This window comes from Agrobacterium vacciniicorymbosi (assembly GCF_040427045.1).
Taxonomy (GTDB): Bacteria; Pseudomonadota; Alphaproteobacteria; order Rhizobiales; family Rhizobiaceae; genus Agrobacterium.
The window spans coordinates 112760-169784 of sequence record NZ_JBETMF010000004.1 but is presented as its reverse complement, the minus strand read 5'-3'; the positions used below and the strand labels follow the sequence as shown (position 1 = coordinate 169784).

53 protein-coding genes, 2 tRNA genes and 1 riboswitch (1 of these 56 only partly in view) are annotated in these 57025 nt (G+C 58.4%); of the genes, 25 read left to right on the top strand and 30 right to left on the bottom strand.

Annotation, left to right across the window (positions count from 1 at the left end; genetic code table 11):
• Positions 1 to 2677: 2677 nt before the first annotated feature.
• The 3 genes from ABUK73_RS23355 to ABUK73_RS08445 all read left to right on the top strand — a co-directional run bounded on the left by ABUK73_RS23355 (position 2678) and on the right by ABUK73_RS08445 (position 5540).
• Complete coding sequence (locus ABUK73_RS23355) at positions 2678 to 3586, top strand: peptidoglycan-binding protein (protein WP_454892347.1); 909 nt, start codon at positions 2678 to 2680, stop codon at positions 3584 to 3586.
• Positions 3587 to 3795: 209 nt separating this feature from the next.
• Positions 3796 to 4722, top strand: coding sequence for a sulfite exporter TauE/SafE family protein (locus ABUK73_RS08450; protein WP_113089639.1), 927 nt, complete (start codon positions 3796 to 3798; stop codon positions 4720 to 4722).
• The gene (locus ABUK73_RS08445) at positions 4719 to 5540 is read left to right on the top strand and encodes a TIGR02186 family protein (RefSeq protein ID WP_353576887.1); all 822 of its coding nucleotides are present in this window, start codon (positions 4719 to 4721) and stop codon (positions 5538 to 5540) included. The genes ABUK73_RS08450 and ABUK73_RS08445 overlap by 4 nt, the downstream gene beginning before the upstream one ends.
• Positions 5541 to 5924: 384 nt before the next feature.
• Here ABUK73_RS08445 and pdeM read toward each other — a convergent pair whose 3' ends face one another.
• The 4 genes from pdeM to ABUK73_RS08425 all read right to left on the bottom strand — a co-directional run bounded on the left by pdeM (position 5925) and on the right by ABUK73_RS08425 (position 11492).
• Positions 5925 to 6653, bottom strand: a complete 729-nt coding sequence (gene pdeM, locus ABUK73_RS08440) for a ligase-associated DNA damage response endonuclease PdeM (RefSeq protein ID WP_353576886.1) — start codon at positions 6651 to 6653, stop codon at positions 5925 to 5927.
• A 38-nt stretch (positions 6654 to 6691) separates the two neighbouring features.
• A complete protein-coding gene (locus ABUK73_RS08435; protein WP_353576885.1) occupies positions 6692 to 9211 on the bottom strand; it encodes a ligase-associated DNA damage response DEXH box helicase in 2520 nt (839 codons plus the stop codon).
• A gap of 525 nt (positions 9212 to 9736) precedes the next feature.
• Positions 9737 to 10348 carry a YitT family protein gene (locus tag ABUK73_RS08430; RefSeq protein ID WP_113088810.1) on the bottom strand — a complete coding sequence of 204 codons (612 nt, stop codon included), beginning with the start codon at positions 10346 to 10348 and terminating at the stop codon, positions 9737 to 9739.
• Between the two features lie 199 nt (positions 10349 to 10547).
• Entirely contained in the window at positions 10548 to 11492 is a 945-nt protein-coding gene (locus ABUK73_RS08425; protein WP_353576884.1) for a methyltransferase domain-containing protein, read from the bottom strand.
• A 159-nt stretch (positions 11493 to 11651) separates the two neighbouring features.
• On the opposite strand from ABUK73_RS08425, the gene ABUK73_RS08420 reads away from it, so the two are divergent.
• Both ABUK73_RS08420 and ABUK73_RS08415 read left to right on the top strand, forming a co-directional pair.
• Complete coding sequence (locus ABUK73_RS08420; protein WP_062450945.1) at positions 11652 to 11918, top strand: DUF6460 domain-containing protein; 267 nt, start codon at positions 11652 to 11654, stop codon at positions 11916 to 11918.
• Position 11919: 1 nt separating this feature from the next.
• Positions 11920 to 12417: a CAP domain-containing protein gene (locus ABUK73_RS08415; protein WP_353576883.1), complete on the top strand. Its 498-nt coding sequence runs from the start codon at positions 11920 to 11922 to the stop codon at positions 12415 to 12417.
• Between the two features lie 233 nt (positions 12418 to 12650).
• Here the strand turns inward: ABUK73_RS08415 and ABUK73_RS08410 are convergent, their stop codons facing one another.
• The gene (locus tag ABUK73_RS08410; protein WP_353576882.1) at positions 12651 to 13739 is read right to left on the bottom strand and encodes a quinone-dependent dihydroorotate dehydrogenase; all 1089 of its coding nucleotides are present in this window, start codon (positions 13737 to 13739) and stop codon (positions 12651 to 12653) included.
• Positions 13739 to 14107, bottom strand: a complete 369-nt coding sequence (locus ABUK73_RS08405) for a DUF952 domain-containing protein (protein ID WP_353576881.1) — start codon at positions 14105 to 14107, stop codon at positions 13739 to 13741. The genes ABUK73_RS08410 and ABUK73_RS08405 overlap by 1 nt, the downstream gene beginning before the upstream one ends.
• A gap of 223 nt (positions 14108 to 14330) precedes the next feature.
• On the opposite strand from ABUK73_RS08405, the gene ABUK73_RS08400 reads away from it, so the two are divergent.
• Positions 14331 to 14981, top strand: coding sequence for a response regulator transcription factor (locus ABUK73_RS08400; protein WP_353576880.1), 651 nt, complete (start codon positions 14331 to 14333; stop codon positions 14979 to 14981).
• A 104-nt stretch (positions 14982 to 15085) separates the two neighbouring features.
• Positions 15086 to 15751 (top strand): S24 family peptidase, encoded by a 666-nt coding sequence (locus tag ABUK73_RS08395; RefSeq protein WP_113088805.1) that lies wholly within the window; start codon positions 15086 to 15088, stop codon positions 15749 to 15751.
• A gap of 4 nt (positions 15752 to 15755) precedes the next feature.
• On the opposite strand, the gene ABUK73_RS08390 is transcribed toward ABUK73_RS08395, so the two are convergent.
• Positions 15756 to 16634: a transporter substrate-binding domain-containing protein gene (locus ABUK73_RS08390; RefSeq protein WP_454892341.1), complete on the bottom strand. Its 879-nt coding sequence runs from the start codon at positions 16632 to 16634 to the stop codon at positions 15756 to 15758.
• Between the two features lie 123 nt (positions 16635 to 16757).
• Between ABUK73_RS08390 and ABUK73_RS08385 the strand changes: the two genes are divergently transcribed.
• Entirely contained in the window at positions 16758 to 18629 is a 1872-nt protein-coding gene (locus ABUK73_RS08385; protein WP_353576878.1) for a glycosyltransferase family 2 protein, read from the top strand.
• Positions 18630 to 18693: 64 nt separating this feature from the next.
• On the opposite strand, the gene ABUK73_RS08380 is transcribed toward ABUK73_RS08385, so the two are convergent.
• The 4 genes from ABUK73_RS08380 to ABUK73_RS08365 form a co-directional block, all read right to left on the bottom strand.
• Positions 18694 to 19143: a BA14K family protein gene (locus ABUK73_RS08380; RefSeq protein ID WP_353576877.1), complete on the bottom strand. Its 450-nt coding sequence runs from the start codon at positions 19141 to 19143 to the stop codon at positions 18694 to 18696.
• Positions 19144 to 19237: 94 nt separating this feature from the next.
• Positions 19238 to 21085 (bottom strand): ABC transporter ATP-binding protein, encoded by a 1848-nt coding sequence (locus ABUK73_RS08375; RefSeq protein WP_353577014.1) that lies wholly within the window; start codon positions 21083 to 21085, stop codon positions 19238 to 19240.
• A gap of 181 nt (positions 21086 to 21266) precedes the next feature.
• Positions 21267 to 21340: transfer RNA gene (locus tag ABUK73_RS08370), tRNA-Gly, on the bottom strand.
• Positions 21341 to 21389: 49 nt separating this feature from the next.
• Positions 21390 to 22487 (bottom strand): 2'-deoxycytidine 5'-triphosphate deaminase, encoded by a 1098-nt coding sequence (locus tag ABUK73_RS08365; protein ID WP_353576876.1) that lies wholly within the window; start codon positions 22485 to 22487, stop codon positions 21390 to 21392.
• A 75-nt stretch (positions 22488 to 22562) separates the two neighbouring features.
• Positions 22563 to 22641, top strand: a riboswitch (SAM riboswitch).
• A gap of 43 nt (positions 22642 to 22684) precedes the next feature.
• Between ABUK73_RS08365 and ABUK73_RS08360 the strand changes: the two genes are divergently transcribed.
• Entirely contained in the window at positions 22685 to 23869 is a 1185-nt protein-coding gene (locus ABUK73_RS08360) for an O-succinylhomoserine sulfhydrylase (RefSeq protein WP_353576875.1), read from the top strand.
• A 302-nt stretch (positions 23870 to 24171) separates the two neighbouring features.
• Positions 24172 to 24564, top strand: coding sequence for a Co2+/Mg2+ efflux protein ApaG (gene apaG, locus ABUK73_RS08355; RefSeq protein ID WP_113088798.1), 393 nt, complete (start codon positions 24172 to 24174; stop codon positions 24562 to 24564).
• A 30-nt stretch (positions 24565 to 24594) separates the two neighbouring features.
• Here apaG and ABUK73_RS08350 read toward each other — a convergent pair whose 3' ends face one another.
• The 3 genes from ABUK73_RS08350 to ABUK73_RS08340 form a co-directional block, all read right to left on the bottom strand.
• Complete coding sequence (locus ABUK73_RS08350) at positions 24595 to 25587, bottom strand: Hsp33 family molecular chaperone (protein ID WP_353576874.1); 993 nt, start codon at positions 25585 to 25587, stop codon at positions 24595 to 24597.
• A 342-nt stretch (positions 25588 to 25929) separates the two neighbouring features.
• A complete protein-coding gene (argF, locus tag ABUK73_RS08345; protein WP_353576873.1) occupies positions 25930 to 26847 on the bottom strand; it encodes an ornithine carbamoyltransferase in 918 nt (305 codons plus the stop codon).
• Positions 26848 to 26908: 61 nt separating this feature from the next.
• Entirely contained in the window at positions 26909 to 28117 is a 1209-nt protein-coding gene (locus tag ABUK73_RS08340; RefSeq protein WP_353576872.1) for an aspartate aminotransferase family protein, read from the bottom strand.
• Positions 28118 to 28552: 435 nt separating this feature from the next.
• Here ABUK73_RS08340 and ABUK73_RS08335 point away from each other — a divergent pair, with 435 nt between their 5' ends.
• On the top strand, positions 28553 to 29083 hold the full coding sequence (locus tag ABUK73_RS08335) for a GcrA family cell cycle regulator (RefSeq protein ID WP_353576871.1): 531 nt from the start codon (positions 28553 to 28555) through the stop codon (positions 29081 to 29083).
• 524 nt (positions 29084 to 29607) lie between these two features.
• Here the strand turns inward: ABUK73_RS08335 and ABUK73_RS08330 are convergent.
• The 3 genes from ABUK73_RS08330 to ABUK73_RS08320 all read right to left on the bottom strand — a co-directional run bounded on the left by ABUK73_RS08330 (position 29608) and on the right by ABUK73_RS08320 (position 30689).
• Positions 29608 to 29997, bottom strand: coding sequence for a DUF6481 family protein (locus ABUK73_RS08330; protein ID WP_113088792.1), 390 nt, complete (start codon positions 29995 to 29997; stop codon positions 29608 to 29610).
• Positions 29998 to 30033: 36 nt separating this feature from the next.
• Complete coding sequence (locus ABUK73_RS08325; protein WP_353576870.1) at positions 30034 to 30255, bottom strand: hypothetical protein; 222 nt, start codon at positions 30253 to 30255, stop codon at positions 30034 to 30036.
• 224 nt (positions 30256 to 30479) lie between these two features.
• Complete coding sequence (locus ABUK73_RS08320) at positions 30480 to 30689, bottom strand: cold-shock protein (RefSeq protein ID WP_045229895.1); 210 nt, start codon at positions 30687 to 30689, stop codon at positions 30480 to 30482.
• Between the two features lie 201 nt (positions 30690 to 30890).
• On the opposite strand from ABUK73_RS08320, the gene ABUK73_RS08315 reads away from it, so the two are divergent.
• Positions 30891 to 31169 carry a hypothetical protein gene (locus ABUK73_RS08315; protein WP_353576869.1) on the top strand — a complete coding sequence of 93 codons (279 nt, stop codon included), beginning with the start codon at positions 30891 to 30893 and terminating at the stop codon, positions 31167 to 31169.
• A 44-nt stretch (positions 31170 to 31213) separates the two neighbouring features.
• Here the strand turns inward: ABUK73_RS08315 and phoB are convergent, their stop codons facing one another.
• The 7 genes from phoB to phoR form a co-directional block, all read right to left on the bottom strand.
• Positions 31214 to 31897: a phosphate regulon transcriptional regulator PhoB gene (phoB, locus tag ABUK73_RS08310; RefSeq protein WP_045229896.1), complete on the bottom strand. Its 684-nt coding sequence runs from the start codon at positions 31895 to 31897 to the stop codon at positions 31214 to 31216.
• A 134-nt stretch (positions 31898 to 32031) separates the two neighbouring features.
• The gene (gene phoU / locus ABUK73_RS08305; RefSeq protein ID WP_113088790.1) at positions 32032 to 32748 is read right to left on the bottom strand and encodes a phosphate signaling complex protein PhoU; all 717 of its coding nucleotides are present in this window, start codon (positions 32746 to 32748) and stop codon (positions 32032 to 32034) included.
• Between the two features lie 87 nt (positions 32749 to 32835).
• On the bottom strand, positions 32836 to 33651 hold the full coding sequence (pstB, locus tag ABUK73_RS08300; protein WP_113088789.1) for a phosphate ABC transporter ATP-binding protein PstB: 816 nt from the start codon (positions 33649 to 33651) through the stop codon (positions 32836 to 32838).
• 75 nt (positions 33652 to 33726) lie between these two features.
• Positions 33727 to 35049 carry a phosphate ABC transporter permease PstA gene (gene pstA / locus ABUK73_RS08295; RefSeq protein WP_353576868.1) on the bottom strand — a complete coding sequence of 441 codons (1323 nt, stop codon included), beginning with the start codon at positions 35047 to 35049 and terminating at the stop codon, positions 33727 to 33729.
• A complete protein-coding gene (gene pstC / locus ABUK73_RS08290) occupies positions 35046 to 36530 on the bottom strand; it encodes a phosphate ABC transporter permease subunit PstC (RefSeq protein WP_353576867.1) in 1485 nt (494 codons plus the stop codon). Before pstC ends, pstA begins: the two co-directional genes overlap by 4 nt.
• 272 nt (positions 36531 to 36802) lie before the next feature.
• Entirely contained in the window at positions 36803 to 37837 is a 1035-nt protein-coding gene (locus ABUK73_RS08285) for a substrate-binding domain-containing protein (protein WP_353576866.1), read from the bottom strand.
• Between the two features lie 215 nt (positions 37838 to 38052).
• Positions 38053 to 39258, bottom strand: coding sequence for a phosphate regulon sensor histidine kinase PhoR (phoR, locus tag ABUK73_RS08280; RefSeq protein ID WP_454892346.1), 1206 nt, complete (start codon positions 39256 to 39258; stop codon positions 38053 to 38055).
• 329 nt (positions 39259 to 39587) lie between these two features.
• On the opposite strand from phoR, the gene ppk2 reads away from it, so the two are divergent.
• Positions 39588 to 40469 carry a polyphosphate kinase 2 gene (gene ppk2, locus ABUK73_RS08275; RefSeq protein ID WP_353576865.1) on the top strand — a complete coding sequence of 294 codons (882 nt, stop codon included), beginning with the start codon at positions 39588 to 39590 and terminating at the stop codon, positions 40467 to 40469.
• A 62-nt stretch (positions 40470 to 40531) separates the two neighbouring features.
• Here ppk2 and ABUK73_RS08270 read toward each other — a convergent pair whose 3' ends face one another.
• Positions 40532 to 41701, bottom strand: coding sequence for a hypothetical protein (locus ABUK73_RS08270; protein ID WP_353576864.1), 1170 nt, complete (start codon positions 41699 to 41701; stop codon positions 40532 to 40534).
• Positions 41702 to 42145: 444 nt separating this feature from the next.
• Here ABUK73_RS08270 and ABUK73_RS08265 point away from each other — a divergent pair, with 444 nt between their 5' ends.
• The 4 genes from ABUK73_RS08265 to ABUK73_RS08250 all read left to right on the top strand — a co-directional run bounded on the left by ABUK73_RS08265 (position 42146) and on the right by ABUK73_RS08250 (position 44130).
• Positions 42146 to 43102, top strand: a complete 957-nt coding sequence (locus ABUK73_RS08265; RefSeq protein ID WP_353576863.1) for an NAD(P)H-dependent flavin oxidoreductase — start codon at positions 42146 to 42148, stop codon at positions 43100 to 43102.
• Between the two features lie 123 nt (positions 43103 to 43225).
• A tRNA-Thr gene (locus ABUK73_RS08260) sits at positions 43226 to 43301 on the top strand.
• Between the two features lie 143 nt (positions 43302 to 43444).
• Complete coding sequence (locus ABUK73_RS08255) at positions 43445 to 43741, top strand: type II toxin-antitoxin system HigB family toxin (protein ID WP_113088783.1); 297 nt, start codon at positions 43445 to 43447, stop codon at positions 43739 to 43741.
• Complete coding sequence (locus tag ABUK73_RS08250) at positions 43741 to 44130, top strand: helix-turn-helix domain-containing protein (RefSeq protein ID WP_353576862.1); 390 nt, start codon at positions 43741 to 43743, stop codon at positions 44128 to 44130. Before ABUK73_RS08255 ends, ABUK73_RS08250 begins: the two co-directional genes overlap by 1 nt.
• A gap of 324 nt (positions 44131 to 44454) precedes the next feature.
• On the opposite strand, the gene rhaI is transcribed toward ABUK73_RS08250, so the two are convergent.
• A complete protein-coding gene (gene rhaI / locus ABUK73_RS08245; protein ID WP_353576861.1) occupies positions 44455 to 45747 on the bottom strand; it encodes an L-rhamnose catabolism isomerase in 1293 nt (430 codons plus the stop codon).
• Positions 45748 to 45838: 91 nt separating this feature from the next.
• Here rhaI and ABUK73_RS08240 point away from each other — a divergent pair, with 91 nt between their 5' ends.
• The gene (locus ABUK73_RS08240; protein WP_082453484.1) at positions 45839 to 45997 is read left to right on the top strand and encodes a YqaE/Pmp3 family membrane protein; all 159 of its coding nucleotides are present in this window, start codon (positions 45839 to 45841) and stop codon (positions 45995 to 45997) included.
• An 18-nt stretch (positions 45998 to 46015) separates the two neighbouring features.
• Here ABUK73_RS08240 and ABUK73_RS08235 read toward each other — a convergent pair whose 3' ends face one another.
• A complete protein-coding gene (locus tag ABUK73_RS08235; protein ID WP_353576860.1) occupies positions 46016 to 48109 on the bottom strand; it encodes a bifunctional rhamnulose-1-phosphate aldolase/short-chain dehydrogenase in 2094 nt (697 codons plus the stop codon).
• 203 nt (positions 48110 to 48312) lie between these two features.
• Between ABUK73_RS08235 and ABUK73_RS08230 the strand changes: the two genes are divergently transcribed.
• From ABUK73_RS08230 to ABUK73_RS08200, 7 genes are all read left to right on the top strand, one after another.
• A complete protein-coding gene (locus ABUK73_RS08230) occupies positions 48313 to 49143 on the top strand; it encodes a DeoR/GlpR family DNA-binding transcription regulator (protein ID WP_103585100.1) in 831 nt (276 codons plus the stop codon).
• A 45-nt stretch (positions 49144 to 49188) separates the two neighbouring features.
• Positions 49189 to 50199 (top strand): rhamnose ABC transporter substrate-binding protein, encoded by a 1011-nt coding sequence (gene rhaS, locus ABUK73_RS08225; RefSeq protein WP_353576859.1) that lies wholly within the window; start codon positions 49189 to 49191, stop codon positions 50197 to 50199.
• A gap of 230 nt (positions 50200 to 50429) precedes the next feature.
• A complete protein-coding gene (locus tag ABUK73_RS08220) occupies positions 50430 to 51959 on the top strand; it encodes a sugar ABC transporter ATP-binding protein (protein ID WP_353577012.1) in 1530 nt (509 codons plus the stop codon).
• A gap of 13 nt (positions 51960 to 51972) precedes the next feature.
• On the top strand, positions 51973 to 52974 hold the full coding sequence (locus tag ABUK73_RS08215) for an ABC transporter permease (RefSeq protein ID WP_353576858.1): 1002 nt from the start codon (positions 51973 to 51975) through the stop codon (positions 52972 to 52974).
• Complete coding sequence (locus ABUK73_RS08210) at positions 52971 to 53978, top strand: ABC transporter permease (protein ID WP_353576857.1); 1008 nt, start codon at positions 52971 to 52973, stop codon at positions 53976 to 53978. Before ABUK73_RS08215 ends, ABUK73_RS08210 begins: the two co-directional genes overlap by 4 nt.
• A 3-nt stretch (positions 53979 to 53981) precedes the next feature.
• Positions 53982 to 54305 (top strand): L-rhamnose mutarotase, encoded by a 324-nt coding sequence (rhaM, locus tag ABUK73_RS08205; protein ID WP_353576856.1) that lies wholly within the window; start codon positions 53982 to 53984, stop codon positions 54303 to 54305.
• Complete coding sequence (locus tag ABUK73_RS08200) at positions 54302 to 55693, top strand: FGGY-family carbohydrate kinase (protein WP_353576855.1); 1392 nt, start codon at positions 54302 to 54304, stop codon at positions 55691 to 55693. Before rhaM ends, ABUK73_RS08200 begins: the two co-directional genes overlap by 4 nt.
• On the opposite strand, the gene ABUK73_RS08195 is transcribed toward ABUK73_RS08200, so the two are convergent.
• The 3 genes in view from ABUK73_RS08195 to ABUK73_RS08185 are tightly spaced (at most 12 nt apart) and all read right to left on the bottom strand, a layout consistent with a single transcriptional unit that may run on beyond the window.
• A complete protein-coding gene (locus ABUK73_RS08195) occupies positions 55678 to 56073 on the bottom strand; it encodes a DUF2177 family protein (RefSeq protein WP_353576854.1) in 396 nt (131 codons plus the stop codon). The two genes, ABUK73_RS08200 and ABUK73_RS08195, sit on opposite strands and share 16 nt — an antisense overlap.
• A gap of 12 nt (positions 56074 to 56085) precedes the next feature.
• Positions 56086 to 56745 carry a ChrR family anti-sigma-E factor gene (locus ABUK73_RS08190; RefSeq protein ID WP_353576853.1) on the bottom strand — a complete coding sequence of 220 codons (660 nt, stop codon included), beginning with the start codon at positions 56743 to 56745 and terminating at the stop codon, positions 56086 to 56088.
• Positions 56742 to 57025, bottom strand: partial view of a sigma-70 family RNA polymerase sigma factor gene (locus ABUK73_RS08185; RefSeq protein WP_353576852.1) — the final stretch only. 394 nt of this gene lie beyond the right edge of the window; 284 of the gene's 678 nt are visible here — the last part of the coding sequence; its start codon lies off the right edge, out of view; it ends in the stop codon at positions 56742 to 56744. Before ABUK73_RS08185 ends, ABUK73_RS08190 begins: the two co-directional genes overlap by 4 nt.

Below are 57025 nucleotides of genomic sequence, written 5' to 3'. Positions count from 1 at the left end.
CGGCCCCGCAAGGCCGGCAATGAAGCCGCGCTTCGATCCCGTCAACGAAATCCGTCAGCGCCAACAGGCGCTCGATGCACGTTGGGAACGACAGCAAGCAGATGCGCCACGCGCGACCGATCTTGCCGCCGAGCGTGAACTGGACCGCCGTTATGCAGAGCGCGAATACCGCGCCTCCACCGCTATTCCTCCGGCACGCCCACGCCCCACGGCCCGTTTCGAACGCACCGCACCGCCTGCCCCTGCACAGGGCGATGCAGCGCTGCGCGAAGTGGCCGAGGCGCTGGTCAGCCTGCGTCAGGAACTGAAGCACGAAATTTCCGAAGGCGTCGCCCGCGAAATGCAGGGCGTGCGTTCCGAACTGCGCAACATCCGCTCCTTTGCAGAAAATCAGGATTTTGCCGAGGATATCCGTGAGGATGTCGCACGGCTGGCAGCCAGCATCGAGCGCATGGGCGAAACGTCGTCGCCCGACGCCGAAGCCCTGCGCAATGAATTCGAAGAGCTGCGCAGCCTGATGGATCAGGTTGCCCGTGAAGACAGCATGCACCGCATGGAAAGCCGTTTCGATACGGTGGACGATACGCTGCGTGGTTTCGATACCGCCCCGCTTCAGGACGAAATCGTCGCGCTTGCCTACCGTCTGGATGACATCAAGGGCCAGCTTGGCACGATGAGCGGCAGCTCCGCCGCCGTGCGCGCGCTGGAAGAAAAGCTTTTGACCATTGCCGGTGCTGTCGAGCAGCTGGGCAAGCACATTCAACCCAATGATGAGGCTTTCGGCGAACATTTCTCCGGCCTCGATGAGCGCCTGGACGAAATCAGCCGCGCGATTGCCGCTGCCGGAAACCGCCCTGCCCCGAGCTTCGATGCAACGCTGGCCGAGCGGCTGGAAAACCGCCTGAATACGCTGTCGTCGCAGATCGAAAATCTGAAGGACGCGACCGAGGCGAAAGATAAGCCGTCTGACGCACTTAGTGCGCGCCTCGACGCACTGACCACCCGTATCGAAGAGCTTTCCGCCGAGCGCAGCGTTTCACAGCTGGGTGAGCGGCTGGATCAGCTGTCCCTGCTGCTGGAGCGCTCGCAGCGCCCGTCCAGCCAGCCGGAACTCACATCCTTCCTGACCGACATTTCCCGCAAGATCGATGAGCTGGGCAGCGGCGCCGTCAACGACCAGTTGGCCGAGCGGTTGGAGAAAATCGCACGCCGGATCGAACAGATCGAGGCAAAGCCTGCGCCTGCGAAAAACCCTTCTTACGACGTCGCCTTCAAGCGGTTGGAAGATCGGCTGAGCGATATCGCCGCCAAGCTGGATGAGACACAGGCTCCGGCCAGCGCCGTTGCCAACGACATGTCGCCGGAACTTGACCGTCGCATGGCCAATATCGAAGACTACATGGCGTCCAGCGACGAATATATCATCGAAGCGGCCCGGCAGGCGGCAGAAGCGGTTCTGGAAGCGCATACGCGCAACAATCTGGCCCAGACTGCCAGCAGTGCCGACATGGTCATTCTGACCGAGCTCGCTAACGACCTGCGCAAGCTGGAAGGTCTGAGCCGCAATACCGAAGAGCGCACGCACCGCACCTTTGAAGCGCTTCATGAAACATTGGTGCAGATTGCCGGTCGTCTCGACCATCTGGACAATCGCCCAGCACCGCGCACGCCCGCACCTGCACCTGCCAGCCTTTCCGACACGGACTGGGCCGAGTATGAAGGCGGGGCGCGCATGCCTGCGGCCACGTTTCCCGAAGACGGTCTGATTGCCAAGGACAGCGCAAGCGCCTTCGACACTGAGACCGCCCGCCAGCTGGACAGCGCCCTTGCCACCGATACGCTGGTGCCGCCGGAAGCCGAAAAGCCTGTCGCTGAAAAGCGTGGCCTGTTATCCGGCCTGACGCGTCGCTTCAAGTCCAGCGCCGCCAAGACCGAGGAAGCCCCCAAGGCCGAGGTTTCCGCACGCACGCAGATCGACCCTGCACCATCGCTCGACCCGGTCGATGTGTTGCAGGCCGATATCGAAACCGAACTGCTGGAGCCGGGCTCTGGTGCGCCTGATATCAAGAAGATTCTGGAGCGTGTTCGCGCCAGCCAGACGGCTGCTGCCCGCGCCGGTGCAGGCGAGAGCGACAACCGCGCCGACTTCATTGCCGCGGCCCGCCGCGCCGCTCAGGCCGCCGCACAGGAAAGCGTTCCGGACAGAAGCGCCGCTTCGCGCCCGCAGCGCAGCAAGGCCACTGTTGAAAAGCAGGGCTCCGCCCTTTCCCGCTACCGCCGTCCGCTGCTTCTCGGCATCGGCGCCATTCTGCTGGCCATGATGGCAATGCCCGCCATCAAGTCTTTCGTCGGTGGCGAAACGACACCTGCGGCCATCGTGACCGAACCGAAGAGCGTTGAGCCCATGTCGGCTCCGCCAGTCGCCGCACCGGTTGAGGCGACGCCTGTCAGCGCCGAGCCTGCTGTGACGGTTCCATCCGAAAACACAATCGACGAAAAGGCAAAGGCCGCCGGTGAGCGGATGCAGGTGGAAGCCGACAAGGGCGACCATCTGATCGACACCCGGCCAATCGGCGGCGTGCGCCTGCCCCTGGAAACACCAACGATTTCCGTTCCAACCGCATCGCGCGGAACCGGCGTTGCAGAGCGCTTGCAGCCAGTAACTTCGATCCCAGACGTGCAGCAGACCGAGTTTAAAAAGGAAGCTGTCCAGCCGGCAGTTGAGACCATCACCGTTCCCGAAGGCATTGCCCCGCCGTCTCTGGCGGATGCCGCCTCCAAGGGCGACCGGGTAGCGCTGTTTGAAATCGGTGTGCGCTACACGGATGGTCAGGGCGTTGCAGCCGACCGCGCCGAAGCAGCCAAGTGGTACAAGCTGGCCGCCGATCGCGGTCTTGCGCCAGCGCAGTATCGTCTGGGCAACATGTATGAGAAGGCCAATGGCGTAGAGCGCAATCTTTCCGAAGCCAAGCGCTACTACCAGTTGGCGGCAGATCAGGGCAATGCGGGCGCGATGCACAATCTCGCCGTGCTGCTGGCCTCAGACGCCGCTGGCGCGCCTGATTTCACCGCCGCTGGCGACTGGTTCATCAAGGCTTCCAACCTCGGCGTTCGTGACAGCCAGTTCAACCTTGCCATTCTCTATGCCCGTGGCAGTGGCGTGCAGCAGAGCCTGGAAGAATCCTACAAGTGGTTTGCCATTGCTGCCCGTGATGGCGATGCCGATGCTGGCCAGAAGCGTGACGATGTGGCCAAGGCCATGCGTCCAGAACAGCTGGCCAGCGCCAAGGCGAAGGTCGAGGCGTGGCAGGTAACGCCGCTCAACGAAGAGGCCAACTCCGTCAACCCGCCTGCCGAATGGACCGGCGGCGAGGAGATCAAGACCTCTTCCGTCGACATGCAGAAGGCGATCCGCAACATTCAGGCCATTCTCAACAACAATGGTTTCAAGGCGGGCGAGCCGGACGGCAAGCTGGGCCGCGCAACCGTGGCCGCGATCAAGAACTTCCAGAAGTCCGTTGGACAAACGCCGGATGGCCGCATTACCGACGAGTTGGTGACAGCGTTGCTCGCTCGCAACAAGTAATTTGCCTGTTGGCCGATCTTTCCAAATTATCAACGTATTTGCCGTTGAATAATTGACAGTCATGCCTGCCAAGGGCATGACCGATGAAAGGTCGCATGGCCGCTTGCCTTGACCCTTCAGACAGATACCACCCCTTCGTGGCAAGGCCCGCCTGATGGCGGTTTTTGCCGTTTTGGACGCAACCACGTCCGCATGTCCGAGGTCCTATTGTGACTGTCTATCTGCCCATTGCAGAACTTTCGGTGAATATCTTCATCATTCTCGGCATGGGCGCGGCTGTGGGGTTTCTGTCCGGCATGTTCGGCGTGGGCGGCGGCTTTCTCATTACCCCGCTTTTGATCTTCTACAATATTCCGCCCGTCGTGGCCGTCGCCACCGGCGCCAACCAGGTTGTCGCCTCCTCCGTTTCCGGCTCCATCACCCATTTCAGGCGCGGCACGCTGGATGTTAAGCTGGGCGGTATTCTGCTGATCGGCGGCCTTTGTGGGGCGACGCTTGGCGTGTGGCTGTTTACGCTTCTGCGCAGCATCGGCCAGCTCGACCTCATCATTTCGCTGCTCTACGTCATTCTGCTGTCTACCGTTGGCGCACTGATGCTAAAGGAAAGCATTTCCGCCATTCGCCGCACCGCGCGCAATGAAACCGTGACGCTGCGCCGCCCCGGCCACCACAACTGGGTGCACCGCCTGCCGCTGAAAATGCGCTTCAAGAAATCGAAGCTCTATCTCAGTGTCATCCCCATTATCGTTCTCGGCTTCGGCATCGGCGTTCTGACCTCGATCATGGGTGTCGGCGGCGGCTTCATCATGGTGCCTGCCATGATCTATCTGCTGCGCATCCCCACCAATGTCGTTGTCGGCACATCGCTGTTCCAGATCATTTTCGTCACCGCCTATACGACCATCGTGCAGGCCGCGACGAACTATTCCGTCGATATCGTGCTCGCCTTCATTCTGATGCTGGCCGGCGTGGTGGGCGCGCAATATGGCGTGCGCGTGGGCCAGAAACTGCGCGGCGAACAGTTGCGCGCGCTGCTGGCGCTGCTGGTTCTGGCCGTCGGCGTGCGACTGGCCATCACGCTGGTCATCAAGCCAGACGATCTGTTTTCCGTGGCTGTCGGAGGGCTGGGCTATTGATCCGCGCCGCCCTTCTATCCGCTGCTTTTTGCGCCCTTTCAGCCACGGCTTTCGCGCAGACCCCGCCGCTTGCGATCTCGCCGAATGCGTCGGGCCAGCCCCGCACCCTGCAGGAAAACATCGAGATCGGCGCATCGACCACCGAAATCTCCATCGCGTCTGATTTTCGCGGGGCGGATTTCACCATGTTCGGCGCGCTGAACAATGCCGACCAGTTGCTGCTGGCCATCGGCCAATACGACATCGTGGTGACGCTGGAAGGCCCGAACGACTATTCCACCGTCCGCAAAAAAAGCCGGGTGGCGGGGATCTGGATCAACACCAGCGCAATCACCTTCGCACCGCTGCCGGAATCCTACTCCATGGCCAGCACCCGCAACATCGACAATATCGCAACAGCAGGCACGCTGAAGGCCATGGGCCTCGGCGTGGAACACCTACCGCTGCGCAGTGCGGTGTTTTCCGGCGTGCCAGACAATGTCTTCGACTTTCAGGACGCATACCGCCGCCTGAAACTGTCGAGCGGCATCTATCGCAACGACACGACCGGCGTGCGTCTGGAACGCACCGGCCTCTTCTGGGCCACCCTCCGCCTGCCCGCCAACGTCCCCAACGGCGTTCACACGGCGCGGGCCTATCTGTTCAAAAGCGGCATGCCGGTGGCGCAAAAGGAATTGCGACTGCGCGTGGTGAAGACGGGCATGGAGCAGGCGATCACGGATGCCGCGCACCAGACGCCGGTGGTGTATGGCATGCTGTGCGTGCTGCTGGCGGTGGTGACGGGTTGGGGTGCGAGTATTTTGTTCAGGCGGGATTAGGTGAGGTTGGCGGGTGTGGCTTACCCCCCTCTGCCCTGCCGGGCATCTCCCCCTCAAGGAGGGAGATTGGCTAGACGCAAACTCGCCGCTTCGCCGCAGCGTTTGTGATGGGCGGAAGGTCTCCACGAGCGATCTCCCCACCTGAGGGTGAGATGTCCGGCAGGACAGAGGGTGAGCGGCTTGCTGTGCGCTACAAACTGGGGAGGGCAGCCACACCCACCGCCCTCATGCTGAGGTGGCGCGCAGCGCCCTCGAAGCATCCGCGGCGACGCGCTGCCCCAAGCCCCGCAACCCTCGTCCTTCGAGGCCCCTGCGGGACACCTCAGGATGAGGGTGGCTACGTTGCGCTCGCATCGGCCTCGCATCCAAGCATCCCAAAAAATCTCACCCCAGCAAATTCGCAAACCGAACCGAATAAATCCGGTCCCGCCCCAACAAATGCGCAACCAGCGCCGAATGATCGAACAGACCCCGCATCGCCTTGTGGCGCAAATCCAACCCGCCACTTAGCACCCCAAAGGCAGGCATCAACATACGGGTGCCATCCGTGGCGAAACAAGGGCGGCGCACCGATTTGTCGCGGCGGCGGACCGTGGCGGCGGGGTGGAGGTGGCCTGCAATTTCGCCCAGCGATGCACCCAATTTCGGCTCGTGACGGAAGACGAGGTTGCCGTAGAACATTTCATCGCTGGAGGAGCCCGGCAAATCCACCGTCCCATCCGGGTCATGGTTGCCGTTGATCCAAATCCATTCACGTCCCCGGGCCATCTCCTTGATGAGATCGCGCAATGGCAGCGGCAGATGCTGCGAGCCGATGCGATCATGGAAATTATCGCCGAGGCTGACGACGATCTTGGGGTCGTAGCGGGTGATCAGGGACGACAGGATTTTGAGCGTGGCGATGGTGTCGTAGGGCGGCAGAAGGCGACCGCGGCGGGCGAATGCGGCACCCTTTTCCAAGTGCAAATCCGAGACGACCAGCAGCGACAGATCCGGCAGGTACAGCCCGCCCAGCGGATCGCACCAGCCAGCGACGCCGTTCACGGCAGTTTCCGAGCCGAGGCATTCGAAGCCGGTGGCAAATTTGTCGCTCAGGGCAAGTCGGCTCAGCACGTTTCGGTTTTGTCCTTCATATCCTCTAGGCGGATGCATCATGACATCGCATCCGCGATCAGCTCATCGGCGGCTTCGGCCAGCACATCGTCCAAGGCTTGGCCCGGCACCGTCTCGCGCCCGATTTCCATCATGACCGGAACGGCCAGCGGCGAAACATGCTCCAGAGCGCAATGGGTGGTGTGGCCCTTGATTCGCCTTAGCATATCGCCAAGACGGCCAATGTCCAAAAGTCCGGCTGCGGCATCGCGACGCGTGGCTTCCAAAAGGATGTGATCGGGCTCATGGCTGCGAAGAACGTCATAAATAAGATCGGCAGAAACAGTGACCTGCCGCCCGGTTTTTTCCTTGCCGGGATGGCGGCGCTCAATGAGGCCTGAGATGATCGCACAATTGCGGAAGGTGCGCTTGAGCATGAAGGATTCGTCCAGCCATGACTCAAGATCATCGCCCAGCATATCCTCGTCCAACAAATCCGGCAGCGACAGGCGGTCCGATTGCAGGCGCATGCCGATATCTTCCAGAGCCCAGATGGCCAGCGAATAATCCGTGGCGACGAAGCCCATGGGCTTGGCCCCTGCCCGCTCCAGCCGCCGGGTCAGCAGCATGCCGAGTGTCTGGTGCGCCAAGCGCCCCTCGAAAGGGTACATGACCATGAAGAAGCGTTTGCGGAAGGGAAACGTCTCGACCAGAAGCTCATCCCGTTTGGGAATGATCGACTTTTCCTTCTGAATGGCGAGCCAGTCTCGCACCTGATCCGGCAAGGCGTGCCAGCGGGCGGGATCGGCCAGCATGGAGCGCACCTGATCTGCCAGATAGGTAGAAAGCGGGAATTTTCCGCCCGCATAGGACGGGATTTTTGGGTCCATGGAGAAGGCCTGGCTGACGAGGCATTCGCTCTCGCGGATGCCTTCGAAGCGCAGCACCTTGCCGGCGAAGAGGAAGGTATCGCCCTGCACCAGTTGCTCGAGGAAATGCTCCTCGACCTTGCCGAGCGACATGCCGCCACGCCCGATGGTGCCCTTGGCATTGCGCTTGACCATGCGGACATTGAGTTCTGCCGCCTCGACAATGGTGCCGAGGTTGAGGCGATACTGCATGGCGACCTGCGGGTTGGAGACGCGCCACAGGCCATCCTTCGTCTGGCGGATGCGGGCGTAACGCTCATAGGTGCGCAGGGCATAGCCACCGGTGGCGGTGAAATCGACGATGCGATCGAAAGTTTCGCGCGGGAGGTCTGCGTAGGGCGAGGCGGTGGTGACTTCGCGGTAGAGATCATCCGCATCGAAGGGTTCGGCGCAGGCCATGCCGAGCACATGCTGGGCCAGCACATCCAGTGCGCCCTCGGCAATCGGCGGTGTATCCTGCGCGCCGATGTAGTTGGCATCAAGTGCGGCGCGGCATTCCATGACCTCGAAGCGGTTGGCAGGCACAAGGATGGCCTTGGAGGGTTCGTCCATGCGGTGATTGGCCCGGCCGATGCGCTGGGCAAGGCGGCTGGCGCCCTTGGGCGCGCCGACATGCACGACGAGATCGACATCGCCCCAGTCGATACCGAGATCGAGCGTGGAGGTGGCGACCACCGCGCGCAGCTTGTTATCGGCCATCGCCGCTTCCACCTTGCGGCGCTGGCCTGCATCCAGCGAGCCGTGATGCAGCGCAATCGGCAGATTGTCGTCGTTGATGGTCCAGAGTTCCTGAAAAATGCGCTCCGCCTGCGAGCGGGTGTTGACGAAGATCAGCGTCGTCTTGTGCGCTTTCAAGGCCGGATAGAGGTCCTGCATGGCATAGCGCGCCGAGTGGCCGGACCATGGAATGCGCTCCTCCGTGCCGAGTATCGCGATATCCGGCTTTGCGCCGCCATCGACTGTGATGAGACCGGCGGTGGGCTCACCCTCCGCTTGCGGGCTGAGATAGCGTTGCAGATCCATGGGGTCGGCGACGGTGGCGGAAAGACCGATTGTGCGCATGCCGGGCGCGTGCTTGCGAATGCGGGCAATGGCGAGCGACAGGAGATGCCCGCGCTTGGAGGTTACGAGCGAGTGAAGCTCGTCCAGCACCACATATTTCAGGTCTTTGAAGAAACGCTCGGCTTCCTTGTTGGCGAGCAGCAGTGAGACCTGTTCCGGCGTCGTCAGCAGAATGTCCGGCGGTTTCAGCTTCTGACGCTGGCGCTTGGACTGCGGCGTATCGCCGGTGCGGGTTTCGACCGAAATGGGCAGGCCCATTTCCGTCACGGGCTTCATCAGGTTGCGCTCGATATCGACGGCCAGCGCCTTCAGCGGCGAGATATAGAGCGTGTGGACCCCGACGAAGGCCGAGCCGGGTGGAACCTTGCCGCGTTCCGCCAGATCGGTCAGCGAGGCCATGAAGCCACCGAGCGTCTTGCCCGCCCCTGTCGGCGCAATCAGCAGCATGTTTTCGCCAGCACGGGCGCGGGCTGATAATTCCAGCTGATGGGCGCGCGGGCTCCAGCCCTTTTCGCCGAACCATTTCTGGAAGGATAAGGGCAAGGTGCCGACATCGACGCCGGAGATGGGGGGCTCTGTGTGTTTCACTGCTCTAAAGTAGTGAAAATCTTTCGAAAAAGAAGGGCGTTAAAGGACGTAAGTTTGAGCTTTCCGCCGTCATTCCGGCCCTGAGCCACTGCTGTCCGGTTTAAATGGGAGGGGCGTTCGGCGGAAAGAAACCCACCGCCGTCACCCCGGCCTTGAGCCGGGGTCCAGTTGACGCGCGTCTGCGCGGCGAGGAAAGTTCTTTCAGACCAATGACTTGGTCTGACTGGATTCCGGCTCAAGGCCGGAATGACGGTGGTGAGTGTGGTGCTGTGCCACTCCCCATATCCAGCGCTACGCTTCTGCGTCCTAACAGATGCAGAGTGCTAAAAGCGAAGTGCAATCAATGCTGTATGCCGCATCTGCGTATTCAAACCGGACAGTAGTGGCCCTGAGCCGGAATCCAGCCGACGCGCGTCTGCGCGAAGATGAAGAGTCTTTTCAGCCCAAGGACTTGGGCTGACTGGATGCCGGATCAGGTCCGGCATGACGGAGAGGTGTCACATCGCAATATAGCGGTCCAAGCGTTCAGCGTACGACGATATAGCGATCCGAGCGGTGGTTGATGGCGAGGAAGAGGTTCAGCACGAAGGCGCCGACGATGGAATAAAGCACCGTTTCGGGATTGATGACGGCAAAGGCCGCGATCATGACGCAGCTGTCGAAGGCGAGCTGGATGAGACCGGCGCGGATGCCGAAACGATCCTGAATATAGATGGCGAGAATGCCGATGCCGCCGAGGCTGGCGCGATGGCGATAGAGCGCCAAGAGGCCGTAACCCAGAAGCAGACCGCCAAGCAGCGCGGCCCAGAGCGGATTGATGCTCTCAATCACCATCCAGCGGCTTTCTACTTCGGTCAACACCGACACGAGGCCAATGGCGATGAAGGTTTTGAACGAGAAGGCAAGGCCAAGGCGGCGGAAGGACAGGTAATAGAAGGGCAGATTGACGAGGAAAAACAGCAGGCCGAAGCTAATGCCGAAGGCATAGTGCAGGAGAAACGCCACGCCCGCCGTGCCGCCGGTAAGCAGGCCCACCTTGGCGAGAAGGTAGAAACCGAGCGCCGACACGATGCTGCCGGTGACGATGCCCTGAATGTCTTCCACAGGCGCATGCTTGGCCGGATCGGCACTCCACATGCCATAAACGCTTCTCGTGAATGCCATGCGCCTAACCCCGAACTTAATTGTTCCAGCCATTTATGAGAGTGCCGCGCTGCTATTGCACCTTCAGGCTCAAGCAGTTCGACAGGCGTATTTTGCACTGCAAAAGCTGATGTTTCAACGGCGATACGTAAGCATCGCTGACCTATCGATAAAAAGGCAAGAAACGAAAACGTCAGGCGGGCTTTTCGGCAAGAAAGAGAATGCCGGAGAGGGGTTTTCCGGCGTCCTTGCGAATGGTGGTTTTCTCGGTTTTCAGGATTTTAAGGCCGAAACCTTCCAGCAAGCCTCGAACATAGGGCTCTGAATGCGCATAACGCAACGAGGGCTGGAGAACGAAGCCGCCTTCCTCTCCCGCATCTTCCACCGAAAAGGCAAAGGTGCCCCCCGGTGCAAGCAGTGCCAGAACCAACGGCATAACCGCTTCCAGACTGCCCAGATACATCATGACATCCGCTGCGGCGACCAGATCCGCACGGTTATGTGCAAGTGCGGGTGCGAAGAGGCCTGACCCTTCCGCATCCAGCGATAGATCGGCTTGGGCGAGATGGTGATAGATGTGTTTCTCCCCCGCTTTGGCCAGCATGTTGGTGGAAAGATCGAACCCTTCGAGGCGTTCGGTCCAGCCATGGATTTCAAGCCCCAGCAGGCCCGTACCGCAACCGATATCAACGATGTTGCGGAAACTGCTGCCCTGCGGACGGACGGTTGCGACCAGCGCGGCGAGCTTTTGCGGAACGCTGTAATCGAGTTTCTCCACCAGCGACGTTTCGAAACGGTCGGCGTAATCATCGAACAGGCCTTCGATATAGGCGCTGGGCGGCTGTTGCGGCGTTTCGGCGGCGCCGAGAACCGCGAGCTTGAGGGGAGCAGCGAAAATGCCCTCGGCATCCAGCGCCGCAACCGTCTCATAGGCTGAGACGGCCTTTGCGGTCTGGCCCGCTTTTTCACTATACTCACCCAGCCGAAACCAACCTGCGGCCCATCGCGGTGCAAGCTCCAGCGCCTGTTCGATCAGCTCTGCGGCAGCGGCGTGATCGCCGCTTTCGGCAAGCATGCGGGCGTAATCTGCGCGCCGGTCTGCGATGGCATCGCCGGACGAAAACTGGTGTGGGGCCATGCACGCTTTCCTGAAAGAGGTGGGCTGTCTTTCATCAAGCCATAAAAAAACTCAAGTCCTATTTCATGGCAGCGGCAAATATCGCGCATGCGAAGCGCGAAAGCTTGCATAGAGGCACCATGCTTTCTATGTCTTGGCTGAATTCAGGAGATTTTGCAGATGGCGGGTGAAGTGGATAAGGTGCTGGGTGACAGTGTAGCGCGCACGATCATAAAGTTGCTGGTCGTATCGCTGATCGTCGGCTTCGTCATGGCAGTCTTCGGCCTGACACCCTGGAACATCATCTATGGCGTCAGGGATTTCATCCTCGACCTCTGGCACAGCGGCTTCCGCGCCTTGGGCAGCATTGGCGATTATCTGCTGGCGGGTGCTGTCATCGTCATCCCCGTTTTCATCATTCTTCGCCTTTTGAGCTTCCGCCGCTGATATGACCCAACATTCCCTGATGACATTTTCACGGCGCGGTTTCGTGCTGGTCTCTACCGGCACGCTGCTATCGGCCTGCGTTTCCATGCCCACCAACAAGGGCGTCACAGCTGGCACCCGCGATGAAACGGCCTCGGCGCTGCCGATGGTCAACGAGCTTCGCCGTTCAAAGGGTCTGCCCGCCCTTTCCGCCAACAGCGCCGCGCAACAGGCCGCTGCTTTTCAGGCCAGCCGCATGGTGAAGGCGCAGAAAATGGCGCATCTCATCGGCCTCACCGACAGCTTTCTCATTCGCATGAAGGACGGCGGCGTGCCGCTGCCTGCGGCTGAAAACGTGGCGGCTGGGCAGGATACGGTCGAGCGGGTGGTGAAGGCCTGGATTGGGTCTCCGCACCATCTGGAGAATATGCTGGGGAATTACGGCGGGCTTGGTGTGGCGGTGGCTTATGATGCGGCGGCGAAGAATAGGCCGTATTGGGCGATGGTGCTGTGTCGGTGATGGGTTGTGCTCGTGGCAGACCCCTCACCAAGAAAACCTAAGACTTCGCTTCGCGAAGATCGAGGTTTTCTATCCTCTCCCACAAGGGGAGAGGTAAGGGAGCAAGCAGCACGGCATCCGCCTTATCTCTCCCCTTGTGGGAGAGAAAGCAATTTCAACATCTTAGCCCGTAAGGGCTTAAGTGTTAGAAATTGCAAGTGAGGGGTCCAGCCCCACACTCTGCGCTCAATAACTCAAATCCCCCGCTCCGCCCAGCGATCCACACCACTATCCCGCAGCTCCCTGACATTCCCGACCCGCTCACGTTCCACCAACTTTGACAGTCCGTGCACGATGCGGCCCGGCAGAGCTGGTCCCTCATAAACCATGCATGAATAGAGCTGCACGAGATCCGCACCCGCACGGATTTTTTCCAGCGCCGTTTCCGCCGAGAACACACCGCCGACGCCGATGATGGGGAGATCAGGGCCAACGCGTTTGCGCATTTTGGCAAGCACCGTCGTGGAGAGGTCGAAAAGCGGTTTGCCGGAAAGACCGCCCGCCTCGCCATTGTTCTGGCCGGGGCGCAGGCCATCGCGGGACAGGGTCGTGTTGGAGACGATGAGGCCGTCCAGCTTGTGAGACAGGGCTTCGGCAGCGATATCGTCCAGCCCCTCCTCGGTGAGATCGGGTGCGATTTTGAGGAAAACCGGGAGGGCGCGGTTAAGCTTTGCAGCCTCGATATCGCGCTGCGCCAGGACGGCGGAAAGAAGCGCCGACAAGCTTTCCCGCGCCTGCAAGTCCCGCAGGCCGGGTGTGTTGGGCGAGGAGATGTTGGCGGTGAAATAGGAGGCGACGGAGGCGAAGGTTTCGATGCCCTTCACGTAATCGGCGATGCGATCCTCGCTATCCTTGTTGGCACCGATATTGACGCCGACGAGGCCGCGCAGACCGGCGGCGATGAGGCGTGCGAGTGCCGCAGCATGGCCCTCATTGTTGAAGCCGAGGCGGTTGATGACGGCTTCATTTTCCACGAGACGGAAGATGCGCGGTTTCGGGTTGCCCGATTGCGGGCGCGGCGTGACCGTGCCGATTTCGGTAAAGCCAAAGCCGAGTTTCAGAAGCGGACCGGGCACTTCTGCATTCTTGTCATAACCCGCAGCCATGCCGAGCGGATTGGGGAAAACAAGGCCCGCGACCGTCTGCTGCAAGCGCGGATCGTGCGGCACCATGCAGGTGGGGATGAAGCCGCTGCGTAGCGCCGTGATCGACATGCCGTGGGCCACTTCCGGGTCCAGCAGAAACAGGCCGCGCCGACCGATCGAGGAAAAAATTCCGCTCATCATGCAATCTCCGGAAACTGGTGGGCACCATCGTCATCAAGTGTCAGCGGCGTTTCCCACAACACCGCATCCAAGGGCAGAAACGCGTAGAGATGCGGAAACTGATCGCCACCACGCGAGGTTTCGAACACCAGCTTGTTACCCAATGCACCGCCATCGGCGGCGACCAGCAGAAGATCGTCCTGACCGGCGAAGTGTTTCTGCGCGGTTTCCTTGACCTGGGCTGCGGTGGAAAAATGGATGTAGCCATCCTGAAGATCGATGGCGGCGCCTTTGAAAACACCCGCTTCTTTGGCGTCTCGCCAAAGGTCTGTCGGTACAATCTTGTAAATGACGGGATTGCTGATGATCGGGGGCGTTTCACTCATATGGCGTCTCCTTCACTGCGGGCGGTTTGCCGCAAATGCCAGCGCTTGTCCATCGCCTCACGCAGATTTTTGCGCGTTGACGACGCCCGGAAGGCCTCCATCGCAATCTAAAGCTTGTATTGCCGCGATATTCACGCAATCCTTGGCTTGCCGGTGCTTGACGCGAGATCAAACTCCGCCAAAAATGAGGCGAACATGAAATGCTCTTGGGAGGGGGCGCGGCATGTCACAACTCACCATCATCATTGCAGACGACCATCCTCTGTTCCGCGGTGCATTGCGCCAGGCGGTGACGGGGCTTGAGGGCGACAACAGCATTATCGAGGCGGGGGATTTCGAGGCGGCGAAGGCTGCAGCAGAGAACCAGCCGGATGCCGACCTGATGCTGCTGGACCTTGCCATGCCGGGTGTCAGCGGTTTTTCCGGGCTGATGGCCTTGCGGGCGGAATTTTCCAGCCTGCCCATCGTCATCGTCTCTGCCACCGACGATCCGGGTACCATGCGCCGCGCCATTGAGCTCGGTGCCTCCGGCTTCATTTCCAAATCCTCCGGCATCGAAGACATGCGCGCTGGCATTCGTGCCGTGCTGGAGGGAGATGTCTGGATACCGGCATCCTGTCAGTCCGGGCAGGAGCATGATCCTGACATGGCCGATCTCATCAACCGGCTGCGGACCCTCACCCCGCAGCAAAGCCGGGTGCTGGGCATGCTGGGCGAAGGTCTGCTGAACAAACAGATCGCCTATGAGCTCAGCGTTTCCGAAGCCACGATCAAGGCGCATGTGTCTGCCATATTGCTGAAACTGAAAGTCGACAGCCGCACCCAGGCGGTCATTCAGCTTTCCAAGATCAATATGCCGACGCTTGTCGCTTAAGGATTTTATTCCTTTTTTTACTTTACTCTTGGTTCCGGTTTGGCTAAATTTCTGATGATACAAAAGAGCCGCGTGACGACGCCGCTCCACCCGGGCCGTTAACCATGCTGTCACACGATAATATCTGGAGTGCGATCGATACGCTTGCAGACCGGAACCAGCTGACGCCCTCCGGTCTGGCGCGCAAGGCGGGGCTGGACCCGACATCGTTCAATAAATCCAAGCGGGTTGGACCGGATGGCCGCCAGCGCTGGCCATCGACAGAATCCATATCCAAAGTTCTCGAAGCAACCGGCGCGACGATCGATCAGTTCTTCGGCTTTGCCATGGGACATGCGAACAAAAACGCCTTGCCCGACGGCAATTTTCCACCCCAGACGGGCGCCATTCCCCTGATCGGTTTTGCTCAGGCCGGTTCCGGCGGATTTTTCGATGATGGTGGTTTTCCCGCAGGTCAGGGCTGGGACGTGGTGGACTTTCCCGCCTCCCCGGCCAACAAGGCAGGTGCCTACGCACTGGAAGTGCAAGGCGACAGCATGATGCCGCTTTACCGCGACGGTGACGTGCTGATCGTGGAGCCCGGTGCGCAGGTTCGGCGCGGAGACCGCGTGGTGGTAAAAAGCCGCGATGGCGAGGTGATGGCCAAAGTTCTGGCCCGCCAGACCGCAAAGACCATCGAGCTATTTTCGCTTAACCCGGAACACCCCAATCGCAGCTTCGATCTGGCCGATGTGGAGTGGGTGGCCCGCATCATCTGGGCCAGCCAGTAGCAGCTCAGAACAACCCATAAGGGAAATAGCGGCGGTAGATTTCTTCCAGCCGCCCATTGCGCGACAGCGCTGCCAGCGCCTGATCGAAAGCAGGAACGAGCTTGTTTTCGGGATCGACCGTCATGATGGACAGGCCTTCGCCGAGAAAACGATCCGACATATAGGGGCCATCGAACAGGCTGCAGCAGCCATCCGACGCCGTGCCCGAAACCCAGAAAGGCAGCCGCAACCCATCGGCAAAGATCGCGTCGACCTTGCCTGACTTCAGTGCTTCATACATTGGCTCATAACCATCGAAGCCATTGACCAGCACTGTCGGGAAGAATGCCTTCAGCATCGCCTCGTGACGGGAATTGGTGACGACGCCGACTTTTTTGCCAGCAAGCGCAGTGGCCGACTGGCCTTCCAGCTTAGCGGACTTGTTGACTGCGAAGCGTGCGGGCAGAAGGATATAAGGCCTCGTAAAGCTAAAGCTTTTGCGCAAATCCCCACTGGAGGCGATCCCCGACATGACAGCCTCGCCCTCCCCCATTTCGACGGCTGCTTCAAGCTCATCGAAGGGGAGCGCCTGCACCTGACATTTGCTTTCGATCTTCAGCTGCGCGCAAATCTCGCGGGCAAGATCGACATGGAAACCCACCAGTCGTCCATCCTGATCGGTGAAATTGAAAGGCGGAAAATCCACCGACATCAGAAAGCGCACGCGCGGCACGGTCGATAAGTCGGCGCCAGGCAAGCGTTCCTGCGCATCGAACAGCACGGGTAAGCGTCCGCCGGTGGCCAGCTCCTCAGCACGTAGGGGATGTGACGTAAAAAAAATGCTCGCGCACAAGAAAGAGGTGAAAATACCCGTTAATTTAAAGGGTGCAACCTGGAAGCGCATGTATATGATCCGCCGCGGGGAATTGTTGGGGCACCACCGCTTAGGTGGATGGGTACGTGTATGTCGCGTTATGACGAGTATACACAAGAATCGCGAAATGCGATCCTTGTGCAGGGCGAAATTGTGTTTGACCCGCTTGAGGACGATCCATTTTCGTTTCTCGACAGCACGGTCGCAGAGACCGATGAAGCTGCCTTTCTCAAGACCCTTGGACTAGGGAAACCCTATATCGAAGAGTTTACGGCACGCGCGCTGCGCAACGGATCGACCTTCGAAGCCGAGCTTCTGGCGAGCAAGATAATAACCGAAACCGCATATTTTGGCGCTTTCGCCCGTTTCTTGCGGCTGCCATTCGTTTCCGAACTGGATGGAGGCATGGTTGTCGATACACCGTCGCTCGATGTTCAATTGCTGGAAACGCGGATGGTCCGCCTGTCTCCAAAGGATACGAGACCCTATATTGCCATCGTTCCTGATATTGGCAGTATCGAACGGCTGAAACATGCGCTGGAGGTCACTCCCGGTATTGCTGCCGATCTCGTTGTCACCACGCCATCGGCACTTCGCGCTGCCGTGTGGCAGGCAGGCGCGGAAAGACGAACACGACAGACGGTAAACTCACTGTTCGATGCGACACCGCTTCATTCAGCGCGCATCACACTGCACGGAAAGCAGGGATTTCTACTGGGCGTCGGCGCGACATGTCTGAGCGGTTCATTCATCCTCTCACCCTCTTTGACCTTCCAGCTTCTGCATATTTTCACCGCAGCACTTTATATGGCCGCCGTACTGTTTCGGCTTGTGCCGCTGCGCACCAAACCGGATCGGCGGACCCTGAAACTGGTCGAGCAATCGAGCCAAGAGCAGCTGCCGGTCTATACGATTCTGGTCGCGCTTTACCGGGAAGAAGCAGTTGCGGAGCAGCTTGTGACGGCGCTGGACCGGCTGGATTGGCCGAAATCCAGGCTGGACATTAAGCTGGTTTGTGAAGCGGACGATCATTCCACAATAGCGGCAATCGAGCAGCTTGATCCCGGCCTCCACATGGAAATCGTCCATGTGCCGCCGTCCTTGCCGCGCACGAAGCCAAAGGCTTTGACCTATGCGCTCGCCGGGGCGCGTGGAGAGTTCATAGCCGTATATGATGCCGAAGACAGGCCGCATCCGCGACAGTTGCGCGAGGCCTATGCCCGATTCCGCGACAGCCCTGACAAGCTGGCCTGCCTACAAGCGCCGCTTATCATTAGTAATGCTCATGTTTCGTGGATTACCTCGTCCTTTTCGCTGGAATATTCCGCCCTCTTTCGACGTATGTTGCCCATGCTGGCACGGATGAAGATGCCGCTGCCGCTGGGCGGAACATCCAACCACTTCCGCACATCGATCCTGCGCAGCGTCGGCGCCTGGGATCCCTACAATGTCACGGAGGATGCCGATCTCGGTATGCGTCTCTATCGGCTCGGCTATTATTCTGACGTTATCAGCTACCAAACGCTGGAGGACGCCCCTACCGATATTCTGGTCTGGCTGAACCAGCGCACCCGTTGGTTCAAGGGCTGGCTACAAAGCTGGCTGGTGATGATGCGCTCTCCGGTGAGCGTCGCGCGTGAGATGGGATGGAAAGCGTATATGGTCTTCCATCTGCTGATCGGAGGGATGCTGCTGTCATCGCTAATGCATCCGCTGTTCATTCTCTATTTGCTCATAATGAGCCGAACGATGTTGATAGAAGGCATAGGCTCAATCCCCGCCTCGCAACTGGCGCTATTTGCCGTGGACACGCTGAATATTACAGCGAGCTACACCATATTCCTGTTGATGGGCACCCGCGCCATGATCGAGCACGAACGCGGCCTCATCGGAAAAAAATGGCTGGCAACTCCGCTTTACTGGCTCATGCTATCAGTGGCGGCTTGGCGTGCCGTCTATGAGCTCAAATATAAGCCCTTCGTCTGGAACAAAACACCACATAAGCCTGCGGCTAAGAAAAACTAAAACGAATTCAAGTACAATTTAAGTTATATTTTTCACAATTGATTACGACGCAAACGGCCTCAACTCAGTAAGGAGACTTGCAAGCCGTGCGCGCGCCATGTGCTGCTTCGATGGTATTATCTGTCGCGTGATAAGACGTGTATTTCTGCGCACACCAGCGAACATGCATGATTTCCTGCTCTGACAGCGAAAAACTAGCACCATTGGCGGCCTCACCCTTGCTGCCCGTAAAGGCAACCGGCGGGTTACTATAGGTATTTTCCGTCTGCGCCTGCCCCTCATATGCCGGAGCGATTACGCTCAAGGCATGCGCTGGCATGACAGTAATTGCCGAGAAACCAGCACAGATAGCAAAGGCAGAAATGATTTTTACCATCTTAGACATTGGTAATTCCTTTTCTTTATTCGGAAAACCAACGTAACTTAAGCGGCTTTTGTTCCAGAGCCAGAAAGATAAGCAAACAATGCTGCTGACGGCCTGCTCATGCGAATGGTCAGCGGAACAGCGTAACATGCTAATGCGGTGTGCAAATTTGCTGCTTGATGGGCTAACTGGAGAAAACTACAGCCCTCGTCGATGGGAAGGCACGACTCTCGGCGCAAGCAGTCTAGTCTTCCGGAATAAAACCACCCATCTGGCGGTTCCAGAGTTGTGCGAACAATCCGCCCTGCTCCACCAGCGCCTCCGGCCGTCCTTCTTCTATTATCTTGCCCCGATCCAACACTACGATCCGGTCCATTTTGGCAATGGTGGACAGACGGTGAGCGATGGCAATCACCGTCTTCCCCTCCATGACAAGATTAAGCTTGTCTTGAATGGCGGCCTCGGACTCGCTGTCCAAAGCAGATGTTGCCTCGTCTAGAATGAGAATAGGAGCATCTTTCAACAGCACACGGGCAATGGCGATCCGCTGGCGTTGGCCACCAGACAGCTTGATGCCGCGATCCCCGACAAATGCCTGATATCCCTTCCGTCCTTCATTATCCGTCAGGTCGGTGATGAACACATCGGCCTTGGCCACAGTCGCAACGTGTTCTATCTCTTCCTGCGTTGCATCCGGACGTCCGTAACGGATGTTGTCGCCGACCGAACGGTGGAGCAGAGCGACATCCTGCGCAATCACCCCGATGTTGCGGCGAAGGCTGACTTGCGTGACATCGCGAATATCCTGACCATCGATACGAATAGCTCCATCCTGAATATCGTAAAAACGCAAAAGCAAATTCACCAGCGTCGTCTTTCCCGCTCCCGATAAGCCGACAAGGCCGACCTTTTCGCCAGCAGAGACCATCAATGACAGATCATCGACCACCGGCCTGCCAGACTTGTAGGCAAAACAAACACCATCAAAGCTAATTTCCCCTTTCGACACCTGCAGCTCGCTCGCATCCGTCTTATCGGTAATCGTTGGCGGTGTCGTCATGACAGGCATGGCATCCTTTATCGTGCCGATTGCCTGAAATATCTGCTGGCCCATTTGCAGGAAGGTGAAGGTATGACCCGATAGACGTTGCAGAATGTAGACCGCAGCGACGAACTCGCCGACGGAGATGGCACCCCTGATCAAACCGGAAAAGCCCAAAGATAGTATTGCTAGCCACAACGCCATGTTCAGCACGACAACCACCAGTTCGGACAGGCGGAACACACGTTGTTCTTTGTGCTGTATATGCACAGCCTTACTCAGGATACGGCGTACCGCTCCCGCCTCGCTATCCTCGGCAGCAAATTGCTTAATCATCTGCATGTTGCTGTAAAGATCGGTAATCGCACCGGACACAAGGCTTTTCTGCTTAGCGGACTGCCTCGACCGTTCCGTAAAGACAGGTGCCATTTTAATGGCAAGGGCGACATTCAGCACGATCCAGATAAAGACGGGCAATGCCAATTGCCAGGACAGTGCCCCAAGCAAAACGAGTGACCCGACCATCTGCAGCACAAAACGCGGTCCGACCTGAAATGCGTTGATGATCTGCTGCTGCACCGCCGACGACACCTGCGAAAGGCGAGACGCGACCTGCCCGGCATAGAGCTCGTGAAAAAACGCAAGATCCTGCCGCTCGACCGCCTTGTGCCCCTGCCACTGAATGGCCGCGGGCATCGCGATACCGAGCGTGTGAGAATTCAATGTATTGAGAAGAAATGATGCAATCGGCATGGCCGGAAAGATCAACAAGCCAAGAACAACGAGCAAAGCCCATTCGTTCTGCAGAAAAGCAGCCGCGCCCTGCGCCGTCACGCCATCCACAATGACGGATAATCCCCAGATGATCGACAAATTAATGGCTTCCATGGCCATGGACGACAAAGCCAAAGCAATCAGAACACCGCGAAACATCGAAATAAAGTGCAGCAGAACTGCGACCGGGCCTTTGGATGGCAACGCGCGAAAGGGAATATCCAGCGGCCGTATCAACGTTTCGAACGGACGAAATATCCTATCTGAAATAGACATGGGCTTCTCGAGTTGCGACTTGGCATCGACGGAAAGGAATCGGCTATCCACCGCATGGAAGCATGCGTTGCGCGCGAACTCAACGGGAAGATGTAATTTTCGCGTATTAAGTAGTAATTGCCAGTCAACTCGCTGGTCGGGGCGATGTGGTGACTCAAGCGAGCAGTACAGCCACAAAAACTGGAGCGGGCGAAGGGAATCGAACCCTCGTATTCAGCTTGGGAAGCTGCTGCTCTACCATTGAGCTACACCCGCGCGTACTGAAGGTCTGACAGTTCTGGTGGGCTGTCAAGACTCGGCCGAGTTACTCGGCGCGGAAGTGTTTGGAGAGTTTGAGGCCCTGGGCCTGGTAGTTGGAGCCGAGGCCGGTGCCGTAGAGGCCTTCGGGTTTGGTGAGCATGTGTTCGTAGACCAGGCGGCCGACGATTTGGCCGTGTTCCAGGATGAAGGGAACTTCGTGGCTGCGGACTTCGAGGACGGCGCGGCTGCCGGTGCCGCCGGTGCTGGCGTGGCCGAAGCCGGGGTCGAAGAAGCCGGCGTAGTGGACGCGGAATTCGCCGACCAGCGGGTCGAAGGGGGTCATTTCGGCGGCGTAAAGCGGGGGAACGTGGACGGCTTCCTGCGAGACGAGGATGTAGAATTCATCCGGATCGAGGATGAGTTCGGCACGACCGCGCGCGTGGATCGGCTCCCAGAAATCCAGCACGTCGTGGGCGGCTTTCTGGTCGACATCGACCACGGCGGTGTGATGTTTGCCGCGATAGCCGATCAGGCCATGTTCGCCAAAGCCTTGCAGGTCAATCGACAAGGCTATGCCGCCGCCGGAAACGTTGGGCGTGTCGCTGGCGACCAGCGTGTCGGCTTCATGCAGGCTCAACAATTCCGCCTCATTGAGCACGGAATGGCCGATGCGGAAGCGGATTTGAGACAGGCGCGAGCCCTGACGCACGACGATGGGGAATGTGCGCGGACTGATTTCGAGATAGAGCGGGCCGTTATAGCCAGCCGGGATCTTGTCGAATTCCTGCGCGTAATCGGTGATGACGCGGGTGAAGATATCCAGACGGCCCGTGGAGCTTTTCGGGTTGGCGGAGGCCGACATAGCAGCTGGGAGCGCGAGGTTCTCCATCAGTGGCACGATGTAGACGCAGCCGGTTTCCAGCACCGCACCTTCACTAAGGTCGATCTCGTGCAGGCTGAGGCGGGTCAGCTTTTCGATGACTTTCGTGGAGGGGCCGGGCATGAAGCTGGCGCGTACGCGATAGGCCTTAGAACCCAGACGCAGATCGAGGCTGGCAGGCTGAATCTGGTCGGCATCCAACGCCCGTTCGCTCTTCAGTTGGCCAGAGCCGAACAGTTCCCGGATCGCACCATCCGCCAATATGCCCGTCGTTCTCGTCATGGTTTCATCATCCCTTTTCACGGCGACAAAACCAAAAGGAAAGCATTGACGCAAGTCGTTAACGGAGTTAAGGCAATCTTATCCCGTGGTGATTTGGCCGGTCGGCTTGCAGCCACGTTAAATAAGTGGCTAAAAAGACCGGGTGCTTGTAACCGGTCTGCTTTTGCGGCCGGTTTTTTTGTTTGTAAGGTGATGACATGAGCAAGAAATGGCGCCCGGCAACACAGCTGGTACACGGCGGCACACTGCGTTCTCCATATGGCGAGACATCCGAGGCGATCTACCTGACACAGGGCTTCGTCTATGACAGTTCCGAGGCCGCAGAGGCCCGCTTCAAGGGCGAGACGGATGGCTTCATCTATGCCCGTTACGCAAGCCCCACCAACGACATGTTCGAAAAGCGCATGTGCCTGCTGGAAGGCGCCGAAGACGCCCGCGCTACCGCATCGGGCATGGCTGCTGTCAGCGCAGCCATTCTGTGCCAGTTGAAGGCCGGCGATCACATCGTTGCTGCGCGCGCCCTGTTCGGTTCCTGCCGCTGGGTTGTCGAGACGCTGGCACCGAAATACGGCATCGAATGCACGCTGATCGACGGTCGTGATCTGGCCAATTGGGAAAAGGCGATCCAGCCGAACACCAAGCTCTTCTTCCTGGAAAGCCCCACCAACCCGACCTTGGAAGTGGTTGATATCGCAGGCGTTGCAAAACTGGCCAACCAGATCGGCGCGAAAGTGGTTGTCGACAACGTGTTCGCCACGCCACTTTTCCAGAAGCCTCTGGAACTGGGCGCTCATATCGTCGTCTACTCGGCCACCAAACACATCGATGGTCAGGGCCGCTGCCTTGGCGGCGTCGTGCTTTCCGACAAGAAGTGGATTGAGGAAGAGCTTCAGGATTATTTCCGCCATACCGGCCCGGCCATGTCTCCCTTCAACGCCTGGACCCTGCTGAAGGGCATCGAGACCCTGCCGCTTCGCGTGCGTCAGCAGACGGCCAATGCAGGTAAGATTGCTGATTTCCTTGCGGATCAGGGTAAGATTGCAAAGGTGATCTACCCCGGACGCGCCGACCATCCGCAGGCCGATATCATTGCCAAGCAGATGACCGGCGGCTCGACGCTGGTCTGCTTCGAACTGAAGGGCGGCAAGGAAGCGGCGTTCCAGTTGCAGAACGCGCTTGATGTCGTCAAGATTTCCAACAATCTCGGCGATGCCAAGAGCCTGATTACGCATCCCGGCACAACCACGCACAAGAACCTGACAGATGAAGCCCGTGCGGAACTCGGTATTTCCGGCGGCACGTTGCGTCTCTCATGCGGCATCGAAGATACCGACGACCTGCTGGAAGACTTCGCAGCAGCGCTGGCCAAGGTTTCCGCCTGATATGAAAAAGCGGTCCGGAGATTTACCGGGCCGCCCCTTCCCTGTCGGTCACAACTGCGGGATCGTGAAACGCATTTTGCAGAGAAATGTTTAATTGATCTGCGATAGACCTATATTCAAAAGACGGATGATCGCGGCGCTAACACGCTGTAATCACCGGCATTTACCATTAATCTTATCCCTGACCGACGAAATGCGCGACTGTTCTGTGAAGTACAGCTAATATGGCTTTACACTTTCTTGACGATGGCATGCGCCTGTAGTCTAGAATGATTGAACAGCAATTACTTAGGGCCCTGTGAATGTATCGTGCACTGACAAGAGATATCGAGGTCACAGTCGACCCCTATTATCTTGAAGAGCAGTCCGACCCGGACGACAATCGCTATGTCTGGGGCTACACAGTCGTGATTTCCAACAATTCGGATCTGGCGGTGACGCTGGTCAATCGCTACTGGCACATTACCGATGAAAACGGGCAGGTAGACGAAGTTTCCGGCCCCGGCGTGATTGGCGAACAGCCACACCTCAAGCCCGGTGACAGTTACGAATATTCTTCCGGCTGCCCGCTGGACACACCATCCGGCATGATGTTCGGCCATTATGAAATGCAGGCGGACACCGGCGAAGTCTTCATCGTCGCCATACCGGCATTTTCACTGGATAGCCCCGGTTTGACGCGGGTTTTGAATTAAAAAAGGCGGGAGCTGATCCCGCCTTTTTCATTAATTGACCGTAGACAATTCCTCGACGGGGTAATGATAGGTCGTCGAGCAGAATTCGCAGGTCACAGAGATGACGCCGTCTTCCTGGCTGTCGTGAATTTCCTCTGCGGAAAAGCCTGACAGTACGCCTTTGATCTTCTCCCGAGAGCAATTGCAGCGATCCACAATCAGTTGCGGTTCATAGACGCGGACGCCCTGTTCGTGAAACAGGCGGAACAGCAGCTTTTCGGCGGGCACCTGCGGGTCGGTCAGCTCGTCCATATCGACGGTGTCGATCAGGGCAACGGCTTCCGTCCATGCATCGTCTTCCGAATATTCAGCCGCACCTTCGTCGCCATCGCCGCCGTGCAGATCACGCTGGCGCAGGCGTTCCGGCGCTTGCGGCAGGAACTGGGCGATGATTCCGCCCGCACGCCAGTTGTGGCGTGGCTTGCCATCGCCGTCGCGGTCGAAGAGTTCGGCAACGCCGAGGCGCACGCGGGTGGGCAACTGCTCTGACTGGCGGAAATAAACGCCTGCAATGTCTTCCAGCGACGAGCCATCCAGCGGCACGATGCCCTGATAGGGCTGCATGCCGACGCCTTGATCGATGGTGAAGGCGAGGATGCCGTTGCCGAGCAGTTGCTCGGGCGAGGTCTGACCCGCAGCAGTGGCTTCGGCCAGCCGATCCTCATCGAAGCGGGCATATGCGCGCATGTTCTCCGGCGCGGAAAAATCCGCGACCAGCAAATCCACGGGGCCATCGCCCTTGGTCTGGAGGGTCAGCTTGCCGGAGAATTTCAGCGACGTGCCGATAAGCGCTGTCAGCACCACGGCCTCTGCCAGAAGACAGGCGACGACCGGTGGGTACTCATGCCGTTCCAGAATGGTGTTCAGCAGCGGGCCGACCTGCACGGCGCGGCCGCGCACATCCAGCCCGTCTACCTGAAAGGGGACGACCTTGTCATCGCCAGCAAATGTGAGTTCGTCCAGCTGTACCGTTGCGTCTGCCATATCCTAACTCCTTGACGCCTTGCCCGCGCTACCACGCGGGGTGATCGAGACCGAGAAGGTGCCGACCGGCAGGCATTATGTTCGTACTGCACAGATAGACCGGGGACGATGAAAACGGAACCACTCCACCGCCTTAACTTTCGTTAAAACGGCAGATTTTCCGAAAACAGCTTTGTGCTTTCTGCCCCGCTTTCTTTCAGAAAGCAAAGCAGTGCTGTGCCATCATGCGGCGAACAATTGATGAAAAGCCGCCGTTTTCAGCAAACGGCGGCATTGAACTGGGCTAAAAATAGGAAGCCACGCCTGAAATTCAAGCGCTCAGGCGCGGTCCATTCAAGGCAGTCAGATGACGCCCATGCACCATGCGATGATGGCCTTTTGCGCATGCAGGCGGTTTTCCGCTTCATCGAAGACGACCGACTGTGGCCCATCGATGACCTCATCCGTGACCTCTTCACCGCGGTGGGCGGGCAGGCAATGCATGAAGAGCGCATCCTTGTTGGCCTTGCCCATCAAGGCCGCATTGACCTGATAGGGCTGGAAAATGTTGTGGCCGCGTGCCTTGTGTTCCTGGTTCATGGAGACCCAGGTATCGGTCACAACGCAATCGGCGCCATCGACCGCGCGTTCCGCATCATGGCACAGCATGATCTCGCCGCCATTGTTGCGCGCCCAGTTGAGGAAGCGGTCATGCGGTTCCGAGCCCATGGGCACTGCCATGTTCATCTTGTAACCGAAGCGGGCGGACCCTTCGACCAGCGAATGCAGCACGTTGTTGCCATCACCCGTCCAGGCAATCGTCTTGCCCTCGACCGGGCCGCGATGCTCTTCGAAGGTCAGGATATCGGCCATGATCTGGCAGGGGTGCGTGTCATCCGTCAGGCCATTAATAACCGGGACAGTTGCGTGTTCGGCAAGTTCCAGCAGGCGGGAATGGTCCGTCGTGCGGATCATAATCGCATCCACGTAACGCGACAGAACCTTGGCCGTATCACCAATGGTTTCGGCACGGCCCAGCTGCATTTCCGTGCCGGACAGGAACAGCGTTTCGCCGCCGAGCTGGCGCATGCCGACATCGAAGGAAACGCGGGTACGGGTGGAGGGCTTTTCGAAGATCATTGCCAGCATCTTGCCGGCCAGCGGCTTTTCCGCCGTGCCGTTCTTGGTGGCGATCTTGCGGGCGCGTGCGTCGTCCATGATGACCCGTAGGTCTTCCGAACCGACGGCCGAAAGGTCTAGAAAATGTTTTGCTGATGCCATTTTATGCTGTCCCATCGATGCAGGCCGCGTCGTTATCGACGCTGGCCTGAACATGCGCCCCTCAGGCGCTCTTCGCCAATTTCGTGGTGAGTGCTTCCGCAGCCTTTTCCAGACGTGCCAGGCCTTCGCGTGCTTCCTCTGCCGTAACCACCAATGGCGGCAACAGACGAATGACGTTATCGCCAGCCGGAACGCCCAGCAGATGCTCGGCGCGAATGGCATGCAGCAGGTCGGCAGACGGCACCTTGGCCTTGACGCCCAGCAACAGGCCCTCTCCACGAATTTCCTCGATCACGTCGGGGAAGCGATCCTTCAGCGAGGCCAGCCCCTGACGGAACACCAGCGCGACATCACGCACATGCTGCAAAAAGCCGTCGGCCAGAACGATGTCCAGCACCGCATTGCCGCAAGCCATGGCCAACGGGTTTCCGCCATAGGTCGTGCCATGAACGCCAGCCGTCATGCCGGATGCAGCTTCCGCCGTTGCAAGGCATGCGCCGAACGGGAAACCGCCACCTATACCCTTGGCCACGGCCATGATATCCGGCGCAACGCCCGACCATTCATAGGCGAAGAACTTGCCGGTACGGCCAACGCCAGTCTGAACCTCATCGAAAATCAGCAGCAAGCCATGCTCTTCGCACAGCGCGCGCAGCGTGCGCAGGAAATCCGGATCGACAACGCGAATACCGCCCTCGCCCTGAATGGGTTCGATCAGCAGCGCTGCGGTTTCCGGCACAATGGCCGCCTTCAGCGCTTCAAGATCGCCGAACGGCACCTGATCGAAACCTTCGACCTTGGGGCCAAAGCCTTCAATATATTTCGGCTGGCCGCCCGCGGCGATGGTTGCCAGGGTACGACCGTGGAACGCACCTTCAAAGGTGATGATGCGGAATTTTTCCGGATTGCCATGCGTATAATGGTACCGGCGCGCGGTCTTGATAGCACATTCCAGCGCTTCCGCACCCGAATTGGTGAAGAAGACCTTATCCGCAAAAGTTGCATCCGTCAGACGTTTGGCCAGCGTTTCCTGTCCCGGAACCTCATAGAGGTTGGAGAGGTGCCAGACCTTTTCCGCCTGCGACTTGAGAGCATCCACCATGTGCGGATGGCTGTGGCCGACCGAGGTGACCGCCACGCCCGCACCGAAATCCAGATATCGCTCGCCGCTCTCGGTGACGAGCCAAACGCCCTCTCCTCGCTCGAAGCGCAACGGGGCTCTGGAAAACGTATCGAACAATGATCCGCTTTGGGGCGCGGCGTCGGCCATGGCTGCATCACTCCCTGCGCAAAGGCGCTGTCAATAGGGCTTACCGGTTGTTCCGTGCCTGAAAATCAAAAATGCCGCCTCGCGGCGGCTTCGGGTATTTCCTGTCGTGCGAGCGCACTATTGTCACTTCATTCTGGGATGTCAACAAATGTCCGCATTGTCAGGCATTCTCAAGCCTTGGTAGAGCGATTTTTGCGACCTACAAAGTGTTGCTTTTCTGACTCACGAACGCAGCAAGTTGGGGAAAACCGGAAAATCGATTCCAGATGATTCTCCCGACTCTTGTCACGGAGTCGGCCTACGATTAGGTTAACTCTCAATTACTAGACTGCAAGCGGCGGACCTAGTCACCTACAATCTGGCGGATATTCTGCGCGTGGTTCGCTCCACGGCATCGTAGAAGGATTCTGCCTGCGCGACCAGCGGAGAAGCAGTATGAACTGGACGGATGAACGAGTCGAGAAACTCAAAAGACTGTGGTCCGAAGGGCTGAGCGCCAGCCAGATCGCAGCCCAGCTCGGCGGCGTCAGCCGTAACGCCGTCATCGGCAAGGTCCACCGTTTGAACCTGCCAGGCCGTGCAAAGGCCGGTGGCACGGTTGCAACCTCACGCCCTGCCGCCAAGCGCCCTGCAGCCCCTACGGCACCCCGCGCAACCAACTTTCCAGCCCGCCCGGCAACGGCACGCCCGGCGCCCCGCACTGTTGGCGCCACCGCGCTGAAGGACGATCTGGACATCGATACGGCACAGGTTCTGGAATATGTTCCCGTCAACAATGCCTCGCTACCAACATCGCTGCGCCTGACGCTGACGGAACTGACCGAGCGCACTTGCAAGTGGCCAGTCGGCGACCCGCTGAAGGACGACTTCCATTTCTGCGGCTGCGAAGCTTCCGAGTCCTCGCCTTACTGCAAGTTCCACGCGAAGATGGCTTACCAGCCAGTAAGCGAACGCCGCCGCGCTTAAGGGCGGCAGACATATTGCGAGACATAAGAAAGCGGGTCGACTGGCCCGCTTTTTTCATGCCTGCGATCAAAAGAAGAAGTCAGAGACAACGATCGATGGGATCGACAAACGTCGATTCAGGCGCCGACACCTGCCCATCGCTTTGATAGGTCGAAATTTAACGCCAGTTGCGCGCGCGGCCAAAAGCGATGAAGCTTGCTCTATCTTTCTTGGGATATTGGGCGCGGCTTTTATAGCCTTATGGCGCCATCTGCTCTTACAAACTGCTGAGCTATGCCTGCTTGCAATGAAGCAAGCCCTCCATGGAACGGAAGTTTTGTGACCGGATTTCACGTATGTAGGAAGAGCAATTTTGCAGAACGTTCAGAACGGTTCTGCGAGGCGCAATAGCTGCGCGGAGATGCACTGGCACCTTTGATTGGCGGCTTAACCGCCAATGTTCCCGCAAGCACGAATGACCACAGGTCCATCCTGCCAGATCGCAGCCCTTCATTCGAATGGCTGCTGGATCATGGCAGATAGCTTTAACCCTGGCGGGCCTTGCGGTTGGCATAGCGACGATCGCGCTCGGCCTTGCGGGCGGCTTCATCTTCGATGACGCGGGCGACGCGGTTTTTATCGGCCAGCTTGCGGGCGTCTTCTTCGGCAGTCGCAGCGGCTTCAAGCTCGGCTTCATGCGCCAGCCGTTCCGCTTCGAGGCGGCTCTGCTCTTCGCGCTTCTGCTGCTCGCGCTCGGCACGACGCGCTTCGCGGGCTTCCGCCACGGCGATGCGTTCTGCCTGCTTGGCTTCCCGGTTGGGTTCGGCAGCTTCCTTGGCGGCCTTATAGGCCTGAAGAAGAGCAGCCTTGGCCTCGGCAGCAGCGCTGCGGCGGTCGGTCAGTTCACTGTTTTTAACGTTTTTGTTGTTTCTCAAGTCTCTATTCCAGTTGAGGTGCCGCACCCATCAGGGTCAGGATTTCTTGGTACGCTTTGCGGGTGTCTTGGCAGGTGCCAGGCTGTCTTGCAGTTCCTTGGCAAGGCGCGCTTCACGCAGGCGCTGCGTCTTTTCATCACGCGCCTGGGCAATCGAATTGAGTTCATCAACAGCGTGGCCGCGTGCAAAGAACTGCGACTGCGTTTCACCGAATGCGATTTCCGCCTGCTGGCGAGATTTGCTGTGTGTTTCAGACATGGAATTTCCTTCCTGTCGCATCAGCCGAAATCGGGATCGATTTCCAAAAACGCCGCTGCGGGGTGGATCGAGTGGCCCGGAGCGTTTGCGCCCATGGGCGCGGTGTCCGAAGCCTGTACCGCCGGGCGGCACAAAAAAAGGCCAGGCAACGTGCCTGACCTCGCTTGGTCTCATGCTTTCGACAGTGCCAGTACATCCGTGGTCAAAGGAAAGCGGAGTCCGTATTAAGCAGCCTGGAGATTGCAGGCCGACATTTTGCCCGACTTGTTGTCGCGCTCAAGGTCGTAGCTCAGCTTCTGGCCTTCAACGATTTCGCGCATACCTGCACGCTCTACAGCGGAGATGTGTACGAATGCGTCTGTGCCGCCGTTGTCTGGCTGAATGAAGCCGAAGCCCTTGGTGGAGTTAAACCATTTTACTGTGCCTGTGGTCATAATGAACCCTTTCAAAGCATAAGTTATAGATCACAGAACTGACGCCCTGTGTGCGAGTATAGCGATTTTTTTGAAGGAAAGGGTTAGTTCAAAACGCGGTGCTAATCGCGCGGCAACCAAAGCTCAGCAAGCAAAATATCGATAAACCAGTGATAGAGGGTTATGGCCGGATAGTCAAACTTTAAATTTCAGATCATTGAAATGAGCGTTTATCTTGCAACGCAGCAGCCTCTTCAGAAATATAATAATCCGTGCTGGATTTTCAATTTTGAAAATGTACCTGCCCTTTGTTTTTACTCAGGAAAACTGCGCGGCAAGCGGATATCCCCGCTTCCCCTTTCCATCCGCAACTTCTGGCGCAAACCAGTTCAAAGGAGTCAAAAATATATCTTCGTTACCGGCTGGAGATGGCTCCCCTTCTCGTACCTATTCCTGCCTAAGCTGCGCAAAAATACAAAACGCGCGCTGTTGACCCGGTGAGGCAATAGCGCGCGTTGTGCGAAATATCAGTGGTGGAGCGCCTGTCAGGCTTCCATGGAATAACCCGCGCCGCGAACGGTGCGGATTACATCCTGCATGTTGGAGAAGTTGAGCGCCTTGCGCAGGCGGCCGACATGGACGTCTACGGTGCGTTCGTCCACATAGATATCGTGACCCCAGACGCCGTCGAGAAGTTGCGAGCGGGAGAAGACGCGGCCCGGCGAGACCATCAGGAACTCCAGAAGGCGGAATTCGGTTGGCCCGAGGCGCACTTCGCGGGTCTTGCGGTGGACGCGGTGCGTTTCGCGATCCAGCTCGATATCACCGCATTTCAGAACAGACGACAGAACCTCCGGGCGGGCGCGGCGCAGCATGGCTTTGACGCGCGCCATCAGTTCCGGGGTGGAGAATGGCTTGACCACATAGTCGTCAGCACCCGTGGCCAGTCCGCGCACCCGCTCGCTTTCCTCACCGCGTGCCGTCAACATGATGATTGGCAGACGCTCGGTCTCGGGGCGCATTCTCAGGCGACGGCACAGTTCGATGCCGGAAACGCCCGGCAGCATCCAGTCCAGGATCAGCAGATCCGGCGTGCGCTCCTGCAGGCGGATTTCCGCCTCGTCGCCACGGGGAATGGTGTCGACATCGTAACCTTCGGATTCCAGATTGTAACGAAGAAGAACGCTCAAAGCCTCTTCATCTTCGACAACTGCGATTTTCGGCACCATAGGCTTGGGACTCCGCCAGTCTTACCAGAGCGCCATGCGTTCATTTGGACGCATCACGGACGCTCTGGCCTGTTGATCTACACACCGGCATTCCAAACATCGTTTCCGATCCAAGGGCGCCGATGCTGTAAAACTTACTCGGTTACTGCACCGAGCGTGTTGGAACTATCGTCCTTCGGACGCTCACCTTCCGGCTGGCTGCCGGTGGCCATGTAATAGATGGTTTCCGCGATGTTGGTCGCATGGTCGCCGACGCGCTCGATGTTCTTTGCGCAGAACAGCAGATGCGTGCAGGTCGTGATGTTGCGCGGATCTTCCATCATGTAGGTCAAAAGCTCGCGGAACAGCGAGGTATACATGGCGTCGATCTCTTCGTCGCGCTCGCGGATGGCCTGTGCCTTTTCTGCGGAGCGCGTGGAATAGACGTCCAGCACTTCCTTCAGCTGCACCAGCGCCAGTTCCGACAGGTGCTCCAGTCCACGGGCCAGCTTGCGCGGAACGCCAGTGCCGGCAACGGCGATGACGCGCTTGGCAGTATTTTTGCCAAGATCGCCGACGCGCTCCAGATCGGCAGCGATGCGCAGCGAACCGATGATTTCACGCAGGTCGGACGCCATGGGCTGACGCTTGGCGATGGTCACGATGGCCTTGTCGCCGATCTCGCGCTCGGCATGATCGAGGATCGTATCGTCAGAGATGACCTTCTGGGCCAGCGCTGCATCCGAGTTGACCAGAGCGCGCACCGCATCGGCGCACATCTGTTCAGCCAGACCACCCATTTCGGCGATGCGGCGGGTGAGGAACTTCAGTTCATCATCATAGGCGGACATAATATGGGAATGTGTCGGCATGTTCGAAGTCTCCAGTTTCGATGCACTGGCCCGCAAGCCCGACCGGGCTCAAGCGGTGCCATGCGAAGGGTTTGAACCAGCGTCAGATCAGCCGAAGCGACCCATGATGTAGTCCTGCGTGCGCTGGTCGTCCGGGTTGGTGAACATCTTGTCGGTGTCGTTTTCTTCCACCAGATGGCCCAGATGGAACATGGCGGTGCGCTGCGACACGCGGGCTGCCTGCTGCATGGAGTGGGTAACGATGACGATGGTGTAATTGGCGCGCAGTTCGTGGATCAGTTCCTCGACCTTGGCGGTTGCAATCGGGTCCAGTGCCGAGCAGGGCTCGTCCATCAGGATGACTTCAGGCGAAACCGCAATGGCGCGGGCGATGCACAGACGCTGCTGCTGACCGCCGGACAGGCCGGTGCCGGATTCGTGCAGACGATCCTTGGCTTCGTTCCACAGACCGGCCTTCTGAAGGCTCGACTCGACGATCTGATCCATGTCCGCCTTGTTGCGGGCCAAACCATGGATGCGCGGGCCGTAGGCGATGTTTTCGTAGATCGTCTTCGGGAAAGGGTTCGGCTTCTGGAACACCATGCCGACACGGGCGCGCAGTTCCACCACGTCGATGGTCTGATCGTAGATATCGTCTTCATCGAGCGTGATCTTGCCGGTGACGCGGCAGCTGTCGATGGTGTCGTTCATGCGGTTCAGCGTGCGCAGGAAGGTGGACTTGCCGCAGCCAGACGGGCCGATGAGCGCCGTCACGGTGTTTTCACGTACGTTGAGGTTCACATCGTAAAGGGCACGCTTCTCGCTGTAATAAACGGAAACGTCCTTGCCGATCATCTTGTATGTTACTTCATTCATTTTCTTGTCCAGCGCCTTTTCAACTGCTGCTTCCGACAACATATTCATAGCCTCAAGCTCCCGGTGTTTGTTACATCGCATGCTGGCTGGAAAACCGGTGACCCGATTTTCCCTGAGTCATGTTTACCAGCGACGCTCGAAGCGGCGACGCAACAGGATTGCTCCCACATTCATGACGATGAGGAACATAAGCAGGATGATGATAGCGCCTGATGTTCTCTCGACAAAGGCACGTTCTGCTTCGTTCGCCCACATGTAAATCTGCACCGGCAGGGCCGTGGACGGGTCCATCGGTGTTGTCGGATAATTCGCGACGAAGGCGACCATGCCGATAAGAAGCAGCGGTGCGGTTTCGCCAAGGGCATGTGCCAGGCCGATGATGGTACCCGTGAGAATTCCGGGCATGGCCAGCGGCAGCACATGGTGGAAGATGGTCTGCATTTTCGAAGCGCCAAGGCCAAGGGCAGCGGCGCGGATGGATGGCGGCACCGCCTTCAGCGCCGCACGGGTGGCGATGATGATGGTGGGCAATGTCATAAGCGTCAGGACGAAACCACCGACCAGCGAGGCCGAGCGCGGGAAGCCCATGAAGTTGATGAAGACCGACAGGCCGAGCAGACCGTAAACGATGGACGGAACGGCAGCGAGATTGTTGATATTGACCTCGATAAGATCCGTCAGGCGGTTCTTCGGTGCGAACTCTTCCAGATAGATGGAAGCGGCGACACCGATGGGCAGCGACAGAACCAGCACGATCAGCATCATGTAGAAGGAGCCGATCAGCGCCACGCCGACACCTGCGGCTTCCGGACGGCTGGATGCGCCGTTGAAGAAGATGCCGGTATTGAATTCCTTGGCCAGTTGGCCCGCTTCGGTCAGTTTCTTGACCCAGGCGAGTTGCTGGTCGGAGATGCGACGGTTCTGCTCATTGACGGAAACATCGACCTGACCCTTGACCACGCTATCGAGATCGCCTGAAGCCAGAAGGGCCACGGTGCGCGTGGTTCCAACGATGCTAGGATCGGCTACCACCAGATCGCGCAGCTGTCCGCGGATGCTGTCGGAGATCATCGCATTGACGGCACGAAGGCCATCGCGGTCATCCAGGGAGACGCCGAGTGCCTTTGCCACCGCATTGCGGGCAACCACGGGGTAGTTCGCGGTCATCAGCTTGGCAGGGTTCTGTGCACGGACGTTGTCGGGATCGATGATCTGCTGCGAGAACTCGACCGGCACGGTGATCATGGTCTGCTGGAACGCCGTATAGCCTTTGCCGACGACGGACCAGAGAAGCAGGAAAAGGAACAGAAGGCCGAAGGAGATGGCGGCAAGGCCATAAGTCCGGAAGCGGCGCTCGGCGGCGTAACGGCGCTTGATGCCGATATCGCGACGGACCTTCTTCGTTGCGGCTGGGGCGGTAAAGCCCGGAGTAACGACGTCGGTCATTCGTACTGCTCCCGGTATTTGCGCACAATATAGAGCGCGTAGATATTGAGGCAAAGCGTGATGGCAAAGAGGGTGATGCCAAGCGCAAAGGCAACCAGTGTCTGTGGCGAGGTGAATTCAAGGTCGCCCGTCAGCTGGCTGACGATCTTGACCGTTACCGTCGTCATCGGCTCAAACGGATCGAGCTGAAGGCGGGCGGCAACACCGGCGGCCAGAACAACGATCATGGTTTCGCCGATGGCGCGCGAGGCGGTCATCAGAATGGCACCGACGATGCCTGGAAGGGCCGCTGGCAGAATGACCTTCTTGACCGTTTCCGAGCGCGTTGCACCAAGGCCCAGCGAGCCATCGCGCAGCGTGCGGGGAACGGCGGTGATGATATCGTCCGACAGCGAAGACACGTATGGGATCAACATGATGCCCATGACGAAGCCAGCGGTGATAACGCTCTGCGCCTGGATGAAGTTGGTGTAGTCGCCCGTTGTAAGACCGTTGATCTGCGAGGAAATATCGCGAAGGAACGGACCGACGGTCGTCAGGGCGAAGAAGCCGTAGACGATGGTCGGGATACCGGCCAGCACTTCGAGAAGTGGCTTGGCAACCGAGCGGAAGCGTGGGCTGGCATATTCCGCCATGTAGATGGCCGAGAACAGACCGACCGGCACGGCAACCAGCATGGCCACGAAGCCGATATAGAGCGTACCTGCCAGAAGCGGAATGAGACCAAACTGACCGGCGCTTTCGGTGGAACCGGCAGCGGCAAAGCGCGGGTCCCATACTGTTCCGAAGAAGAACTGGTAGGCCGGCACCATGTTGAAGAACTGAATGGCTTCGGTCAGCATCGACAAAACGATGCCGATGGTGGTGAGAATGGCGATGGAGGATGCCAGCAGCAGTGCCGCCAGAATGACCTTCTCGACATTGTTGCGGGCGCGGAAGCGAGGCGCGATGCCGCGCATGGCGTAGATCGCGCCACCGATTGCCGAACCCAGGACAATGATGATCATGCCAAGGCGGCTGGCCGTCGTCATGGTGTTGAGCGTTTCAGCCGCTTCGACCATGTAGGGCTGCGGATCGCCGGCAATGGCGACACCCTTGGAGCCGAGCAGCGGACGAAGAGCTGTCGGATCGGCCTTGGCCTGCGCAAGCTCTTCAGACGTCAGCCGTTGAAGACCGCGCGCAATCGAGCCGACCATGCCGTAGCTGAGGCTCTGCTGGGCCTCGGACTGCGCCTTGATGTCATCGGGAAACTCACCCCGGACAGTCGCGGTGACAATCATGGGGCTGATGATGAGCCAGAGTGCCAAAATGAATGCAGCAGGCAGAACAGCCCATATGAGAACATAGGAGCCATGATAGCCTGCACGAGAATGCATGGAGGACGGACGACCGCCCGCCAAGGCGACGGCACGGCGTGAACCCAGCACATAGCTGGCTATGCCGATCAGCGCCAATATCAGCAAAATAATGGGTGTGTTCATGGAGACTTTCCTCGGCGCACCAGAAAGAGATGCGGTATCAGGCAGCTTTGTTGCACATCGGATCATCGAAAACCGTGCCGAACCTTTTGCAGTTCGATGGTTTTGCGACAGGTGCCGTCTTCCCTAATTTTGGCTCAGGCATTCCGGGTTGATACATCCTATTTATCGGCCGCTTGGTCATACGATAAATAGGAACTGTCAACCCACACAGCACCTTAACAACAGAAAGATGGACGGAAGGCGCGACGATGTCGCCGCGCCTTCCAGAATGATTACATGATCTTGCCAGCTTCGAACTGAGCGCGGATTTCCTTACGCTCGGCTTCAGGAGCAGCAACTAGGCCGTAGTTGGCCAGCGGGGAGTCAGGGCCGATCATCTCGTCAGAGGTGAAGAACTCGACATATTCCTTGAGGCCCGGGATAACGCCGACATGTGCCTTCTTGACGTAGAAGAACAGTGGGCGGGAAACAGGGTACTTGCCGCTTGCGACGGATTCAGTTGTTGGAACAACACCGCTGACGGTTGCAACCTTCAGCTTGTCCTTGTTGTTTTCGTAGAATGCGAGGCCGAATACGCCGAGGCCGGTCTTGTTGGCATCGATACGAGCAAGCGTTTCAGTGTAGTCGCCGTCGATGTCGACAGCAGCGCCGTCCTTACGAACTGCGATGCACTTTGCAGCAGCCTGCTTGGCGTCTGCAACGAGACCCTTGATGGCGTCGGTTGCCTTAGCTTCCTTGCAGCCGTCAGCCATGATCTTCTCTTCGAAGACTTCGCGCGTGCCGTGCTTGGAACCAGGAATGTAGGCAGCGATTGCTACATCAGGCAGTTCCTTGTTGATTTCGGACCACTTCTTGTAAGGGTTGGCAACGAGCTTGCCATCCTTGACGATTTCAGCAGCCAGACCAAGGTACAGGTCCTTAGGCTCAAGCTTGACGTCCTTGTTGGACTTGTCCATGGCGAAAACGATGCCGTCGTAGCCGATCTTGACTTCCTGAACGTCGGTAACGCCAGCGGACTTGCACGCTGCAAGTTCGTCAGCCTTGATTGGACGCGAAGCGTTTGCAATGTCGATGGTGCCTTCACCAACGCCGGAGCAGAATGCCTTCAGACCACCGCCCGTGCCGCCGGACTCAACAACTGGAGCCTTGAAGTCAGGGAAGGTTTCAGCAAAAGTTTCAGCAACGATCTTTGCGTATGGCAGAACCGTCGAGGAACCGGCAACCTGGATCTGGTCGCGAGCAGCGGCGGCGCCTGCAAAGGCAACGGAAGCCACCAGGGCTGCTGCGGACAATTTAACGATATTCATTTTACTCTCCCGTATGGGGCCCATGGTGGGCTTTTGTGAACGCTGCCGGCAGTCGCTTTTACCCGCTTGCCCAAAACTGGGCTGCCCCGGCGGCCTCTTCTTAACCAGTCTTGCCCCACCCTTTTATGTCACTTCAATGAAGTATTTGTGACAACTCAAATATCTGATTTTAAATAATTATTTATTTCGTCGGCACGCATAGCGAGACTTGTATGTCAAAAACGCACGGTAAAGTCCGTTCCGACATCCAGCTCCGAGCGGATAATCAGGCGGGCGCGGTGTCTCGTCAGAATATGTTTGACGATGGCAAGCCCGAGACCAGTGCCTTTCTTGGAGCGACTGTCCGCCACACTGACCCGATAAAAGCGCTCCGTGAGGCGCGGAACATGCTCTGCCGGAATGCCCGGCCCCTTGTCCACGACGCCGACTTCGACGGGTTTCCCCGCATCCGTGCGCAGAAAAACATCCACCACCTTGCCATCCTGGCCATATTTGCAGGCGTTTTCGACGAGGTTCTGGAACACCTGCACAAGCTCGTCACGGTCGCCCGTCACCTCCACCTTTCCCTCGGGAACGTGAAGGTTGATGGCAATGTCGAGTTCTTCGGCCAGCGGCAGCAGCGAGTCCCTGACATGGCCAAGAAGCGGCACGAGATCGACTTTCTGGTCCGGCGCGATATTGGCGCGCAACTCCAGCCGCGACAGCGACATCAGGTCGTCCACGAGGCGGCTCATGCGGGTTGCCTGATCCAGCATGATGCCCAGAAACCGCTCCCGCGCCTTGGGATCATCACGCGCCGGACCTTGCATGGTTTCGATGAAACCGCGTAGCGAGGCCAGAGGCGTGCGCAGCTCGTGGCTGGCATTGGCGACGAAATCGCTGCGCATGCGATCTATGCGGCGCAGTTCGGACACATCGCGGAAGGACAGGATATAAAGTGGTGGCCCCGCCTGTTCCTGCGCTGCCGCCGGTGCGATGCGGACGATGAAAACGCGCTCGGACGGCAGACGCTCGGAATGTTCGACCTGATTAGGCTGGCCGGTGGCGATGGTTTCCCTGATCACATCCAGCAGGCCGGGCGAGCGCAGACGGCCGGAAATATGCGAACCGACCGGCAGCGCGCCAAAGGCCCGCTCAGCAGCGCTGTTTTCAAACAGAACGCTGGCATTGCGATCCAGAATAAAAACCGGCGTATCGAGAACGGCAAGCCCGGAGCGCACGCCGGAAATCAGGCTTTCGCTGACGGCCTGCTCCTCATCGATCTCAGGCACGGCCACCCGCTTGGGCGGCTTGACCGTGGCACCGGAACTGATGGCGAGAATGGCCAGCACCGCGCCCAGCCACAGCGCCAGCGGCACATAGGGCGTGCGCAGTTCCGTCAGCGTGACGATGGCCAGCAGGGTGACGACCAGAATAGGCAGCCAGCTACGGCGAAGCCCGTGCCAGTACCGCCCAAACGTGCTGCCGCTTTCCGTGACTGCCATTGCCATCTGCTTTCCTCTGCGAGTCCGCCTGAAATATCGGACGGATCTGCCCGCCGCATATCCAGACGGGCTCTTACGCCGAAAATCAGCGTATCGTCCCTTTTATCGCTCTTTCATGACAGAGATTCATCACTATGTCTTTTCCCACAGCTTGATCTTTTACGGTTGCCAAAAAGCCGCACAGGCGGGTCTTCTTGATATTCCGTGGTGGATATGCGCTGATTGCACCAACGCCGAACTCAAACGGCAGTACCCAGGGAGCCATGATGAGCGAAAACGCCAAGGACCGTTCGGTCGAACTCAAGATCGACGGAAAAACCCGCATCTTCAACATCGATGATCCGGTTTTGCCGGACTGGGTGGAAGACCACAAGCTTTCCGCCGGTGGCTTTCCTTATGACAAGAAGATGAACCGCGAAGAGTATGACGAGACGCTGGAAGCGCTACAGATCGAACTGGTGAAGGTGCAATACTGGCTTCAGGCCTCCGGCAAACGCGTCCTGTCCGTTTTCGAGGGCCGCGATGCTGCCGGAAAAGGTGGCGCCATCTCGGTCATCAAGGAATATCTCAACCCCCGCTCCGCCCGTGTCGTCGCCCTGTCCAAGCCGACGGAAACCGAACGCGGGCAATGGTATTTCCAGCGTTACATCTCTCATTTTCCAACGGCTGGCGAATTCGTCATGTTCGACCGCTCCTGGTATAACCGTGCAGGCGTGGAGCCGGTAATGGGCTTCTGTACGCCCGAAGAACACAAGCGTTTCCTGAAAGAAACGCCGCGGCTGGAGAAAATGGTGGTGCATGAGGGCACGTATCTGTTCAAATTCTGGCTGGATACGGGTCGCGAAACCCAGATCGATCGGTTCCATGACCGGCGGCACAGCCCGCTGAAAGCGTGGAAGCTTTCCGACATGGACATTGCCGCGCTGACCAAGTGGGATGATTACACCGCCATGCGCGACCAAATGCTGGAAAAGACCCACATTGACGACGCCCCCTGGACCGTGGTGCGCGCCAACGACAAACGCCGCGCACGCATCAACCTCATCAAACACATTTTGAAATCGCTGGACTATGACGGCAAGGACAAAAAGGTCATCGGCGAGATCGATGACAAGATTCTGGGGTTCGGGCCAGATTTCTTGAAATAGGCCAACCTGATCCCTCATTCCTGTGCTTGTCACAGCAATGAGGGAAAGGCTTTAGCGGAGCATCACTCCCCCGGCAAAATCCGCGCCGAGTAGAGATTGACCGGGCGTCCATTGCCATCGATATCACTGTTGATGATGATGCGCCCAGGTGCGTTGGGCGCGAGCGTCCGGTCGAAATTGACATTGATCAGCATATCCGCACGCTCCGGGGTTGCGGTGAAACGGTGACGGGCGCAATCCCCGAGGCTGCCGAAATCACAGCTGATGGAAAGCTGCGTCTGCCGGTCGCTGGAGGATTGCAGGGTAACGGAAATGGTCGAGGATTTGCCCGCCATTTCCCGCAACACGTCTGCTGGAACAGTGATGCTGACGTTACCATCCGCTTCCGCCACACGCGATGTGAGGCGCACGGCTTTCCCGGCAGCTGTGGAGATGGGCTCGACCGCGGCAAGCGATCCGGGCTGGATGCCGTTATTGCCGCGCTCGGCATTGAAAACTTCCTGCCAGTCTTCAGAAAAGCCGCGACCAGCCTCGACGCTCGGCTGGGGTGCCGCCTCGGTGCCGGTGAAATCTTCAGATTGCACTTCCGGCGGCGGGTTGGGGACGCTGGTGTCACGGTCTGCTGGGCTCAGCAGAATGCCGGAAGTGTAGACCCACCATGCGCCGAAGCCGATAAAGGCCAGCAGAGTGAAATAGATAAACAGGCGAGCGACGAGGCCCTTCTTGCGCCGCGCCTTGGCGGCACGCTGCGGCGTAAAGGCAAGAGACGCCGCATCGGCGGGCACAGACCGAGCATCCGGCGCGACCACGCCGCGCTCGGCACGAAAATCACCCATGTCAGCGGCGGCTGGCCTTGCATCCGGTACGTCGCCACGGACCTCTGCCTCGACAGGCAAAACATCATCCTCATCGTCCATTGGACGGGCGGGCGACGCAACCGATGGCCGGACTTGCGGCGGCGGCGGTGGTGCGGGAGTTCTCGCCGCCTCACGCCGAACGTGATCTTCCACCACGCTCAACAGGCGGTTTCGCTCTTCGCTCTCTATGGCGTGGATCAGCACTTCCAGTCGCTGGCGCTGCTGCGCCACGACAGTGGGGTCGTCTATGCTCTGCTTGCGCAAACCCGCTTCCAGCGCCTGCCGGGAAGACTGGTAGATGCGTGCCCGAACCTCGGCGCTCGATCTGTCCGATTTCTCAAGGGCATTTCTGATTGCCGTTTCCAGTCCGCTCACTACCGGTCCTTTTCTTTGCCATCCGACAGGCTCAGCGCATTGGCCCGAAAATTACGTCTATTTTCGGAAAGCGCGATGCGCAGATACGTCATTCAGAGCATCATTTATGCACCCGAAGGCACGCAACGGCATTCCGGCGACGTTGCGCGATGCTCGTTTACGATTCGGTAACCTCTCGTATGCCCAACCGCAAGAGAGACAGCCGTTAAATATTGGAATGGCTTGGGGAAAACGTCGATGTGGCAGGATCGGCTCATCGAATGGTCTTCTCGTGCGGCCTCCCCTTATGAGCGCACCCGCTCCATCGAGATTTCAACGCCTTACATAATGAAGCGCAGCGGCAGGCCGCTGCCCCACAACAGCACTCGTTGCTTTTTTGCTTTTCATCCGTTTCCGGCTTCGCTACATCTTACGTGCGCGTAAACGTCATTCATGGGAGGAAACATGCTGCCGTCCGTACTCAAGGACAATCTTCGACTGCCGGTGGTTGCCTCACCGCTCTTCATCATTTCCCATCCAGAATTGACGCTGGCACAATGCAAGGCGGGTGTCGTCGGCGCGTTTCCGGCGCTCAATGCCCGCCCGGAAAGCCAGCTGGACGAGTGGCTGGCGATGATGACCGAGGACTTGGCCAATTATAATGCCGCCAACCCTGAAAAACCGGCAGCGCCCTTTGCGGTAAACCAGATCGTCCATACCTCCAACAAGCGGCTGGAGCATGACCTTGGCCTGTGCGTAAAATACAAGGTGCCTATCGTCATCTCGTCGCTGGGCGCCGTACCGGAAGTCAATGCCGCGATCCATTCTTATGGCGGTATCGTGCTGCATGATATCATCAACAACCGCCACGCCAATTCCGCCATCCGCAAGGGTGCCGACGGGCTGATCGCGGTGGCGACGGGTGCGGGCGGCCATGCGGGCACGCTTTCTCCCTTCGCGCTGGTGCAGGAAATCCGCGAATGGTTCGATGGTCCGCTGCTGCTGGCAGGCGCCATCGCCAATGGCGGCGCGATCCTTGGCGCGCAGGCCATGGGCGCAGATATGGCCTATATCGGTTCCCCCTTCATCGCCACCAAGGAGGCAAGAGCGTCTGACGCCTACAAGCAGGCCATCGTGGAAGCGCAGGCTGGCGACATCGTCTATTCCAATTACTTCACCGGCATTCACGGCAACTACATGAAAGCCTCGATTATCGCGGCAGGCATGGACCCCGACAACCTGCCCGTGGCCGATCCTTCGAAAATGGATTTCGGCGCAGCAACGAGCGGCGCAAAAGCCTGGAAGGACATCTGGGGGGCTGGCCAAGGCGTGGGTGCGGTCAAGGCCGTAGAGCCCGTCTCCGCCCTCGTTGACCGCCTCGCCTCAGAATATGCAACAGCCAAGGCCCGCATTCTGGCTTGATACAGCGTGTGGGGATGAGATGCCGGATTTTTTATCGAACCGGCATTCAAGACTTGAAATCCATCCCCAATGCCTGTATCAGCCCGCCATACGCCGCGCCGACACATATTCGGCGCCCGGCAAGCCGCTTTAGCTCAGGTGGTAGAGCACATCATTCGTAATGATGGGGTCGCAGGTTCGAGTCCTGCAAGCGGCACCATTTTATCCACCGCGCTTCACTTAATCATCGCTTTTGCATCCATATGCTTGCCCGCTTACATGCGGATAAAGTGATTTCACCCAAGTTCCCGATTTGGGAATTAAGTATTGTTCCCGATTTGGGAATATGCTATAGCCGTCCCTATGCAGATCATCGCCAAGTCTACATTGAAGCTGTTTTGGGAGCGTCATGCGCAAGCCGAAACGCCGTTGAAGACGTGGTATGCTATTGTCAGCAAGGCAGAGTGGAACGGTCCTTCGGACGTAAAAACTGCGTTTGGTGCGACGGTGGATTTTGTTTCGGATAACCGCGTCATCTTCGATATTTCGGGCAATAAATATCGCCTGATTGTCCATGTCGCATATGCTTACAAACGCGTTTTGATCAAGTTTATCGGCACCCACAAGGATTATGACCAGATCGACCCGGAGACAGTGTAATGGACAATATTCGTGCCATCAAAAATGATGATGATCTTGCATGGGCCATTGCAGAGATCAGCCCTTATTTCGACAATCCACCTGATCTTGGAACGCCTGACGCCGACAGGTTCGATGTGCTTGCTACCCTCATCGAAGCCTTTGAGGAAAAGCATTACCACATCGATGCGCCTGAGCCTGTGGAGTTGATCAAAACACATATGGAGATAACAGGGCGGACGCAGGGTGATCTTGCCGCACTTTTCGGTTCACGCTCGCGGGCCTCAGAAGTCCTGAACAGGAAACGCGCTCTTACCGTGGATATGATCTATAAGCTGCATAAAGAATGGGGCATTCCAGCCGATTGCCTTGTGGAGCCGTACCACCTCTCCGAACGGAAATACGCATAACAAAAAGCTGCAAGCACTACTGCTGCGGCTGAACCGTGGTCCTCGGTATCAACGTACCGTCCTGACTTTGCGGGGAAAGCTGCCTGTCGCCGTTTAGGAAAGCGATGCTGACTACGATGCCCACGAGCACGCATAGCAGCGCGACGAATATCAGGCCTGATCTGTCTATTGGCTTCTTCATGCCTCGCTAACATAAGCGTGAATGTGAAGATGATGGGGCGAAAAACACATTTCTTTAACGGCGGACATATTTGGTTATGAAAGCGTGAAGGCACGCCTTTGCGTGCCTTCGTTTGTTAAGGTTTGCGGCGCATCCGAATGGCATCAAATGATGCCGCCGCTGCCGCTTTTGGATTCCGGGCGTTCGGCTGCGACCTTCGCGCGGTAGCCGCTGGCACGGTAGGTGGCGATGGGGTCGATTGACGCATTTGATCGTCTGCGCGCTTCGGCGAGAATGGGTTCGACATCGGTGCGGTAGGCGCGCTTCAGCGTGTCGGATGCCATCAATGCATCGTTTTCTTGCTGGAAGCCATCCAGAGCCGCGCGATCCACCAAAAGCGCCTGCGCATAGGCGCGGCGGATTTCGTTGGCGCTGGAGATGAGGCTTTCGATGGGGTCGGTCACATTGTGCGACTGGTCGATCATATGGGCCGGGTGGAAACCTTTGACGCCGCGGTGGTCGGCATCCACCAGCTCGTTGAAGACGAGGAACAGGCGGTAAGGATCGATGGAACCGGCATCCAGATCGTCATCGCCATATTTGCTGTCGTTGAAATGGAAGCCGCCGAGTTTGCCGAACTGGATGAGGCGGGCGACGATCATTTCGATATTGGTGTTGGGGGCATGATGGCCGAGATCTACGAGGCAGAAGGCCTTTTCACCCAGCGTGTTGGCGATGAGGTAGTTCGTGCCCCAATCCTGCACCACGGTCGAATAGAAGGCGGGCTCATACATCTTGTGTTCGGAAAAGATGCGCCAGTCCTCCGGCAGCGCCTTATAAATCTCCGCCATGCCTGAGAGATAACGCTCAAAGCTCTTGGTGAAATTGCTCTGGCCGGGGAAGTTGGAGCCATCTCCCACCCATACCGTCAGCGCCTTTGAGCCTAGAGCATTACCGATTTCGATACATTCGATGTTGTGATCGACAGCCTGTTGGCGCGTTGCTGCGTCTGCGTGGCTCAGCGAGCCGTATTTGTAGGAATGTTGCTGTCCCTCGGCGTCCGAAAACGTATTCGAGTTCATCGCATCGAAGCCGAGGCCAAGTGCATCGGCGTGGGCTTTCAGCGTCTTCGGGTCCTGTTTGTCCCAGGGAATATGCAGCGAGACATTGGGCGTAGCCGCCGTCAACTGGTTGATGACGGCGCAATCGTCCAGCTTGTCGAAAATACCGCGCGGTTCTCCCTTGCCGGGAAAGCGGGCAAAGCGCGTACCGCCGGTGCCGACGCCCCAGGAGGGAACGGCGACGAAGAATTTCGACACCTGCGCGGTGATCGCCTCGATATCGATGTTGCGGCGCGCGAGATTGGCACCTAGCGCCTCATAATCCGCCTGATGGGCGTTTGCGCGCTTTTCATTCTCGCGATCAACGATATCTGTCGCTATTTTCAGTTCGGTCATGCTGTCCTCCCGTTCCTCGCCTCCCGCGATTGAACCAATTCCGCGCTCCCCACGTTATGTGCTTGGAAACAAACAGACGGGATATTCAATCGTGGACGTTATTCGCATTCTACTTGCCATTTTCCTGCCGCCTGTCGGCGTCTTCCTTCAGGTCGGCCTCGGCTTGCAGTTCTGGCTCAACATTCTCCTGACGCTGTGCGGCTATATCCCCGGCATCATTCACGCCATCTGGGTTATCCTGCGCCGATAAGAAACATTTCACCCGCCACTAGCGGGTGAAACTCTGGGCGTTGCCGGCATCCACATTGATGATATTGCCGGTGGATTTTGCCGAGGCATCCGAAGCGAGAAAGTAAATCGCTTCGGCAATGTCTTCGGGGAAAACATTCAGTTTCAGCATCGAGCGCTTGCGATAATGTTCTTCCAGATCGGTGACTTCGATCTTGGAAGATGCCGCTCGTTGTTCGCGCCACTCCCCATTCCAGATTTTAGAGCCACGCAGAACCGCATCCGGATTAACCGTGTTGACGCGGATACCGGCATCGGCCCCTTCCAACGCCAAGCAGCGGGCCAGATGGATTTCCGCAGCCTTAGCCGTGCAATAGGCCGATGCATTGGGCGACGAGGCAAGGCCATTCTTGGAGGCGACGAAGACAATGTTGCCGCCGAGGTTCTGGCGACGGAACAGGCGGAAGGCTTCCCGCGAGACGAGGAAATAACCGGTGGCGAGAATGTCGATATTCTTGTTCCACATGGCAAGCGTCGTCTCCTCGACCGGAGCCGAGGACGCGATGCCCGCATTGGACACCAGAATATCGACGCCGCCGAATTCGACGCTGGCCTGCGTGAAGGCGGCGAGAACCGCGTCTTCTTTCGTCACATCCAGCTTCACGCTGCGCACCGCATCGGTGCTGAAACGCTTCTCGAAATCGCCCTTGGTGGCTTCCAAAGCGCCTTCATCGATATCCGCCAGCACGACGCAGGCACCTTCATTGGCCAAGCGCTCCGCCGTAGCACGGCCAATGCCGCCAGCGCCTCCGGTAATGAAGGCCACGCGGCCAGCTAGGCTCTTTGGCTTTGGCATGCGCTGAAGCTTTGCCTCTTCCAGCAGCCAATATTCGATGTCGAAGGCTTCCTGCTCCGGCAGGCCCTGATATTCCGAGACGGTGGACGCGCCACGCATGACATTGATGGCGTTGACGTAGAACTCACCGGCAATACGGGCGGTCGCCTTGTCCTTGGCGAAGGAGAGCAGACCGACGCCGGGGATGAGGAAGATCACCGGGTTCGGATCACGCATCCCAGGCGAATTGTCGTGCTTGCAGCTTTCGTAATATCTGACGTAATCGGCGCGGTAATCCTCCAGCGCCTGATCGAGACCCGCCAGAAGCGCGTCCACATCCGGCTTTGCCGTATCGAGATCGAGGATCAGCGGGCGGATTTTGGTGCGCAGGAAGTGGTCCGGGCAGGATGTGCCGAGCGCGCCCAGAGGCTTCAAATCCCTGGAATTGACGAATTCCAAGACAGCATCCTGATCATCGAAATGGCCGAGCTTGCGCTCCTCGCGACCTATACGGCCCCGAATTTCCGGCATCAGGCGGGCGGCGATGTCGCGACGCTGTTCCGGTGACAGGCTCTTGGCCACCGCACCCCCAAAGATCGTCTTGCCCTCGGTTTCCCCGGCAAACCATTCGATCGCCTTGTTGATGATCTCAAGCGTCAGCTCATAGCATTTCTTGGCATCATTATCCCAGGTGAACAAGCCATGGCTTTCCAGCACCACGCCCTTGGCATGGGGGTTGGCCTTGACGAAGGCTTCGAGGTCGAGACCCAGCTGGAAGCCGGGACGGCGCCAGGGCAGCCAGCCGATGTCATCGCCGAAAATCTGCTGCGTCAGCTCTTTGGAGTTTTTCGAGGCCGCAATGGCGATGATTGCATCCGGGTGCATGTGATCGACATGATCAAACGGCACAAAGCCGTGCAAAGGCGTGTCTATGGAGGCGGCGCGCGGGTTGAGATTGTAGGTGCAGTGAGGCAGAAACCCGACCATGCGGTCTTCGTCTTCCACACCCTTGTAGATGCCCTTCAGCGCTTCCAGCTTGTCGAGATAGAGCGTGGCAAAGCCATCCAGCTTGATGGTGCCGACATCGCCGCCGGAACCCTTGACCCACATGACGCGGACTTTTTCACCCGTCAGCGGGTCGGTTTCCAGCACCTTGGCGGAGGTGTTGCCGCCACCGTAATTGGTGATGCGCTTGTCTGCGCCCAACAGGTTGGAGCGATAGAGCAGCTTGCCGGGCTCATCGAGTGTCGCGGCGTAAGTCTCGTCCCAGCGGTTGTCGAGAAGACGGGTCTGTCCCATCGCAATATCCTCCCATATCGGTTATTCGCGGACGTATCGAACCAGCCCGCCTCCCATTGACGGGAGATATCGCGCAATCAAAAGCGCAATGTCAATCATAAACGATCATATATTTTCATTGTGCGATGCAGCATCGTTTATTTTGATTGAACTTGATTGACAACGCAAAAACTTTACGAATAACTGATGTTCAGGAGGACCCCATGCACGAAAGCGAACGACATCGCATTATCCTAAGCGCCATTCAGGAAAAGCCTGTGGTGACGGTGCAGGATATTGCCGAGTTGACGGACGCTTCCGAAGCGACGATCCGCAGGGATATCGCCTCTTTGCATGTGCAGGGAAAGCTGCGGCGCGTGCGTGGCGGGGCCGAAGCGGTGCATCCGCCACAGCTCGGAAATTTGGCGGCGAGACCGTTTCGCGTCTCGGAATCGGTCAATATCGATAAGAAACGCGCAATTGCACGCAAGGCGGTCGATCTCTGCGAAGAAGGCGACGCCATCATCATCAATGGTGGCACCACGACCTTCCAGATGGTGCATTACCTCTCGGCCCGCCGTTTGCAGGTCATGACCAACTCCTTCGCCATTGCCGAACATCTGGTCAAGCATTCCAAATGCAATGTCAGTGTGCCCGGCGGCGCGATCTATCGCGACCAGAGCTTGATATTGTCGCCCTTCGAAAATGACGCGATCCGCAATTTTTATGCGCGGCGCATCTTCATCGGCGCGCAGGGTGTCGGCGCGCTCGGCATCATGGAATCGGATGCGCTCGTCATTCAGAGCGAACAGAAATTGATGCGGCAGGCGGAAGAGCTGATCGTGATGATCGATAGCTCCAAGTTCCGTAAACGCTCAAGCCTCATTCTCTGCCCGCTGGAAAATGTCTCCACCATCATCACCGATGAGGGCATTTCCGACGAAGCAGCACGGATGGTTGAGGCGGCGGGCGTGACGTTGATCGTGGCGGGGGCAGTTGCGGGTGCGCAAGTGCCGCGACCGCCGGACGAGGAGGATTCCGCTTCGGTTGCTTGAGGAGCACCGCCGCGGGAATAGGGTTTAATCGGGAGGAGAACCAACATGAAACTGACACGCAGAAAACTCAGCCAGGCACTGGCGCTCAGCGTTGCCATCGGCGTTGCCGGATTTGGCGGCATGGCGCAGGCCAAAGACATCAAGATCGCGCTTGTCGTGAAATCACTCGGCAACGGCTTCTTTGAAGCGGCCAACAAGGGCGCACAGGAAGCTGCCAAGGACCTCGGCGGCGTCGAGATCATCTATACCGGCCCAACGACGACGACAGCCGAAGGCCAGATCGAAGTCATCAACTCGCTGATCGCGCAGGGCGTCGATGCCATTGCCATTTCCGCTAACGACCCCGATGCGGTGGTGCCAGCCCTGAAGAAGGCGGCACAGCGCGGCATCAAGGTTATTTCCTGGGACAGCGGTGTTGCACCGGCAGGCCGTATTCTGCAGCTCAACCCTTCTTCCAACGCGCTGATCGGCAAGATGTGCCTGCAGCTGGCAGCAGCCCATCTAGATGGCGGCAAGGGTGATTTCGCCATCCTCTCTGCCACCACCACCTCCACGAACCAGAACATCTGGATCGATGAGATGAAGAAGCAGCTGAAGGATTTCCCCGGCCTCAACCTAGTAACCACCGTCTACGGTGACGATCTGGCCGACAAGAGCTACCGCGAAGCACAGGGCCTGCTCACATCACAGCCGAATGTGAAGGTCATTGTCGCACCAACCACGGTCGGCGTACTGGCGGCATCGCAGGCGGTGAAGGATGCGGGCAAGATCGGCCAGGTCTTCGTGACGGGCCTCGGTCTTCCCTCCGAAATGGCGGGGGCCATCAAGTCCGGGGCCACCAAGGAATTCGCCATCTGGAATCCCATCGACCTCGGCTATTCGGCCACCCAGATCGCCTATCACCTTGTGAAGGGTGATGCGGATGGCAAGCCGGGCAGCGAGATCGAAGCCGGACGCATGGGCAAAATCAAGGTTGGTGAGAACAGTGAGGCCGCGATGGCTGATCCGTTTATCTACGACGCGAAGAATATCGATCAGTTCTCGAAGATTTTCTGATGTGATGGGAAGCTCGGCGGCTGGTCTCTTGGAGACGGTCGCCGGGAACCTCCTACTTAAACCACATCCTCGACGTCATCCTCGGGCTTGTCCCGAGGATCTGCCCACGTTCAATGTTGGGGTTCGTTAGATCCTCGGGACAAGCCCGAGGATGACGTCGAGGGTATGGTGCGCTTTTTGCTCAACCATGAGCGTCTTGGGTTCACGTAATGACAATGGCTCTAGAAAAAATGACCGACGCGACAGCGCCTAACGCACCGAAAATGGGACGTTCTGCGCCCATTCTCGAAATGCGCGGCATCAGCCAGATATTCCCCGGCGTCAAAGCGCTGGATGGCGTCAATATTGCGCTTTACCCAGGCAAGGTCACGGCGCTGATCGGTGAAAACGGTGCGGGCAAGTCCACCCTCGTCAAAATCCTGACCGGCATCTACCGCCCCAATGAAGGCGAAATCCTGCTGGATGGGCAGCCCGTCACATTTCATAGCGCGCAGGATGCCATCGATGCGGGCGTCACCGCCATTCATCAGGAAACCGTGCTGTTCGATGAGCTATCGGTGGGTGAAAACATATTCCTCGGCCATGCGCCGAAGGCCCGTTTCGGGCTGATCGACTGGAAGACCATCAACGAGCGATCACGCGCGCTGCTAGAGCGGCTGGAGAGCAAGATCGATCCGACGATACGTCTGAAAGACCTGTCGATTGCGCAGCGGCATCTGGTGGCGATTGCGCGCGCACTGTCCGTCGAGGCCCGCATCGTCATCATGGACGAGCCAACGGCGGCGCTTTCGCGCAAGGAAATCGATGATCTCTTCCGCATCGTGGAAAACCTGAAGCGGCAGGGAAAGGCCATCCTGTTCATCAGCCACAAATTCGATGAGGTCTATGAAATCGCCGAAAGCTACGCGGTTTTCCGCGATGGCAAGATGGTCGGTTCTGGCGAGCTGGCGCAGACTCCGCAGGACGAGATCGTGCGGCTGATGGTGGGGCGCGATGTGAAGGATGCGTTTCCCAAACAGGCCGTCAATATCGGTGCGACCACGCTTTCGGTGCAGCGCTACTGCCACGATACCGAGTTTCGCGATATTTCATTCGATCTGCGCAAGGGCGAAATTCTGGGCCTTTACGGGTTGATCGGCGCGGGGCGCTCGGAACTGTGCCAGTCGCTCTTCGGCATCACCCGCCCCGCCTCCGGCACACTCACGCTAAACGGTGAGGCGCTTGCCATCCGTTCACCGGAAGATGCGATCCGGGCTGGTATCGTTTATGTGCCGGAAGAGCGCGGACGGCATGGGCTGGCGCTGGATTTGCCGATCTATCAGAACATGTCGCTGCCGTCCCTTGCTCGCACATCGCGCAAGGGTTTTCTCGCGGCGGCCAATGAATTTGCGCTGGCGCGCAAATATGCCTCGCGGCTGGATTTGCGTGCGGTAGCACTTTCCGTGCCCGTCGGCACGCTCTCGGGCGGCAACCAGCAGAAGGTGGTCATCGGCAAATGGCTGGCGACACAGCCCAAGGTCATCATTCTGGATGAGCCGACCAAGGGCATCGATATCGGCTCCAAAGCTGCCGTGCACGGCTTCATCAGCGAGCTTGCTGCCGAGGGACTGTCGATCATCATGATTTCATCCGAACTGCCGGAAATTCTCGGCATGTCCGACCGCGCTATCGTGATGCGCGAGGGGCTGATGGCGGGCATGTTCGAACGAGCCGATTTTTCAGCCGAGAAGCTGGTGCGCGCCGCCACGGGCAATGCGTGAGAGGAGCCACACCATGAAAAGACTGCTCAAAAATCGCGAATGGCTGCTGGCAGGCATCATCATCCTGTTGATCGCAGGCTTTTCGCTGCGCTCCCCCGGCTTCGAGCGTCCGGCCAATCTCGTCAATATCTTCAATGACACCTCGATCCTGATCATTCTGGCGCTCGGCCAGATGGGCGTAATCCTGACGAAATCCATCGATCTCTCGGTCGCTGCCAATCTCGCCTTCACCGGCATGGCGGTGGCCATGACCAATGCGGCCTTTCCAGGCATTCCCCTGCCCTTCCTCATAGCCATGGCGGTTGTCATCGGCGCGTTTCTGGGCTCGATCAACGGCATTCTCGTCTGGTGGCTCGGCCTGCCCTCCATCGTGGTAACCTTGGGAACGCTGACGATTTATCGCGGCATGGCCTTTGTTCTCTCCGGTGGCGCGTGGGTCAATGCGCACCAGATGTCGCCAACCTTTCTCAACGTTCCACGCACGCCGGTCATGGGAGTGCCCATCCTCTCCTGGGTCGCGATCCTGATCGGTGCGGGTGCATGGCTGGTGTTGACGCGCACCTCCTTCGGACGTTCTGCCTATGCGTCCGGCGGCAATCCGGGCGCTGCTGTCTACGCGGGCATCGATGTCGGACGCACGCGCTTTCTGGCCTTCGTGCTGTCGGGTGCTCTGGCGGGACTGGCGAGTTACCTTTGGGTGTCGCGCTATGCCGTGGCCTATGTCGACATCGCCTCGGGCTTCGAGCTGGACAGCGTCGCGGCCAATGTGATCGGCGGCATCTCGATTGCTGGCGGCATCGGCTCGGTGGCGGGCGCTTTGCTGGGTGCGTTGTTTCTCGGCGTCATCAAGAACGCGCTGCCGGTCATCGGCATTTCGCCCTTCGCACAAATGGCGATCTCGGGCGTCGTCATTGTGCTGGCCGTGGTCTTCAACGCGCGTGCCGAAGCCAAGAAGGGCCGCATCATTCTACGTGACAGGTCCAAGACCGAAATCTCCAAGGAGGCATCGGCATGAGTGTGACTGCACCCGAAACTTCGACGCCGCGCGTCATTCCAGACAAGCTCGGCACGCCGTTCAAACGCATCATGGCGAGTTGGGAAGTGCTACTGTTAGGCGTCGCGATCCTGATCTTCATCATCAATTCCTTCGCATCGCCCTATTTTCTCGATGCCTACAACCTCTCCGACGCCACCTTCAACTTTACCGAAAAGGCCCTGATCGCATTCGCTATGGCGCTGCTGATCATTGCCGGTGAAATCGATCTGTCGGTCGCGGCCATCATCGCGCTGGCCTCCACCGCCATGGGGTATGCGGTGCAGATGGGGGTCGGCACGCCCGGGCTGGTGGCCATCGGCATCGGCACCGGTCTTGTCTGTGGTGCCTTCAACGGCTTTCTGGTGGCGGGGCTGAAACTGCCCTCCATCGTCGTCACCATAGGCACCATGAGCCTGTTTCGCGGCATTTCCTATCTGGTGTTGGGCGATCAGGCCTTTGGTAAGTATCCTGAAAGCTTTGCCTATTTCGGACAGGGCTATGTGTTCTGGGTCATCTCGTTTGAATTCGTGCTGTTCGTGGTCATGGCCGTCATCTTCGCCATTTTACTCCATGCGACGAATTTCGGGCGGCAAGTCTTCGTTATCGGCACCAACCCCTTTGCCGCGCGCTTTTCCGGCATTCCGGTGGAGCGGGTGAAGTTCATCCTATTCCTGCTGACCGGCCTGATGAGCGGCATCGCCGCCGTCTGCCTCACCTCGCGCCTAGGCTCCACCCGCCCCTCCATCGCTCAAGGGTGGGAGCTGGAAGTGGTGACCATGGTGGTTTTGGGCGGCGTGTCCATTCTCGGCGGTTCCGGCACCATCGGCGGCGTGGTGATTGCGGCTTTCGTTATGGGCCTCGTGACCTTCGGGCTTGGCCTTTTGAACGTGCCCGGCATCGTCATGTCGATTTTCGTCGGGCTGCTTTTGATCATCACCATTGCCATTCCCATCGTCGTGCGCCGCCTGCGGGCCATGAGGTAGACCATGACAGAACTCGAAAAACACGCCTTCAAGATGAAGCTCTTTCCGGGCATGGAAGCCGAATACCGGAAGCGCCATGATGAGATATGGCCGGAACTGGTAACCCTGCTGCACGAGGCGGGCGTGCGCGATTATTCGATCCATCTCGACCCTGAAACCAATATTCTCTTCGGCGTTCTGACCCGCCCGAAGAACCACGGCATGGCCGCCCTGCCTGACCATCCGGTAATGAAACGCTGGTGGGCGCATATGGCCGACATCATGGACAGCCATCAGGATAACTCCCCTGTCGCGACCGACCTCGTGACGCTGTTTCACCTGCCATGAGCGAGCCGATCCGCCACATTGCCGTCATCGATATCGGCAAGACCCATGCGAAGCTGATCGTGGTCGATGGCGAGAGTGGCGAGGAAATCGCCTCTCGCAAGATCGCCAACAGGGTGCTGAGCGCGCCGCCCTATTCGCACTACGATATCGAGACGCTGTGGAGTTTCATTATCGAGGGGCTGGCGGCGTTTCGAAAGGAGCCGGGATACCAGGCCATTTCCATCACCACCCATGGAGCGAGTGCCGCTCTGTTGAATAGCAAGGGCGATCTGGCCCTGCCGGTTCTGGATTACGAACACAGCTATCCCGACGACATTCAAACAGCCTACGCCGCTCTGCGCCCAAGCTTCGAAGAGACTTTTTCGCCCGCTCTGCCCATGGGGCTAAATGTCGGGGCGCAACTGCATTACCAGAAGACCACCTTTCCCGACGCCTTCGGTAATGTCACTGACATTCTGACCTACCCGCAATATTGGGCCTATCGATTGACCGGCGTAAAATCCAATGAGGCGACATCGCTGGGCTGCCACACCGATCTCTGGCAACCGGGCAAGTCAACGTTTTCGAGCCTGCCGCAGACGCTCGGCATCGCCAATCTGCTTGCGCCAGTGCGGTCTGCTTTCGATACGCTTGGAACGGTTTTGCCTGATATCGCAGTGAAAATCGGCATTGAAAACGGCATGCCGGTCTATCGCGGGCTGCATGATTCCAACGCGTCGCTGCTGCCGCATCTGATGGTGCGCGAGCGTCCGTTCTCGGTGGTTTCCACGGGGACATGGGTCATCTGCTTCGGTGTCGGCGCATCGCTGGAGAAGCTGGACCCGGCGCGCGATACGCTGGTCAACGTCGATGCTTTCGGAAAGCCGGTTCCCTCTTCCCGCTTCATGGGTGGGCGGGAATTCGATATGCTGACGGCGGGTGTAAAACCGCCAAGCGAGGCTGAGCTTGGGGCGGTGCTAGACGCTGTGCTGGTTGATGAGATTCTCTATCTGCCAAATGCCGTGGAGGGGTCGGGTCCGTACCCCGGTCGCAAAGGCCAGTGGTTGAACGAACCACGTAGTGACGCGGAACGCTATGTTGCGGCGAGCCTCTATGCGGCGATGATGACGGCGGCATGTCTCGGACTGGTTGGCAGTGCCAAGACGACCATCGTGGAAGGCCCGTTTGGCAGCAATGGCATTTACACGCAGGCGCTGGCTGCGATTTCAGGATCGGATGTGCTGGTAACCGATAGCAACAGCCCATCGGGCACGGCCCTGGGTGCGGCACTGCTGGCCATCCGTCATGCTCCGCGACAATCCTATCACGCCGTACAGACGTTGCATGGCCTCTCAGGCTATTACGATAGATGGCGGAAGATAGTGGAAGCCGATTACGCGATGGCCTGAACCAGCCAGAACCCGCCCACGGCAGCGAGGCCTGTCAGGAAGGTTCCCCAGAGAATATCAGCCACACAGATGCGCCACGACCAGCCCCTCAAAGTGGACAGATTGGTCATGTCATAGGTGCCGTAGGCAAAACCGCCGAGCACCGCACCAGAGATGAGCGCCTTGCTCCATCCACCGCCGTTCATAGCCGGGACGACCGCGAAATAGACGATGCCGGCAATGTAGAAAAGATAGAAGATACCGGCAGCGGCGAAATTGGGTTTCGCCAGCAGAAGCGGGCCGATCTCGCGCTTATAAAAGCTGGATGCCTTAGACAGCCAGATGAAATCCAGACCAAAAAAGACGATGGCTGTGCCGATGTAGGCGACTAGATAATCCATCGTCCATTCTCCTTAAATGCCGAGAACCGGCTGTACCAGCCGAACCAGCCAGCTCTTGAATTTCAGCGGCGCGTCGGTGACGGCAAGGCAGATGCAGTCTTCGCCCTCACCCGCAATCGGCTGGTGCGTCAAATCCTCGTCGGCTTCTTCGAAATCACCCCGACGGAAGACATCCGCACCATCGTGGAAATAGCCTGATAGAACGACGGTCAGTTCCCGTCCGCCATGGGTATGTTCCGGCACGGGCTTTCCTGCCGGAATGCGCAGCAGCCGGACATTCGCCTCGCCATCACGGGTGCGGATGGGGAAGTGATAGGCGCCGGGGCCGAGTTGTTTCCATTTCAGCGCATCGACATCACCGCCCGCATAGGAGCGCAGGGGCTCCGGTAGCACGGCATTGTCATTCGTCTGGACTGCCGACTTCGCCAATTCAGGCGTTGCGTCCGCTTTCAGCAGCTTGCGTATCTTCTGCCACTGGTCATCGGACACCTCATCTGCGGGCGCGATATCGCTGAGCAGCGCGCCGCCGGTCATTTCCAGCGCTTCCAGCCGCTGACGGCTTTCGGGACATAGAGCCAGATGGGTCGATACGGCAAGGCTCCAGCTTTCGCCGAGGCTTCCGGATGCGTAATCCAGCAGTAATTCATCACTGACGTGGTGCCGTACACTCATGTGCGTGAATCCAGAGCCGCGCGCAGCTTGGCGAAGGCCAGCCGGATGCGCGATTTGACGGTGCCAATCGGCAAGCCCAATTGCTCGGCGATGGCGCTGTGGGAAACTTCATCGAAAAAGGAGCGCTTCAACAGATCCAGCTGTTCCTGCGGCAACTGCGCCAATGCGCGGTGCAGGCGTTCCGCATCCTGCACCTCTTCCATCTGCGTATCGGCAGCGGGAGCATCGTCCTGCACAAAGGCGGGGTCGTTGATATCGAATTCCGGCCGCTTGTCCTTGC

Bases quoted from the DNA above. Each gene is read 5' to 3' on its own strand.
- ABUK73_RS08430 (WP_113088810.1), bottom strand. From the start codon at position 10,348: ATGTGGAGTGCCGATCCGGCCAAGCATGCGCCTGTGGAAGACATTCAG.
- ABUK73_RS08425 (WP_353576884.1), bottom strand. From the start codon at position 11,492: ATGGCCCCACACCAGTTTTCGTCCGGCGATGCCATCGCAGACCGGCGC.
- ABUK73_RS08420 (WP_062450945.1), top strand. From the start codon at position 11,652: ATGGCGGGTGAAGTGGATAAGGTGCTGGGTGACAGTGTAGCGCGCACG.
- ABUK73_RS08415 (WP_353576883.1), top strand. From the start codon at position 11,920: ATGACCCAACATTCCCTGATGACATTTTCACGGCGCGGTTTCGTGCTG.
- ABUK73_RS08410 (WP_353576882.1), bottom strand. From the start codon at position 13,739: ATGAGCGGAATTTTTTCCTCGATCGGTCGGCGCGGCCTGTTTCTGCTG.
- ABUK73_RS08405 (WP_353576881.1), bottom strand. From the start codon at position 14,107: ATGAGTGAAACGCCCCCGATCATCAGCAATCCCGTCATTTACAAGATT.
- ABUK73_RS08400 (WP_353576880.1), top strand. From the start codon at position 14,331: ATGTCACAACTCACCATCATCATTGCAGACGACCATCCTCTGTTCCGC.
- ABUK73_RS08395 (WP_113088805.1), top strand. From the start codon at position 15,086: ATGCTGTCACACGATAATATCTGGAGTGCGATCGATACGCTTGCAGAC.
- ABUK73_RS08390 (WP_454892341.1), bottom strand. From the start codon at position 16,634: ATGCGCTTCCAGGTTGCACCCTTTAAATTAACGGGTATTTTCACCTCT.
- ABUK73_RS08380 (WP_353576877.1), bottom strand. From the start codon at position 19,143: ATGTTACGCTGTTCCGCTGACCATTCGCATGAGCAGGCCGTCAGCAGC.
- ABUK73_RS08375 (WP_353577014.1), bottom strand. From the start codon at position 21,085: ATGTCTATTTCAGATAGGATATTTCGTCCGTTCGAAACGTTGATACGG.
- ABUK73_RS08365 (WP_353576876.1), bottom strand. From the start codon at position 22,487: ATGACGAGAACGACGGGCATATTGGCGGATGGTGCGATCCGGGAACTG.
- ABUK73_RS08360 (WP_353576875.1), top strand. From the start codon at position 22,685: ATGAGCAAGAAATGGCGCCCGGCAACACAGCTGGTACACGGCGGCACA.
- apaG (WP_113088798.1), top strand. From the start codon at position 24,172: ATGTATCGTGCACTGACAAGAGATATCGAGGTCACAGTCGACCCCTAT.
- ABUK73_RS08350 (WP_353576874.1), bottom strand. From the start codon at position 25,587: ATGGCAGACGCAACGGTACAGCTGGACGAACTCACATTTGCTGGCGAT.
- argF (WP_353576873.1), bottom strand. From the start codon at position 26,847: ATGGCATCAGCAAAACATTTTCTAGACCTTTCGGCCGTCGGTTCGGAA.
- ABUK73_RS08340 (WP_353576872.1), bottom strand. From the start codon at position 28,117: ATGGCCGACGCCGCGCCCCAAAGCGGATCATTGTTCGATACGTTTTCC.
- ABUK73_RS08335 (WP_353576871.1), top strand. From the start codon at position 28,553: ATGAACTGGACGGATGAACGAGTCGAGAAACTCAAAAGACTGTGGTCC.
- ABUK73_RS08325 (WP_353576870.1), bottom strand. From the start codon at position 30,255: ATGTCTGAAACACACAGCAAATCTCGCCAGCAGGCGGAAATCGCATTC.
- ABUK73_RS08320 (WP_045229895.1), bottom strand. From the start codon at position 30,689: ATGACCACAGGCACAGTAAAATGGTTTAACTCCACCAAGGGCTTCGGC.
- ABUK73_RS08315 (WP_353576869.1), top strand. From the start codon at position 30,891: ATGAGCGTTTATCTTGCAACGCAGCAGCCTCTTCAGAAATATAATAAT.
- phoB (WP_045229896.1), bottom strand. From the start codon at position 31,897: ATGGTGCCGAAAATCGCAGTTGTCGAAGATGAAGAGGCTTTGAGCGTT.
- phoU (WP_113088790.1), bottom strand. From the start codon at position 32,748: ATGCCGACACATTCCCATATTATGTCCGCCTATGATGATGAACTGAAG.
- pstB (WP_113088789.1), bottom strand. From the start codon at position 33,651: ATGAATATGTTGTCGGAAGCAGCAGTTGAAAAGGCGCTGGACAAGAAA.
- pstA (WP_353576868.1), bottom strand. From the start codon at position 35,049: ATGACCGACGTCGTTACTCCGGGCTTTACCGCCCCAGCCGCAACGAAG.
- pstC (WP_353576867.1), bottom strand. From the start codon at position 36,530: ATGAACACACCCATTATTTTGCTGATATTGGCGCTGATCGGCATAGCC.
- ABUK73_RS08285 (WP_353576866.1), bottom strand. From the start codon at position 37,837: ATGAATATCGTTAAATTGTCCGCAGCAGCCCTGGTGGCTTCCGTTGCC.
- ppk2 (WP_353576865.1), top strand. From the start codon at position 39,588: ATGAGCGAAAACGCCAAGGACCGTTCGGTCGAACTCAAGATCGACGGA.
- ABUK73_RS08265 (WP_353576863.1), top strand. From the start codon at position 42,146: ATGCTGCCGTCCGTACTCAAGGACAATCTTCGACTGCCGGTGGTTGCC.
- ABUK73_RS08255 (WP_113088783.1), top strand. From the start codon at position 43,445: ATGCAGATCATCGCCAAGTCTACATTGAAGCTGTTTTGGGAGCGTCAT.
- ABUK73_RS08250 (WP_353576862.1), top strand. From the start codon at position 43,741: ATGGACAATATTCGTGCCATCAAAAATGATGATGATCTTGCATGGGCC.
- rhaI (WP_353576861.1), bottom strand. From the start codon at position 45,747: ATGACCGAACTGAAAATAGCGACAGATATCGTTGATCGCGAGAATGAA.
- ABUK73_RS08235 (WP_353576860.1), bottom strand. From the start codon at position 48,109: ATGGGACAGACCCGTCTTCTCGACAACCGCTGGGACGAGACTTACGCC.
- ABUK73_RS08230 (WP_103585100.1), top strand. From the start codon at position 48,313: ATGCACGAAAGCGAACGACATCGCATTATCCTAAGCGCCATTCAGGAA.
- rhaS (WP_353576859.1), top strand. From the start codon at position 49,189: ATGAAACTGACACGCAGAAAACTCAGCCAGGCACTGGCGCTCAGCGTT.
- ABUK73_RS08220 (WP_353577012.1), top strand. From the start codon at position 50,430: ATGACCGACGCGACAGCGCCTAACGCACCGAAAATGGGACGTTCTGCG.
- ABUK73_RS08215 (WP_353576858.1), top strand. From the start codon at position 51,973: ATGAAAAGACTGCTCAAAAATCGCGAATGGCTGCTGGCAGGCATCATC.
- ABUK73_RS08210 (WP_353576857.1), top strand. From the start codon at position 52,971: ATGAGTGTGACTGCACCCGAAACTTCGACGCCGCGCGTCATTCCAGAC.
- rhaM (WP_353576856.1), top strand. From the start codon at position 53,982: ATGACAGAACTCGAAAAACACGCCTTCAAGATGAAGCTCTTTCCGGGC.
- ABUK73_RS08200 (WP_353576855.1), top strand. From the start codon at position 54,302: ATGAGCGAGCCGATCCGCCACATTGCCGTCATCGATATCGGCAAGACC.
- ABUK73_RS08195 (WP_353576854.1), bottom strand. From the start codon at position 56,073: ATGGATTATCTAGTCGCCTACATCGGCACAGCCATCGTCTTTTTTGGT.
- ABUK73_RS08190 (WP_353576853.1), bottom strand. From the start codon at position 56,745: ATGAGTGTACGGCACCACGTCAGTGATGAATTACTGCTGGATTACGCA.